Below are 55,661 nucleotides of genomic sequence, written 5' to 3'. Positions count from 1 at the left end.
TCGGGGGCGCCGACGCCGTGGGTGTGGCGCTCGGCGTTCTGCACGTAGACCGTTCCCGTGACGGAGGGGTCGAGCTTCATCCGGTACTGCTCGTCGACGACGGGGCGGCCGGCGCTGTCGCGGGACATGTACCGGTCGAGACCGGCGAGCAGCCGGTCCAGCGGCCGTTCGCGGTAACCGGTGGCGAGGACGACGGCGTCGGTGGTGAGCCGGGAGCGGGTGCCCTGCTGGAGGTGCTCCAGGTGCAGTTCGATCTTCGTGGTGGCGACGCGGCCGGCGGTGCGGACGGTGACACCGGGCGTCAGGACGGTTTGGGGCCAGCCGCCGTGCAGGGTGCGGCGGTAGAGCTCGTCGTGGACGGCGGCGATGGTGTCGGCGTCGATGCCCTTGTGGAGCTGCCACTGGCGCGGGACGAGGTCGTTGCGGACCTGCTCGGGCAGGGCGTGGAAGTAGCGTGTGTAGTCGGGCGTGAAGTGTTCCAGGCCGAGCTTGGAGTACTCCATGGGCGCGAACGCCTCCGTGCGGGCCAGCCAGTGGATCCTCTCGGCCCCGGCGGGCCGGGCGCGCAGCAGGTCGAGGAAGACCTCGGCCCCGGACTGGCCCGAGCCGACGACGGTGACGTGTTCGGCGGCGATCAGGGCGTCGCGGTGGTCGAGGTAGTCGGCGGAGTGGATCACGGGCACACCGGGCGCGTCGGCGAGAGACCGCAGCGGTTCGGGGACGTACGGCTCGGTGCCGATGCCGAGCGCGACGGCGCGCGTGTACGCGCGGCCGAGGGCCTCGGCCTCGCCGTCGGCGTCGAGCTGGGTGAAGTCCACCTCGAACAGGTCGCGTTGGGGGTTCCAGCGGACGGTGTCGACCTGGTGGCCGAAGTGGAGTCCCGGCAGGCTCTCGCCGACCCAGCGGCAGTACGCGTCGTACTCGGCGCGCTGGATGTGGAACCTCTCGGCGAAGTAGAACGGGAAGAGCCGCTCGCGTGCGCGCAGATAGCTGAGGAACGACCAGGGGCTCGCCGGGTCGGCGAGCGTGACCAGGTCGGCGAGGAACGGGACCTGGAGGGTGGCGCCCTCGATGAGCAGGCCGGGGTGCCAGTGGAAGGCGGGCCGCTGCTCGTAGAAGGCGGTGGCGAGGCCGCCCGGTACGCCGTGGGCGAGCGCGGCGAGGGAGAGGTTGAACGGGCCGATGCCGATGCCCACGAGGTCGTGGGGGCGGTCGAGGGCGGCCGCCGCCGTGGCGGCCCCGGGAGCGGGCGTGGCGGTCATCGGGGGGTGCTGCCTTCCACGAGTGCGAGCAGGGCGTGCAGGTGGGCGGGGGTGGCGTGCGGATTGAGCAGGGTCGCCTTGAGCCAGACGCGGCCGTCGGCGCGGGCCCGGCCGAGGACGGCACGGCCGCCCGTGAGGAGGGTGCGGCGGATACCGGCGGTCTGCTCGTCGGTGGCGCCGGCGGGGCGGAACAGGACCGTCGACAGGGTGGGCCGCTCGTACAGCTCCAGACCGGGATGCTTCTCGACCATGTCGGCGAGGTCCTGCGCGGTGGCGCAGACCCGGTCCACGAGTGCGCCGAGTCCGGTGCGCCCGAGGGCCCTGAGGGTGACGGCGATCTTGAGGACGTCGGGGCGTCGGGTGGTGCGCGGGGAGCGGCCGAGGAGGTCGGGCAGGCCGGCGTCCGTGTCGTCCTCGGCGTTGAGGTATTCGGCGGTGTGCGCGAGGGGGGCGAGGCGGGCCGTGTCGGACACCGCGACGAGTCCGGCCGCGACGGGCTGCCAGCCGAGTTTGTGCAGGTCGAGGGTGACCGAGTGGGCGCGGTCCAGGCCCGCGACGAGGGGACGCAGGGTCCGGCTGAACAGCAGGGGTCCGCCGTAGGCCGCGTCGACGTGCAGCTCGGCTCCATGCCGTGACGTCAGGTCGGCGATCTCCGGGAGCGGGTCGATGCGGCCGGTGTCGGTGGTGCCCGCGGTGGCGACGACCAGGACGGGACCGGGCAGTTCGGTGAGGGCGGCGTCCAGGGCGGCGATGTCGTGGACCGGGACGGTGACCGGGCCGGGCAGGCCCAGCAGCCAGGCGGCGCGGCGCACGGAGTGGTGGGCGGAGTCGGCGCAGACGACCTGGAGCGGGGCGCTGTGGCGTTCGCGGGCGAGGAGGAGGGCGAGCTGGTTGGACTCGGTGCCGCCGGTGGTGACGAGGGCGTTGGGGGCGGGTGCGTGCGGGTAGACCTCTGCGGCGAGGGCCCGGGTGACGGCGCTCTCCAGCGCGGAGGCGGCCGGTGCCTGGTCCCAGGAGTCCATCGAGGGGTTGAGCGCGGAGGCCGCGAGGTCGGCGGCGACGGCGAGTGCGAGGGGCGGGGTGTGCAGGTGGGCCGCGCACAGGGGGTCGGCGGGGTCGGCCGAGCCGTGGGCGACGGCGCGGACGAGGGTGTGGAGGGCCTCTTCGGGGCCGTGGCCCTGCTCGGGGAGGGCGTCTTTCAGTGCGTCGCGGACGTGCTCGGCGACGGCATCCGGACCGCCGCCGGGCAGCGGCCCGCCGCGCGCCTCGGCGCCCTCTTGGAGGGCGCCGAGCACGACGCCGACCAGCGGCCGCAGGGCGTCGGGTCCGGCGGGCCCGCCGGCGAGGGGTGGAAGCGGCGGGGTGGGCATGCGGGGTCCTTCGCGACGGATCGGGGGCGGGGCGGGGCACGCCCGGCAGGCTCAACGATCCGGAGCAGAAGGGGTATTGGGTGCGGTGGGGGCGGGCGGGTGGCGCCTGCGGCGGGCTGTTCCCCACCCCGCCCTCCCCCAACGGCCTGGCGGCCGTGGGAGGGGCTCCGTCCCGAAACCGGGGGTTCGGGGCGGAGCCCCGCCGGGGGCGCCGCCCGCCCCCGGCGTCACTCGCCGCGGATCCGCAGGGCCCGCGACAGGTCGTCCAGCTGGTCCACCAGCTTGCGGCGGAGAGCCGGGATCGGGGACGCCTCGCGCAGGCAGTCCTCGCCCAGGGCCAGCGCCTTTGCGTCCACCGCGTGGAGCGGGAAGGCGTACCGGCCGGCGGCCTCCGCGATCGCCGGGCCGCGGCGGGCCGCGAGGGCGACGGCGTCGGGATAGTAGCGGGGAACGTACTCCCGTACGAGCGCGGCCTGTTCGGGCTGCCAGAAGCCCTGGGCCGTCGCCGTGAACAGGTAGTTCGACAGGTCGTCCGACGCGAACAGCCGGGACCAGGCCTCCGCCTTCGCCTCCGCCGTCGGCAGGGCGGCGCGGCAGCGGGCCGCGCCCTCCTGGCCCGTCGCGCTCGGGTCGCGGTCCAGTTCGGCCGCGATCTCCTTCTCGCCGACCGCGCCGAGGACGGCGAGGCGGGTGAGGATGCGCCAGCGCAGCTCGGGGTCGAGTTCGGGGCCGCCGGGGACGCTGCCGTCGGCGAGCCACTCCTGGATCGACGCGGGCTGGGACGCGGCGTCGATGAAGTGGCGCACGGCGGTCAGGCGCAGGCCGGGGTCGCTGCCGTCCTCGGTGTGGCGCAGCAGGGCCCGGCAGGTGTCGGTGAGCGTGGCGAGGGCGGCGGGGCGCTGCTCCGCGGGCAGGTAGCAGTCGGCGATCTGTCCGGCGGCGAAGGCCAGGACGCCCTGGACGACGGCGAGGTCGGTCTCCCGGGGGAGGTGGGCGCGGGCGGCCTCCAGGTAGGCGGTGGGCGCCAGTTCGCCGTCGCGGACCATGTCGCGTGCCGCGTTCCACACGACGGCGCGGGTCAGCGGGTCGGGGATGCCGGAGAGGGAGCGGAGCGCGGTGGCCCAGGACGCGGTGTCGAGGCGGACCTTGGCGTAGGTGGTGTCGCCGTCGTTGAGGACGACGAGCGAGGGGCGGCGCCCGGGGTGGACGTCGTGCTCGGTGAGCGGTACGTCCACGTCGAAGCGGTCCCGCAGGACCAGGCGGCCCGGCTCGATCGGGTCGGCGTCGAAGGCGCCGACGGTGATGCGGTGGGGGCGGCTGCCGTCGCGGTCGATGCCGAGCGTCCAGCCGCCCCCGGTCTCGGTGACGGTCGGGATGAGCGTGTCGACGCCGGTGGTCCGCAGCCACACGTCGGCCCAGGCGTGCACGTCCCGGTCGGTGGCCTGCGCGAGGGAGTCGATGAAGTCGGCGAGGGTGGCGTTGCCGAACCTGTGCCGCTTGAAGTGGATGTTGATGCCGGCGAGGAAGTCCTTCTCCCCCAGCCAGGCCACGAGCTGGCGCAGCGCGGAGGCGCCCTTGGCGTAGGAGATGCCGTCGAAGTTCAGCATCGCGGACGCGGTGTCGGGCACGGCGTCCGGGTCGGGGGCGACGGGGTGGGTGGAGGGCCGCTGGTCGGCGTCGTAGCCCCATGCCTTGCGGGCGATGCCGAAGTCGACCCAGGTGTCCGTGAAGCGGGTGGCCTCGGTGAGCGTCTGGTAGCCCATGTACTCGGCGAAGGACTCGTTGAGCCAGATGTCGTCCCACCACCTGAGGGTGACGAGGTCGCCGAACCACATGTGGGCCATCTCGTGGGCGATGACCATGGCGCGGGTCTGGCGCTGGGTGTCGGTGACGGCGGAGCGGTAGACGAATTCGTCACGGAAGGTGACGAGCCCGGGGTTCTCCATGGCGCCCGCGTTGAACTCGGGCACGAAGGCCTGGTCGTACGAGTCGAAGGGGTACGGCTCCTCGAACTTCTCGTGGTACCGGTCGTAGCACTGGCGGGTGATCTCGAACAGCTCGTCCGCGTCGGCGTCGAGGTAGGCGCCGAGCGAGCGGCGCACATGGAGGCCGAAGGGCAGTCCGGCGTGCTCGGTGCGGATGGAGTGCCAGGGGCCGGCGGCCACGGCGACGAGGTAGGTGGACAGCAGCGGTGTGGGGGCACAGGTCCACCGGCCGTTGCCGTCGTGGGTCGCGATGCCGTTGCCGAGGACGGTCCAGCCCTCGGGCGCGGTGACGGTGAGGGCGAAGACGGCCTTCAGGTCGGGCTGGTCGAAGGCGGCGAAGACGCGCTGGACGTCCTCCATGAACAGCTGCGTGTAGACGTACCGCTCGCCGTCGGTGGGGTCGGTGAAGCGGTGCATGCCTTCGCCGGTGCGGGAGTAGCGCATGCTCGCGTCGACGCGCAGTTCGTGGTCCCCGGCGGCGAGGGCGGTCAGCGCGTAGCGGTTGCCGTCGAGCGCCGCGGGGTCGAGCGGCTGTCCGTCGAGGGTGAGGGAGCGCAGCTCCGCGGGCTTGAGCTCGACGAAGGTGTCCCCGGCCGCGCGCGCGGTGAAGTGGATGACGGTGCGGGAGTCGAAGGTCTCCTCGCCGGTCGTCAGATCGAGGTCGATCGTGTAGCGGTGTACGTCGATCAGCTGGGCTCGGGTCTGCGCTTCGTCGCGCGTCAGTACGGACATGGGGGCCATGCTGCCCGATGGCCCCGGGAGGGCACAGGGGGACGTGTTCCGCTGTCAGCGCACACTGTGCGCCCCGTGCACGGAACACCGCGCGCCCGGGTGCGGGCCCCGGCCCTACTCCTCCTGCGCCGGCGGGGGCCCGCCCGCGATGGTCTCGTGGTGACGGATCACCTCGGCGATGATGAAATTCAGCAGTTTCTCGGCGAACGCGGGGTCCAGCTTCGCGCTCTCCGCGAGCTGGCGCAGCCGCTCGATCTGGCGGGCCTCGCGGGCCGGATCGGCGGGCGGCAGATGGTGCTCGGCCTTGAGGTGGCCGACCTGCTGGGTGCACTTGAAGCGTTCGGCGAGCATGTGCACGACCGCCGCGTCGATGTTGTCGATGCTCTCGCGCAGGCGGGTCAGTTCGGCGCGCACGTTCTCGTCGATGTCCTTCGTGGTCATGGTCATGGAGCTTACGTCCAGGTGCCGACGATGGTCGGGGGGTGTTCAGGGTCCGGGGCGCGGTTGCTCCAGCCGCCGGGGACGTTGCGTCGCTGCTGTTCGCGGAAGCGGATCGGTGCGAGGCCGACCCGGCGGGTGAACAGCCGGGAGAAGTAGGCCGGGTCCTCGTAGCCGACCCGGCGGGACACGGCCGCGACGGGCAGGTCGGTGGTCGCGAGGAGCTCCTTGGCGTGGCCGAGGCGGATGGCGAGGAGGTAGTCCTTCGGGCTGCATCCGGCGCCGCGGCGGACGACGGTGCGCAGCTCGGCGGGGGTCATGCCGTGGCGGGCCGCGTGCTCGGCGACGGACAGGGGCTGGAAGGCGTCGCGGGCGAGCGCGGTGAGGACGGGGTCGCCGTCGGCGTTGGTGTCGGCGCGGGCGCGGCGCAGGGTGACGAGGAGTTCGTGGACGGCCGCGCCGGTCTCGACCTCCAGGAGGGGGTTGCCGCGGCGGGCGGCGCGGGTGATGCGGCCTACGGCGGCACGGGCGCCCGCGGCGTCGGCCAGGGGTACGACGGGCCGGTCGGGTTCGATGTAGCCGAGCTCGGTGTAGGTGGCGGTGGCGGGCCCGGTGAAGTCGACGAAGCTCTCGTCCCAGCCGGCGGCGGGGTCGGGCCCGTAATGGTGCGGGACCCCGGGCGTGAGCCAGATCAGGGCGGGAGCGGTGACGCTGGTGCGCCGTCCGTCGGCGCCGCGGTACCAGCCGCTGCCGGCGCTGATCACGACGGCGACGTGGTGATCGAGGGTGCGCGGGCCCACGGTGGGCAGCTGCCCGTGCTGGAGGCCGACGCCGAGGCACACGAGGCCCAGCCGGTGATGGACCGGCCTCGGGGTGAAATAGCGCATCCAGGTGTGGTACATGCCGTTTCCGCTCCCTCCCCCAGGACCCTTCCGCCGGATCACCCGATCGGGAAGGCCGCCGCTCGGGCCCCAGTCCAAGAAAGGCCGATCTTTGTCCATGGACCGGCCGCACGCCAGACGGCGATCGTTCCGAGATGGACGAGCGAAGGACGAACGGGGGGCCGGTGCCCGAGTTCACGGTGGGTGACAGCGACTTCCTGCTGGACGGACGGCCGGTGCGGCTGCTGTCGGGCGCGCTGCACTACTTCCGGGTGCACGAGGGGCAGTGGGGGCACCGGCTGGCGATGCTGCGCGCGATGGGCCTCAACTGCGTCGAGACCTACGTCCCGTGGAACCTGCACGAACCGGAGCCGGGCCGCTGCGCGGACGAGGGGGCGCTCGGCCGGTTTCTGGACGCGGCCCAGGAGGCGGGCCTGTGGGCGATCGTCCGCCCGGGGCCGTACATCTGTGCCGAGTGGGAGAACGGCGGGCTGCCGCACTGGCTGACCGGGCGGCTGGGGCGCCGGGTGCGCACGTCGGACGCCGAGTACGAGGGTCACGTGGAGCGCTGGTTCACCCGGCTGCTGCCGCAGGTGGTGCGGCGCCAGCTCCCGGAGGGCGGCCCCGTGGTGATGGTGCAGGTCGAGAACGAGTACGGCAGCTACGGCTCGGACGTCGACCACCTGCGGTTCCTGGTGGAGCTGCTGCGCGGCTGCGGTGTGACGGTCCCGCTGTTCACGTCCGACGGACCGCAGGACCACATGCTGACGGGCGGGTCGGTGCCGGGGGTGCTGGCGACGGTGAACTTCGGGTCGGGGGCGGCCGAGGCGTTCGCGGCACTGCGCCGCCATCGGCCGAGCGGACCGCTGATGTGCATGGAGTTCTGGTGCGGCTGGTTCGACCACTGGGGCGAGGAGCATGTCGTCCGGGACGCGAAGAACGCGGCGGGGGCCCTGCGGGAGATCCTGGAGGCCGGCGCTTCGGTGAACGTGTACATGGCGCACGGGGGGACGAACTTCGCGGGCTGGGCGGGTGCGAACCGTTCGGGACCGATGCAGGACGAGGCGCTCCAGCCGACGGTGACGTCGTACGACTACGACGCACCGGTCGACGAGGCCGGCCGGCCGACGGAGAAGTTCTGGCGCTTCCGCGAGGTGCTCGCGGCGTACCACGAGGGTCCGCTGCCGGACGTGCCGCCGCCGCCCGCCTCCCTCGGCGCGCCCGCGCGTGCGGTCCTCGGCGCGTGGGCGTCGCCCGATGACGTGCTGGACGCGCTCGGCGGCCCGGAGTGGTCGGGCCCGCTGCCGCCGACGTTCGAGGAACTGGACGTGGACCGCGGCCTGGTGCGCTACCGGTTCGACGTTCCCGGGCCGCGCGGGCCGTATCCGCTGCGGGTGTCGGGCCTGCGGGACCGTGCCGTGGCGTACGTCGACGGGGAGCGGGCCGGGGTGCTGGACGGGGAGGACGCCGCGCTGCCCGAGCCGGTGCCCGGTCCGGCCGCGGTCGAGCTGTGGGTGGAGTCCTGGGGCCGGGTGAACTACGGGCCCAGGACCGGCGAGCCGAAGGGGGTCACGGGCGGGGTGCTGCACGAGCGGCAGTATCTGCACGGGGTGCGGGCGCGGGGTCTGCGCCTGGACGCCTTCGAGGCGGCGGGCGCGGTCGAACGGCTGCCGTGGCGGGACGCACCCCCGGGCGAGGGGGCGAGAGGGTTGTTCCGGGGCGTCGCCGAGGTGGCGTCGCCGGGTGACGCCTGGCTCGAACTGCCCGGCTGGACACGCGGGTTCGCGTGGGTCAACGGATTCGGCCTCGGCCGTTACCGGTCGGACGGTCCGCAGCAGGCGCTGTACGTGCCCGGTCCGGTGCTGCGCGCGGGCGGGAACGAGGTATGGGTGCTGGAGCTGGAGGGGTGCGCGCCCGGCCGCGGGGTTCTGCTGCGCTGACGGCCCCGGAGAAGAGGAACGGACGGAGGCGAAGAAGGGCGGGCCCGCCGGCCCGCCCTTCCCGGTGCGCCGTGTGCGGTTCGCCTACAGCGAGGCGGCCGCGGACTTGATGGCCGAGGCGAAGGTCGACACCTCGGTGTAGACACCCGGGTAGCCGGCCCTGGCGCAGCCGTAGCCCCAGCTCACGATGCCGACCTGGATCCAGGCGCCCGCGCTGTCCCGGCGGAACATCGGGCCGCCGGAGTCACCCTGGCAGGTGTCGACACCGCCCTCGTTGTAGCCGGCGCAGATCTCCTCGCCCGGGATGAGTTCGTCGTACGCCCGCGCACAGTCGGCGTCCGAGACGAACGGGACCTGCGCCTTGAGCAGGTAGCGCTGCTGCGGGCCGCCCTCACGGGCCGCGCCCCAGCCGGCGACGGTGAACGTGCCGCTGTTGTACGCCGTCGTCTCGGCGATCTTCAGGGTCGGCAGGTCGATCGGCCGGGCGAGCTTGATCAGCGCCCAGTCCTTGCCGGAGCCGTTGTAGCCGGGGGCCCGCAGGACCTTGGTGGAGCGGACCTTGATGGCGCTGGGGCTCTGCAGGTCCACGGCTCCCGCGGTCGCGGTGATGCTCGTGTTGTTGCCGGAGCCGCTCACGCAGTGGGCGGCGGTCAGGACGATGTCCTTGGTGTAGAGGGCACCACCGCAGCCCATGGAGAGCCGGACCATGAACGGGAACTCGCCCTGCGCGGCACGGGTGCCGCCGACGACGGGCGGGGTGGCGGCCGACGCGGAGGTGGGCTGGAGGCTGATCGCGGCGAGCATGACGGCGCCGGCGGCGGCGCATCTCTTGAGCACGCTCAGAAGCTTCAACTGACTGCCTTCCGTGGGGGGTTGGGTGTACGCCCTGGGTCCGAGCGCATGCGGCAGTGCGGGGATGACATGCGCCCGACAAGTCGTGTCCCGGATTATGGGCACCCGGTTGCGGACCCCACAAGGCGTGCATTCCGGCCATTGATCCGTCCCCGGGCCTCGGGTGCGGACCGCGGCCCGGCCGTAGAGTTGAAGGCGGCCGACTGTCGTGCATGGGGGTACGGGACGTGGCGAACGGCAGCGAGGTGGTGCACGGCTTCCCGCACCTCGACACGGTGCGGTCGGCGGTCACCGCCCTGTACCGCCGGCTCTCACCCGAGGGCGTGCACTCCTACGCCTCGAGCGTGCTGCCGGCCGACGTGGCCTTCGACGACCGGGAAGACCTGCATCTGGGCGCCCAGCGGGTCGCCGGCGCCCTGGTGCGGCACCTGGGGCTCCCCGACGCCCGCATGATCGTGAGCTTCCGCGAGATGCATCACGCGGCCGGCGTCGAACTGGCCGCCGGGCCCGAGTACTTCATCGAACTGAACGACCGCTTCCGCACGCACCGGCGCGACATCGGCGCCGCCCTCGCCCACGAGATCACCCATGTGCTGCTGCACCGGCTCGGACTCTCGTTCCCCGGCCTGCGCGACAACGAGATCCTCACCGACACGGTGACCACCTACCTCGGCGCGGGCTGGCTGCTGCTGGACGCGTTCCGCGAGGACGGCGTGTCCAGCCAGAAGCTCGGCTATCTCACCCCGGAGGAGTTCGGGTACGTGCTCGCGGGACGGGCCCTGGCCTTCGGCGAGGACCCCTCGCCGTGGTTCACCAGCGCCGAGGGCTACCGCGCCTACACCGCCGGACGCGCACAGGCCCTGCGCGACGCCCGCCGCCCGCCGCTCACCACGGCCGGCCGCCTCGCCCGCCACCGCTATGCGAAGGACCGCCGCCACGCCCTGGAGGACCCCTCGCGCCAGCACGCCGGAGAGGGCGCGTACGTCTTCGAGCCGGCCCCCGGAGGGATGCGCGTCTCCTTCCCGTGCACCACGTGCCACCAGCGCATCCGGGTGCCCGTACGGGGCCGGGTACGCGCCAGGTGCGGCCTGTGCCGGACGATTCTCGAATGCGACACCTGACCCGCCCTCCGTAGGGTCGTGCCATGGACGAGAGTCGCGTGGACGAGGGCCGCACGGGTGGGGGCACGGCGGACGCGGAGCGGGCGGCGGACGCACGCGCCCTCTTCGCGGCGGTGTACGACGGCGCCGACGACGCCCTGGTGCGGCTGCTGCGTGCGGGCGTACCCGCCGAGACCGTGGACGAGGACGGGCAGACGCCGCTGTACCTGGCGGCCGTGGCGGGCGATGCGGGCATCGTCCGGCTGCTGCTCGCCGCGGGCGCCGACCCCGACCGGGCGAGCGGTCCCGAGAGCGACGACCTGCCGCTGTGCGGGGCGGCGGTCGGCGGGCACACCGAGGTGGTGCGGGCCCTGCTCGCCGCGGGCGCCACGCCGGACCGGCGGGAACTGCTCGGCTTCACGGCGCTGACCTGGGCGGTGGCCCAGGGGCACGCCGGGACGGCGGACGCGCTGCTGGAGCGCGGCGCGGACCCCGATCTGGCCTGCCCGAGCGGTGAGCCGCCACTGGTCGTGGCGGCCAGGCGGGGGTCGCCGTCGACCGTGCGGGCGCTGCTGCGGTACGGCGCGAGCGCGCGGGCCGAGGCGCTGGCGGAGGCCCGCCGGTGGCTGACCCTGGACGTGGAGCAGCACCTGCGGGAGGGGCTGCTGGCCCAGGCTCCGGGAGCGGAGACCGTCTCGCGGCGCGTCGCCGAGGACGGCGGGGCGACGGTCGTGGTGGAGGTGCTGCGCGACGGCAGGCCGGCGGCGGGCAACGAGCAGCAGACCGGGCACGGGGCCATCGCCACCCTCCTGGAGGAGGAACTCGGCATCCTCACCCCGTACGCGAGTCTCGCCGAACGGGCCCTGCGCGAGGGCGACCCGGACCGGGACGACTGGATCGAGTCGGTGACGGCGCTGTGGCGGCGCGGCGACGAGGAGACGTTCCAGGCCGCGGCCGCGTGGTGCGGGAGCGACGACCCGCTGCACCAGGCGTTCGCCGCGGACGTGCTGGGCCAGCTGGGGTTCGCGTACACCGGTACGGACGGAGCCGGCGGCGACGGCGCGCGGAAGGAGGAGGACGGCGACGCGCCCCGCTCCGGGAACGCCCGGCACACGGACGGTATCGCGCGGCCGTTCGCGGCGCGGGCGTTGCCCCTGCTGCGCGAGCTGTCGCGGGAGGCGCGCGACCCCGAGCTGATCCAGGCTGCGGTCACGGCGCTGGGGCACCACGCCGACCCGTCGGCGCTGGACGACATCCTGCGGCACGCCGGGCACCCGGACGCGGCGGTACGCCACCGGGTGGCGCTGGCGCTGTGCGGACTGGTTCCGGGCGACCACGCGGAGGCGGTCGCGACGCTGACCGCGCTCAGCCGGGACACGGCCCGTGAGGTCAGGGACTGGTCCACGACGGCGCTGGCCGAGCTGGACGCCGACACCCCGGAGATCCGCGAGGCACTGGCGGACCGGATCGACGACCCCGACCCGGACACCGCCGCGGAGGCGGCACGCGGGCTGGCGATCCGTCAGGATCCGCGCGCCGAGGGCGCCCTGGTGAGGCTGCTGGCCGACGGGGACCCGGAGAGTCCCGCGCACGGTACGGCGACGGACGCGGTGCGCCACATCAGGGACGACCGGCTGCGGCGGCGCCTGCAGGCGACGGTGCCGCGGCGGCCGTAGGGCCGGCCGGACGCCCGCGCAGGCTCACAACAGCCGGAGTCTGCCCGGTGCGCGTTCCTCGAAGACGGCGACGATCCAGTCGAAGACGGTGGGGCCCGCTCCTGCGCGGGCGCGCGCGAGCCGGTCGAGGATCTCGGCGCGGTTGTCGGGATGCGCACGTCTGGCGCGCAGTCCCAGCTGCCGTACGGTCTCCTCCCGGCCGAGGGCGCGACGGGAGAGCTCGTGGTCGTGCCATTCGACGACGAAGTCGCCGTCGTCGGGGGTGCCCATGCCGCCGCCGAGGCAGTCGGCCAGGGCGTCCAGGCTGCGGCCGAAGTATCCGCCGGGGCCGTTCACGGCTTCGCCGATCACCGTCCAGAAGCTCTCCAGGTCGGTGACCTCCGCCCCGTCGATCACGTAAGTGGTCGTCACGGGGCGGAGGATACCGGTGACGGGCTGCCGTTCAGCGGTCAGCAGCCGTGGTCGACGAGGTCGAAGGACTCGTAGTGGTCGGCGGTGTAGTAGTCCTCCTGTGCCGCCTCTCCGGTGACGATCCGCCGCGCGCCGCGTGTGGGGGAACCCGGCGTGACGACGGTGTACTCGTGGTAGTAGCCGGACGACTGCGACGGCAGGATGCTTTCGCGGTTCTGGAAGACGGTGCCGTCCTGCTCGTAGGGGAACGGCCCGCCCCGCTCGATCAGATCGAGCGTGTCGTGTGCCTGGGAGGGCAGGGCGGAGTAGCAGATCTCGCCGACCGCCGCGGGGGACGCGGGGGCGGCGGTGGCTTCCTGGCCGCCGAGGAGAAGGGTCGAGACGAGGGCGGCGACACCGCCGGCCGCGGCTATTCGTGGGGGGATTCGCATGGCAACCATTGATGCGCGTAGACCCGGCCCCGTCAACGACAACCAGGGTGAATTTCCCGGGAGTTAACCCGCTCCGGGCTACCCTCCCGCGAGCCTTCACGCGTCGTCCGCGGGGCGGCCGCGAACCCCGCACAGCATCACCGCGCCCCGTACACCGGCCCGGCTCGGCCCCTGCGCGAGGTGCTCCCTGCGCGCCTGCGCACCCGTTGGGGCTCCGCCCCGGACCTCGCGCCTCACACGCCGGCGGGGCCGGATGTTCCAGCCCGTCCGGGGTTCCCCTCAACGGCGGCCAGGCTGCAGGGAATTCGGGGACGCCGCACGAAGCGCGGTGCAGGAGCCGGGGCGGAGCCCCGGCTCGGGACGGGTCCCTCCCACGGCCGCCAGGCCGTAGGGGAGGGCGGTGGGAAACGGCCCGTCAGGCCCCCGCGCCGCCGCCCCCGCGACGCGCGCGGCCACGCCCGCGTCCCTCGCCCTGCGCACGCGCATGGCCACGGCCACCCGGCTCGCCCTGCGCACGCGCACGACCGCGGCCGCCCGTCTCGCCCTGCGCAGGTCCGCGGCCGCGGGCCCGCGTCGTCGGGGAGTCGTCGCGCGGCGCCCGCGGGGCGTCCGTGCGGTGGCGCGGCGTGGCGCGGCGTCGGCGGGACGCCGACGCCGGCTTCGCGGCCGGCGCGGGCGGCTGCGGGACCTCGATCGTGACCGGCACTCCCGACGGCTCCCGCGCCCCCGTGAGGCGCACCAGTTCCTCGTCGCTGGACTTGATCCTGGCCGTCCGCGGCTGTATGCCCGCGTCCGCCATCAGCCGCGTCATCTCGCGGCGCTGCTCGGGCAGCACCAGCGTCACGACACTGCCGGACTCACCCGCACGGGCGGTGCGACCGCCGCGGTGCAGATAGTCCTTGTGATCGACGGGCGGGTCCACGTTGACGACCAGGTCGAGGTCGTCGACGTGGATGCCCCGGGCCGCCACGTTCGTCGCGACCAGCGCGGTGACCTGACCGTTCTTGAACTGGTCCAGCGTGCGGTTGCGCTGCGGCTGCGAACGGCCGCCGTGCAGGGCCGCCGCGGGCACTCCGCTGGCCAGCAGCCGCTTGGCGAACCGGTCGGCGGTCCGCTTGGTGTCGACGAAGAGGATCACCCGGCCGTCGCGGGCCGCGATGCGTACGGCCACGGCCTTCTTGTCGGTCTCGTCGGCGACGTGCAGCACGTGGTGCTCCATCGTCGTCACCGCACCGGCGGACGGGTCGACGGAGTGCACGACGGGGTCGCTGAGATACAGCCGCACCAGCCGGTCGATGTTCTTGTCCAGCGTCGCGGAGAACAGCATCCGCTGGCCGTCCGGCTCGACCTGCTTCATCAGCGCCGTGACCTGCGGCATGAAGCCCATGTCGGCCATCTGGTCGGCCTCGTCGAGAACCGTGACGGACACCTGGTCGAGGCGGCAGTCGCCGCGTTCGACGAGGTCGATCAGCCGGCCGGGCGTCGCCACGAGCACCTCGGCGCCGCGCCGCAGCGATCCCGCCTGCTTGTTGATCGACATTCCGCCGACGACCGTGGCGAGCCGCAGCTGCACGGAGGTCGCGTACGGGGCGAGCGCGTCGGTGACCTGCTGCGCCAGTTCGCGCGTCGGCACGAGGACGAGCGCCAGCGGCGCCTTCGGTTCGGCGCGCCGGCCCGCGGTGCGGGCGAGCAGCGCGAGCCCGAAGGCGAGCGTCTTGCCCGAGCCGGTGCGGCCGCGGCCGAGGACGTCCCGTCCGGCCAGGGAGTTCGGCAGGGTCGCCGCCTGGATGGGGAAGGGAGCGGTGACGCCCTGTGCGTCCAGGGTCTTGAGCAGGGCGGCCGGCATGTCCAGCTCACCGAACGCCTGGACGGCAGGCAGCGCCGGGGTGACGGTTTCCGGCAGCGTGAATTCCTGCGGCGCGACCGGCCGGCGGGCGACGGACTTCGCGGCGCCCTTCGCCGGGGCCTTGGCACGCGAGGTGGCGCGGGTGCCTGCCGGTCGCTTGCGTACCGGACGTTCGGAGCGGTTCATGGGCAGTGCCTTCCTGGTCCCTGTGGACAGAACGAGCCGGGGCCCGCACCGTGCGGTGCGGGCCCCGGCCGAGGTGTACGTCCAGCGATCAGGCCGGGACGATGTTCTCCGCCTGCGGGCCCTTCTGGCCCTGCGTGACGTCGAAGGTGACCTTCTGGCCTTCCTGGAGCTCGCGGAAGCCCGAGGTGGCGATGTTCGAGTAGTGGGCGAAGACGTCGGCGCCGCCGCCGTCCTGCTCGATGAAGCCGAAGCCCTTTTCCGCGTTGAACCACTTCACGGTGCCAGTTGCCATGTCATTCTCCTAAAACGGGGCAAGCCGAGAATCCACACTGCGTGGACTCCCTGTCGCTGCATTGACCCCATCCGGAGAGTGCCGGAAACAAAACATGCGCCTGACGAAGCATTCCCGTCAGGCGCACACAAAGTTCATGGGTACCAAAACTGCAACGCCTTCACCGTAGCACGTATCGGCGGCGAAGGGCGGGATTCCTCGGGCAGAATGTCTCCATGGGCATGGACACGACGAAGAACTCCGCCCGTACGCTCTGGTCCCTGATCGAACCGGTCCACGCCGTCACCTACTTCGCGCCCGAGTCCCACGCCGCCTTCGAGGAGGCCGGGCTGCGCGGGTTCTGGCGCGGCTATTTCGCCGGGCGCGCCGCGCCGCTGGGGCCGGTCGGCCCGGGGCCGGTGGTGGCGGCGTTCTTCTCGTTCGCCCCCGCGATGGTGGCCCGCGCGCTGCCGTCCGTGTGGGACCTGGTCTCCCCCGCGGACGCGCTCGCCGTGCGCCGCTCGGGGGCGCGGGCGGCGCTGCGCCGCCTGCTCGCCGGCCTGGAGACGGAGACCGCCCGGGCCGCGGAGCTCCTGCCCCCGTACGCCCGGGACGTCCGCGTCGCGGGCCGTCCGCTGGCCGCGGCGAACGCCGGTCTGCCCTGGCCCGACGACCCGGTCGACCGGCTGTGGCACTGCGCCACGCTCCTGCGCGAGCACCGCGGGGACGGGCATGTGGCGGCGCTGGTGGCAGCGGGGCTCGACGGCTGCGAGATCCTGGCGCTGCGGGCGGGTATCGACCTGCCGCGCTCCGAACTCCAGCCGCACCGCGGGTGGTCGGACGCGCAGTGGTCGGCGGCCTGCCAACGCCTGGCCGACCGCGGGCTGTTGGGACCGGACGGTACGGCGACGGACGCCGGCCGCGAGGTCCACCGCACGGTGGAGACGGCGACGGACGCTGCGGCGGTGGGGGCGGGGGCGGCCGATGAGCTGCTGAAGACGCTGACGCCGCTGTCGCGGGCGTGCGCGGGTGCGCTGCGCTTCCCGAACCCGATGGGCCTGCCGGCGGCCGGGACCTAGCCGAAGGCTCCGCCCCCCGGCCCCCGCGCTTCCGTCAGGTGCGCACGGCGATACCGTCCAGCACCATCGACAGGTACTGGCGGGCGATCTCCTCGGGGCTGTGCAGTCCTCCCGGCCGGTACCAGGACGCGGCGACCCACACGGTGTCGCGCACGAAGCGGTAGGTGAGCCGGACGTCGAGGTCGGCGCGGAAGACGCGCTCGGCGACCCCGCGCTCCAGCGTCCCGAGCCAGGCCTTCTCGAACTTGGCCTGGGATTCGGTGAGATAGCCGAAGCGCGGCTGCGCGGCCAGGTGCCGGGACTCCTTCTGGTAGATGGCGACGGCCGCCCGGTGCCGGTCGATCTCGCGGAACGATTCCGTGACGAGCGCCTCGATGGTCTCGCGCGGTCCGAGGCCGGCGGCGAGCACGGCGTCGTATCCGGCCCACAGCTCGTCGAGGAAGGTGGAGAGGATCTCGTCGAGCATCGACTCCTTGGAATCGAAGTGGTAGTAGAGGCTGCCGGCGAGCATGCCGGCCTCGTCGGCGATGCGGCGGACGGTGGTCGCGTTGTAGCCGTGTGCGGCGAACACCTCGGCCGCCGTGGCGAGGAGTTCGGCGCGCCGCTCGGGCGGGGCCGGGTTCACCTGGTTCTTCTTCGTCGGGGGCACGCGTCCATTGTCGTCCCGCCCGTCCGTCCGTTGCGCATGCCGGCGGCTGACGGAGACGACCTGGCCGGTCGGGTACGCCCGACGAGCCGGACCTGCGACGCGTGGGGCAGCGCGCCGGTGTGCCGGGCGCGGGTGCTGTCCGGCCGAGACGCCGGTCAGCGACGCCGCATCGTCCGGAACTCCGCGCCGGTCAGCGACGCCGCATCGTCCTGACCCTCGCGCCCGGCCGCCAGGTCCGCACGACGAGTTCGTCGCCCTCGACACAGGTGCGCACCACCTCGCCGAGCTCGGCCCGGAAGAGGTGGAAGGGCTCGGGAGGCTTGGTCTCGGCGGCGAAGCGCGCCACCTGCTCGGGGTCGGTCACCTCGACCGCCCGCCCGGAGACGCGCACGTCACCGCCGTCCATGGAGTCGTCGGCCCCCGGATTGGCGTGCAGGGCGAAGCGCGGATCGCGCTGGAGATCCTGCGCCTTGCGGGAGTAGGGCATCATGCCGAGCCACAGCTCACCGAAGCGGAAGTCCACCTCCAGGCCGGTCAAGCGGGGCGATCCGTCCTTGCGCAGGGTGGCGAGCACATGGTGCCTGTAGCGCTCGAAGCGGTGCTGGACGGTCTCGGCGAAGGCGGGCTCGGCGGTCCGGAAGGCGGACCAGGGGGCGAAGGTCATGACCTCATCCCATCAGGGAAACCGGACATCTTCTGTCGGGTTTTGGCTGCATCATCCGTACGGAGCCCCTTCGGCCCGGCGGCCCGGGACGCCGGACGGGCAGCGGTCCCCCCGGTGGGGGCTCAGGCGGCCGGGACGCGGATCGTGACCACCGCCGCGTCGCCGTCCGTCCGCAGGACGCCCGAACGGCCGTCCACCACGGCCGCGTCGTACCGTTCGAGCGTGACGCGCCCGGCTGCGGGGCGCCCGGCCTCCAGCACCGTCGTCCCCCGCAGGGCCACGACCACGACGACCGAGCCGTCCGGGACGACGAGGGGCAGGCTGCCGCGCACGACCGCGGTGACGAGCTCGGCGCGGTTGCGGCGGTGCATGACGTTGAAGTTGACCACCGGGCCGCCGAGGAGCCGGCCTTCGGTGGCGCGGTCGCCGGGGAAGTCCCGGGGCACGAACCGCTCGTCGACGAGCAGCCTCTCGCCACCGACGGTGAGGTCCATGCCCGGGCCCTCCACCACGGTGAGGGTGCGGTCCACCCCGGGGAACGCGGAGAAGGGGCCGTCCGCCGCGACGTCGGCGAGGCTGATCCGCCAGTCGAAGGCGTCCATCGGCGCGCCCTCGGGCGAGGCGGCGATCTCCCTGGTCACGCCGCCGCCGTTCTTCCACGGCACGGCGGTGCGGCCCGCGGCACGCAGGACCCGTACGGTCACCGGACGATGCCCTGGGCGCGGGCGGCGGCGAGCCACTGCGGGAACTCCCCGACCAGCCGGTCGTACAGCTCGGCGTCCGGCACCTGGCGCGGGTCGGATCCGGCGTGGAAGAAACCGGCGTTGTCGACGGGACGCCTGGCGGGGACGGCGAGTTCGTCGAGCCTGCGCAGGAAGTCGAACTGCGAACTGCGCTTGTTGCCGAAGCCGATGAACTGCCAGAACAGGGGCAGCCGTGCCGCCTTGCACAGGTGGCGCTCGGCGGCGAGCTTGTTGATCGGGCCGCCGTCGGTCTGGAAGACGACCAGCGCCGGGGCGGTGGACCCGCTGTCGATGTAGTGGTCGATCACGGCGTCCATGGCCAGGTGGTAGCTGGTCCTGCCCATGTGGCCGAGGCCGGCGACGATCTCGTCGACCCGGCCGTGGTGGCGGTCGAGGGCGATGTCGGTGACGGCGTCGACGTCCGTGGAGAAGAACACGACGGGGACGCGGCCGTCGTCGTCGAGGTTGGCGGAGAGCCCGAGGACCCGGTCGGCGAGCGCCTGGACGCTGCCGTCCTCGTAGTACTCCTTCATGGAGCCGGAGTAGTCGAGGACGAGATAGACGGCGGCGCGCTGCCCGTGCAGCCCGTGCTTGTGGAGACTGACGCCGGCGGACTTGTAGAGGCTCACGAGCGCGGGAGCCCGCTCCTCGACCTTGCGGAGGCTGATGGCCGGGCCCGGGGTGGTGCCGGCGAGGGCCATGCGGCGCTCCGTTCGTCGTGCCGTGCGAGTGCGCAGGTGCGCGGGGAGATCGTGCCGAGGGTACCTTCCCGGGGTCCGCGCCCCCATCCCTTGTCGTCGAACAAGGTTGAGGGATCAGGGTGATGCGCATGACCGAGCCACGCCGTTCTTCCCGTCCTGTACTCGCCCTCCGCGTCGTCCTGCTCGGCTCTCTCGTCCCGCGCGCACAGCCCGCCGAGACCGGGGCCCGGGCCGAGCCCGGCTGGTGGGGCGCGCGCGGGCAGCGCCCCCGACGCAGGGGGCCCGGGGCAACTGCCCCGGGCCCGGACGCACCGCGGCGCCTGCCCGTCCGGTCGGGGACAGGGGCAGGCGCCGCGATCAGTTCCGCACGCCGTTGTACGGGACGATCAGGGGATCCGCGTCAGACCGTCAGCGCTCGGTCCGTCGGGCGGATCGGGGCGGGCAGCTCGCTCGCCCCCGTCAGGTAGCGGTCCACTCCGCGTGCCGCCGAGCGGCCCTCGGCGATCGCCCAGACGATCAGCGACTGGCCGCGGCCCGCGTCGCCCGCCACGAACACACCGTCGACGTTCGTCGCGAAGTCGGCGTCGCGCGCGATGTTGCCGCGCTCGTCGAGCTCCAGGCCGAACTGCTCGACCAGACCGTTGGCCCGGTCCGTGCCGGTGAAGCCCATGGCGAGGGTGACCAGCTGCGCGGGGATCTTCCGCTCCGTCCCCGGCTTCTGCTCCAGCTTGCCGTCGACGAACTCGACCTCGACGAGGTGGAGGAACTGGACGTTGCCGTCCTCGTCGCCCTCGAAGTGGGTGGTCGAGACGGAGTAGACCCGCTCGCCGCCCTCCTCGTGCGCCGAGGTGACCTTGTAGAGCATGGGGAAGGTCGGCCACGGCTGCCCCGCGGACCGCTCCTCGCCCGGCTTCGGCATGATCTCCAGCTGCGTGACGGACGCCGCGCCCTGCCGGTGGGCCGTGCCGACGCAGTCCGCGCCGGTGTCGCCGCCGCCGATGACGACGACGTGCTTGCCCTCGGCGGTGATCGGAGGAGCGACGAAGTCGCCCTCCTGCACCTTGTTGGCGAGCGGCAGGTACTCCATCGCGAAGTGGATGCCCTTGAGCTCCCGGCCCGGAACGGGCAGGTCGCGCGAGACGGTCGCACCGGCCGCGATGACGACTGCGTCGTACCGCCGCCGCAGCTTCGCGGCGTCGATGTCACGGCCGATCTCGACCTCGGTGCGGAACTTGGTGCCCTCCGCGCGCATCTGCTCGATGCGCCGGTTGATGTGCACCTTCTCCATCTTGAACTCGGGGATGCCGTACCGCAGCAGGCCGCCGATGCGGTCGGCGCGCTCGTACACGGCGACCGTGTGGCCCGCCCGGGTCAGCTGCTGGGCGGCGGCCAGGCCCGCCGGGCCCGAGCCGATGACCGCAACGGTCTTGCCGGACAGGCGCTCCGGCGGCTGCGGGGTCACGTCACCGGAGTCCCACGCCTTGTCGATGATGGAGACCTCGACGTTCTTGATGGTGACGGCGGGCTGGTTGATGCCCAGCACGCACGCCGCCTCGCAGGGAGCGGGGCACAGACGACCGGTGAACTCCGGGAAGTTGTTGGTCGCGTGCAGCCGCTCGGACGCGGCGGACCAGTCCTCGCGGTAGGCGTAGTCGTTCCACTCGGGGATGAGGTTCCCGAGCGGACAGCCGTTGTGGCAGAACGGGATGCCGCAGTCCATGCAGCGGCCGGCCTGCTTGCTGATGATCGGCAGCAGGGAGCCGGGGACGTAGACCTCGTTCCAGTCCTTGACGCGCTCCTCGACCGGACGGGTCTTGGCGACCTCGCGCCCGGTGGTCAGGAAGCCCTTGGGGTCAGCCATTGGTCGCCGCCTCCATCATCTTCTCGGTGGTCTCCTGCTCGGAGAGACCGGCGAGCTCAGCGGCGTCCTTGGCGGCGAGCACTGCCTTGTACGTGGTCGGGATGATCTTGCTGAACCGGTCCGCGTTCGCGGTCCAGTCGGCGAGAAGCTTCTCGGCGACGGTCGAGCCCGTCTCCTCGTGGTGGCGGCGCACGACGTCGTGCAGCCACTGCTTGTCGGCGTCGGACAGGGCCTCGATCGCCTCCAGGTTCCCGGAGTTGACGTTGTCCCGGTCGAGGTCGATCACGTACGCGATGCCGCCGGACATACCGGCCGCGAAGTTGCGGCCCGTCTCACCGAGCACCACCGCGTGGCCGCCGGTCATGTACTCGCAGCCGTGGTCGCCCACGCCCTCGGAGACGACGGTCGCGCCCGAGTTGCGGACGCAGAACCGCTCGCCGGTGCGGCCGCGCAGGAACAGCTCGCCGCTGGTCGCGCCGTACGCGATGGTGTTGCCGGCGATGGTCGAGTACTCGGCGAGATGGTCGGCGCCGCGGTCCGGGCGGACGACGATCCGGCCGCCGGACAGGCCCTTGCCGACGTAGTCGTTGGCGTCGCCCTCCAGGCGCAGCGTGATGCCGCGCGGCACGAAGGCGCCGAAGGACTGGCCCGCGGAGCCCGTGAACGTGATGTCGACGGTGTCGTCGGGCAGACCAGCGCCGCCGAACCTCTTCGTCACCTCGTGGCCGAGCATGGTGCCGACGGTGCGGTTGATGTTGCGGATCGCGACCTGCGCGCGCACCGGCTGGGCGTCCTCGGCGCTCGCCGCGTTCAGCGCGTCGGCGGCCAGCTCGATGAGCTCGTTGTCCAGGGCCTTCTCCAGGCCGTGGTCCTGCTCGATCAGCTGGTGGCGCACGGCGCCCTCGGGCAGCTCGGGCACGTGGAAGAGCGGGGCGAGGTCGAGGCCCTGCGCCTTCCAGTGGTTCACGGCGCGCGTGGTGTCGAGCAGTTCGGCGTGGCCGACGGCCTCCTCGACGCTGCGGAAGCCCAGCTCGGCGAGGATCTCGCGGACCTCTTCGGCGATGAACTGGAAGAAGTTCACGACGAACTCGGCCTTGCCGGAGAACCGCTCGCGCAGCACCGGGTTCTGCGTGGCGATGCCGACCGGGCAGGTGTCCAGGTGGCACACGCGCATCATGACGCAGCCGGAGACGACGAGGGGCGCGGTCGCGAAACCGAACTCCTCGGCGCCGAGCAGCGCGGCGATGACGACGTCGCGGCCGGTCTTCAGCTGGCCGTCGGTCTGCACGACGATCCGGTCGCGCAGGCCGTTGAGCAGCAGCGTCTGCTGGGTCTCGGCGAGGCCGAGCTCCCAGGGGCCGCCCGCGTGCTTCAGCGAGGTGAGCGGGGAAGCGCCCGTACCGCCGTCGTGGCCGGAGATGAGGACGACGTCCGCGTGCGCCTTGGAGACACCCGCGGCGACCGTGCCGACACCGACCTCGGAGACCAGCTTCACGTGGATGCGCGCGGCCGGGTTGGCGTTCTTGAGGTCGTGGATCAGCTGGGCCAGATCCTCGATGGAGTAGATGTCGTGGTGCGGCGGCGGCGAGATCAGACCGACGCCCGGGGTGGAGTGCCGGGTCTTGGCGACCCACGGGTAGACCTTGTGGCCGGGCAGCTGGCCGCCCTCGCCGGGCTTGGCGCCCTGGGCCATCTTGATCTGGATGTCGTCCGCGTTGACCAGGTACTCGCTGGTGACACCGAAGCGGCCGGAGGCGACCTGCTTGATGGACGAGCGGCGCTCGGGGTCGTACAGGCGCTCCGGGTCCTCGCCGCCCTCACCGGTGTTGGACTTGCCGCCCAGCTGGTTCATGGCGATGGCGAGGGTCTCGTGCGCCTCCTTGGAGATGGAGCCGTACGACATGGCGCCGGTGGAGAAGCGCTTGACGATCTCGCTGACCGGCTCGACCTCGTCGACGGAGATCGGCTCGCGGTCGCTCTTGAAGCCGAACAGGCCGCGCAGCGTCATGAGCCGCTCGGACTGCTCGTTCACGCGGTCCGTGTACTTCTTGAAGATGTCGTACCGCTTGTTGCGCGTGGCGTGCTGCAGGCGGAAGACCGTCTCGGGGTCGAACAGGTGCGGCTCGCCCTCGCGGCGCCACTGGTACTCGCCGCCGATCTCCAGCGCGCGGTGCGCGGAGGGGACGCCGGAGGCCGGGTACGCCTTGGCGTGGCGGGCGGCGACCTCCTTGGCGACGACGTCGAGACCGGCGCCGCCGATCTTGGTGGCGGTGCCGTTGAAGTACTTCTCGACGAACGCCTCGTCCAGGCCGACGGCCTCGAAGACCTGCGCGCCGCGGTAGGAGGCGACCGTGGAGATGCCCATCTTGGACATGACCTTGAGGACGCCCTTGCCGAGGGCGTAGATCAGGTTGCGGATGGCCTTCTCGGGCTCGATGCCCTCGATGAACGTACCGGCGCGCAGCAGGTCCTCGACGGACTCCATGGCCAGGTACGGGTTGACCGCGGCGGCGCCGTAGCCGATGAGCAGCGCGACGTGGTGCACCTCGCGGACGTCACCGGCCTCGACCAGCAGGCCCACCTGGGTGCGCTGCTTGGTGCGGATGAGGTGGTGGTGCACGGCGGAGGTGAGCAGCAGCGACGGGATCGGCGCGTGCTCGGCGTCCGAGTGCCGGTCGGAGAGCACGATCAGGCGCGCGCCGTTCTCGATGGCGGCGTCAGCCTCGGCGCAGATCTCCTCGATCCGGGCGGCCAGCGCGTCGCCGCCGCCGGAGACCCGGTAGAGGCCGGCGAGCGTGGCGGCAGTCATGCCCGGCATGTCGCCGTCGGCGTTGATGTGGATGAGCTTGGCCAGCTCGTCGTTGTCGATCACCGGGAAGGGCAGGGTGACGCTGCGACAGGACGCGGCGGTCGGCTCCAGCAGGTTGCCCTGGGGGCCGAGCGAGGAGTACAGCGAGGTGACAAGCTCCTCGCGGATGGCGTCCAGCGGCGGGTTGGTGACCTGCGCGAACAGCTGGGTGAAGTAGTCGAACAGCAGCCGCGGGCGCTCGGAGAGGGCCGCGATCGGCGAGTCGGTGCCCATGGAGCCGATCGGCTCGGCGCCGGAGCGGGCCATCGGGGCGAGAAGGACGCGCAGCTCCTCCTCGGTGTAGCCGAAGGTCTGCTGGCGGCGGGTGACCGAGGCATGGGTGTGGACGATGTGCTCGCGCTCGGGGAGGTCCTCGAGCTCGATCTCGCCGGCCTCGAGCCACTCGGCGTAGGGGGCCTGGGCGGCGAGGGCGGACTTGATCTCGTCGTCCTCGATGATGCGGTGCTCGGCGGTGTCGACGAGGAACATCTTGCCGGGCTGCAGGCGGCCCTTGCGGACGACCTTCGCGGGGTCGATGTCCAGCACGCCCACCTCGGACGACAGGACCACGAGACCGTCGTCGGTGACCCAGTAGCGGCCGGGGCGCAGACCGTTGCGGTCCAGCACGGCGCCCACCTGCGTGCCGTCGGTGAAGGTGACACAGGCCGGGCCGTCCCAGGGCTCCATCATCGTGGAGTGGTACTGGTAGAAGGCGCGCCGGGCCGGGTCCATGGAGTCGTGGTTCTCCCACGCCTCGGGGACCATCATCAGCACGGAGTGCGGCAGCGAGCGCCCGCCGAGGTGGAGCAGCTCCAGGACCTCGTCGAACGAGGCGGAGTCGGAGGCGTCGGGGGTGCAGACCGGGAAGATCCGGTCCAGGGCGCCGTCGCCGAACAGTCCGGTCGCGAGCTGGGACTCACGGGCGCGCATCCAGTTGCGGTTGCCCTTGACCGTGTTGATCTCGCCGTTGTGCGCGACGAAGCGGTACGGGTGGGCCAGCGGCCAGCTCGGGAAGGTGTTCGTGGAGAACCGGGAGTGGACGAGCGCGACGGCGGTGGCGCAGCGCCGGTCGGACAGGTCCGGGAAGAAGGGCTCCAGCTGGCCGGTGGTCAGCATGCCCTTGTAGACGATCGTGCGGGCGGAGAGGGAGGGGAAGTACACCCCGGCCTCGCGCTCCGAGCGCTTGCGCAGGACGAAGGCCTTGCGGTCCAGCGCGATGCCGCTGCTGGCGCCGTCGGCGACGAAGAGCTGGCGGAAGGCGGGCATGGTGGCGCGGGCGCCGTTGCCGAGGAGGTCGGGCGTGACGGGGACCTCACGCCAGCCGAGGACGTTCAGGCCCTCTTCGGCGGCGATCGTCTCGATCCGCGAGACGGCCTGTGCGGAGCCGTCGGCGGGAAGGAAGGCGATGCCGACGGCGTAGGAGCCGGCCTCGGGGAGGTCGAATCCGGCGACCTCGCGCAGGAAGGCGTCCGGTACCTGCATCAGGATGCCGGCGCCGTCGCCGGAGTCCGGCTCGGATCCGGTGGCGCCGCGGTGCTCGAGGTTCCGCAGTACGGTCAGCGCCTGCTCGACCAGCTCATGGCTGGCTACACCGGTGAGGGTGGCCACGAACCCGACACCGCAGGCGTCGTGTTCGTTACGGGGGTCGTACATCCCCTGGGGGGCGGGGCGACCGTCCATGGGCGACCAGGCGTCGGAACGCATCGGCTCTCCCGTCGTCGTCGTGGCATGTGCAGTGCCGAGGGACGACGTTGGCCCTCCGCGAAATTTCGTGCAGGTTACATGATGGAGTGCTTCTCGGAAAGCGGATAACTCATTCCAGCATGCGGACACCGCGCCAAGCGGTGAAGGGTGGGTCACAGCCGAAGGACCGGACAGATCGGGATTCGGAGGACCATCGCAGGAGCGGGCTTCGTTGCCCGCAGCGCCTACGGCTCATGCCCCGCGATTACGGCATTGAAACCGCCGGGTAACGGCTACTTATGTAGCCCTGTGCATAGTGTCTCATCCCGAGCACTGTTCGAGGAGAGGACGTATGTCACAGGGTCCGTGACGGAGCCCGAAAATGCCACCGCACCGGCCCTTGACTTGGGCCGGTGCGGATGATTCCGCATGGTCGGGGTCAGACCGCGCCGCCGATGAGCATGCCCAGACCGTACGTGACGGCCGCCGCGGCCCCGCCCAGCGCGAGCTGGCGCAGCCCGCTGTACCACCAGCTGCGGGCGGTGACCCGGGCGACCAGCGCGCCGCAGGCGAAGAGCCCGACGAGGGCGACCAGCACGGCCGGCCACAGGGCGCTCGCACCGAGCAGATACGGCAGGACCGGCAGCAGCGCACCGAGCGCGAACGACCCGAAGGACGAGACGGCGGCGACGGTGGGCGAGGGTAGGTCGTCGGGGTCGATGCCCAGCTCCTCGCGGGCGTGTATCTCCAGCGCCTGGTCGGGGTCCCGGGAGAGCTGCATCGCCACCTCGCGGGCGAGCGCGGGCTCGACGCCGCGGGCGACGTAGAGCGCGGCGAGCTCCTCCATCTCGTCGACCGGGTGCTTGTGCAACTCCCGCCGCTCGACATCGAGTTCGGCCTGGACCAGCTCCCTCTGCGAGGCGACGGAGGTGTACTCGCCCGCGGCCATCGAGAACGCTCCCGCCGCGAGTCCGGCCAGTCCCGTGATGACGATGGTCTGCTGCGAGACCGCTCCGCCCGCGACGCCGGTCATCAGGGCGAGGTTGGACACGAGCCCGTCCATCGCGCCGAACACCGCCGGGCGCAGCCAGCCGCCGTTCACGTCACGGTGCGTGTGGTTGTCGCGGTGCGCCTCGTGAAGCGTGGCCTCGGTTTCGATGATGGACACAGCTCTCCCCTCTCCGGCAGCGGACCCGACGGGCCCGCGCCCCCTCAACACCCACGAAAATACGCAGGATGTAAGGGGCGCGCCAGCAAGGCAGGCTTTACTTACCCGGACCGGGAGGATGCGGCAAGCCGGGTGACAGAAACGTTTCTCTGGCTGTTTCGCGGGCGGGGCGTGGCAGACATCCGGGAACAGGCTCGCGCGCGCGAAAGGGCCCCTTCCATGGAGTTGCTGACCGAGTCGTATACGGCCGCCCCGGTGGTCACGGGCGAGGCGGCCGCCGCCGCGCCTCCCGCCGCGGACCTGCACGACCGCGCGCGCGGCGCGCTGCTCGGCCTCGCGGTCGGCGACGCGCTCGGCGCGCCCGCCGAGAACCTGCGGCCCTCCGAGATCCGCCGCCGCTGGGGCCGGATCGAGGGCTTCGTCAGCGACGACCCCGCGGGCACGGACGACACCGAGTACGCGATCTTCTCGGGCCTGCTGCTCGCCCGGCACGGCTCGGAGCTGACCGTCGCGCACGTCGAGTCGGCCTGGCACGAGTGGATCGCGGACCTGGACGAGGGCCCCTTCCGCGGGGCCGGCTTCAGCGAGCGGGGCACGCTGGAGAACCTGCGCCGCGGCCTCGCCGCCCCGATCTCGGCGCAGCACCGGCACGCGTGGAGCGACGGCCTGGCGATGCGGGCGGCGCCGTTCGGCGTCTTCGCGGCCGGGCAGCCCGAGGAGGCGGCCCGGCTCGTGACGATCGACGGCAGTGTCAGCCACGACGGCGAGGGCATCTACGGAGGCCGGGCGGTCGCGGCCGGGGTCGCGGCGGCGATGGGCGGGGCGGGCCCGGCCGGCGTGATCGGGGCGGCGCTGTCGGTGGTCCCCATGGACTCGTGGACGGCCCGCTCGATGCGCCGCGCGGTCGTGGCGGCGGGCCGCGCCTACCCGGACGTGCTGTCCATGGAACGGGCGATCCGCTCGACGGTGGTGATCGGCGGCTACCCCTGGACCGACCTGGCCCCCGAGGCGGTGGGCCTGGCCTTCGGCGCGTTCACGGCGGCGCGCGGGGACTTCCGCCGCTCGGTGCTCACGGCGGTGAACATGGGCCGCGACGCGGACACGACGGCGGCGGTGGCGGGCGCGCTGGCGGGAGCGGTGTCCGGGGCGGGGGCGATCCCGGACACATGGTCGTCGGCGATCGGCCCGGTCCGCGGCACCTGCCTCCCGTCCATGCGCGGCCACCACGTCCTGGACGTGGCGACGCTCCTGACCCCGCCCCCGGCCCGATGACGCCCCGGTCCGACAGCCCCCGCGGCGCGCAACGGGCCCGGGCTCCCGGGGACGGTCCGGGCGAGGACGGGCCGCCGGCGCGGAACCCCCGGGGCCCCGGGAACCATCCCGTCACGGACGCGGCACCAGCGGCAGACGCCCCGCGCGAGCCACAAGAGGCCGCAGGCCGTCTCGTTGCGGACGCGGCGCCAGCGGCGGGCGCGAAGCCCCCGGCGCGCGGGGGCCGGCGCGCGGAGGCGTCCGAAGGCACGCCGTCGGCGAAACACGCCAGGCGCCCGGGGCCCCGAGGCCGGGTCGGCGCGGACGCACCGTCGGCGGCGCACACCGCCCACGCCCCCCGTGGGCCCGGCGGCCCCCTCGACACGCACGCACCCGAAGACCCGCTGCCGGCAGCGCACGCGGCGTACTCCCCGGGGCCCGCGGGCCGGCTCGGTGCGGGCATGGCGGGGAGGCAACGGGGGCCCGGGGGCCCGACCCCGGTTTCGGGAAGGGGCGGGGTGGGGGAAGGCCACGCGACGCCGCCCGCCACCCGCACCTCCCCGCGCCCCGTCGAAGGGCTGCTCCTCGGGCTCGCCGCCGGTGACGCCGCCGGCTGGCCCGCCGCCCGGCACCGCGCCGGCCGCATGCCCGAGTGGACCCGCCGGCTCACCCGCGAGCTCGACACCTTCGCCGAGCACAACGCCACCACCACCCTCCCCGTCCCCATCGCCCTCAACCAGCCCCCCGAGCCCCTGCGGCTCGGCCCCTCCGACGACGCCGAATGGGCCGCCTTCGCCGCCGGGACCGTGCTCACCTCCTGTGGGGACCACTTCCGCGGGCTCGCCCCCGGCCGCCGCCTGCGCGCCGCCGTGGACCTGGCCTGGAACTCCCTCGCCAGCCAGGTCGCCGCGGCCGCCGACCGCGCCGCCGAGGTCGAGTCCGCCGTACTCCCCCTGCGCGCCCGCATCTCCGTACGCGCCGGGCTGGGCAACCTCGCGACCGGACTGCGCCCGCCCGCCACCGGTCACGACAACCCGCACTACTTCGACGACGCTGCCTGCGTACGGGCCGCCGTACTCGCCGTCGTGCACCCCGGCGACCCCGCCGCGGCCGCCGAACTCGCCGAGTTCGACGCCCGCTACACCCAGGACGGCGACGGCGTGCACGGCGCCCGCGCCATGGCCGCCGCCGTCGCCGCGGCGCTCGGCGGCGCGTCCGTCGACGCCACGGTCGGGGCCGCCCTCGCCCAGCTCCCGGAGTCCACCGAGATCGGCCGCAACGCGCGCCACGCGGTCGAACTCGCCCGCGAGGCCGGCGGCGCGTTCGAGCTCGTGCCCCTGTTGGAGCATCAGATCGTCGACCACGTCTACAGCTACGGCATCGCCGCGGCCGAGACCGTCCCCGTCGCGCTCGCCGTCACCACCGCCGCCCGCGGCCGGGTCGCCGAGGCCGTGCCCGCCGCGGCCTGCCTCTCCCGCGTGGCCGACTCCGCCCCCGCGCTGGCCGGCGCGCTGACCGGCGTGCTCGGCGGTGGCGACTGCGTACCCGGCACGTGGCGCGACACCTGCCGCACCCTGGCGGGCTGCGCCCTGCCCCACCTCGCCGGCACCGACCTCGTCGAACTCGCCGGTCTGCTCGACGACGCGCTGTAGGGCAGCCGAGGGGCCACGGCCGAATCCGGGCGCGCGGTGCTCCGCCAACCGTCGCACCAGGGGGACAATCCGGGCATGACGACAGCGACGGCGAACACGGCGACCCCGACGAGCGGGACGAGCGCGACCCCGGCAGAGCGGACGACTCCCCCGCCCCCCTCACTCGACGACCGGTTCGCGGGCAGCCTCGTCGGCGCCGCCGTCGGCGACGCGCTCGGCGGCCCCGTCGAGGGTTACAGCCCCGAGCAGATCGTCGAACGGCACGGCGGCCGCATCGAGGGCATCGTCGGGCCCTGGAACGGCGACGAGTGGCGCACCGCTCGCCCTCTCGCCCCATACCACAAGGGCAACGGCCACATCACCGACGACACGTTGATGACCCACGCCCTGGTGCGCGTCTACGCCACCGTCCGCGACCACCTGGACGCCTACGCCGTCGCCGACCACCTCGTCCCGGACCTGATCTCCAACACCCGCTGGATTCCCGAACTCGAAGCCGAGACCCTCCCCCTGCACCGGGTCTTCCTCGCCGAGAAGTGGATCGTCCACCGCCTGCACTACGGGCACAACGACCCGCGCGAGGCGGGCGTCGGCAACATCGTCAACTGCGGTGCCGCGATGTACATGGCCCCCGTCGGCCTCGTCAACGCGGCCGATCCGACGGCGGCTTACCACGAGGCCCTCGACATCGCCGGCGCGCACCAGTCCTCGTACGGCCGCGAGGCGGCGGGCGTCTTCGCGGCGGCGGTCGCCGCGGCCTGCCTGCCGGAGGCGACCCCCGCCACCGTGGTCGACGCGGCGCTCGCCCTCGCCAAGGACGGCACCCAGGCCGCCATCGAGGCCGTCGCCGAAACCGCCGCCGGGCACTCGGACTTCGAGTCGGCGCTCGGCCCCCTGCGGGCCGCGGTGGCACCGTTCGACACCGTCGGCCCCGACTACCGCTCCCCCTCCCTGGGGGCCCGCAGGCCGTCCCGTCTGCACGCGGTCGAGGAGCTGCCGATCGCCCTCGGCATGCTGCTGGTCTGCGACGGCGACTTCCGCCGTACGGTCCTGTCCTGCGTCAACTACGGCCGGGACTGCGACTCCATCGCGACGATGGCGGGCGCGATCGCGGGCGCGCTGCACGGCGAGGCGGCGGTGCCGCGGGAGTGGGCGGAGCGGGTCGCCGAGGCCAGCCGCGTGGACCTGCACGCGCCCGCCGTGGAGCTGACGGCCGTGGCCCGCGAGATCCACCTCCGGGACCTGGCCCGCCGTCGTGCCCACGAGGCGGCGTTCGCCGAGCTGACGGACGCGCGATGACCGGTCTGCTGCGTCTGTCCTGGGTGCAGCCCGAGGACCTCGTCGGGCACGAGCTGCGGCAGGCGGAACAGGACGGCCGCGACGCGACGGCCGTCCGCGCCCGCTGGCTGGCCGCCGGCGGCATGCTCGCCCCGCCCCGCGCGGGCGCCTCCCCGATCCCGCGCCCGGAACTGAGGACGCTCGCGGAAGCGCTGCTCGACGAACTGGCCATACTTCCCTCGCCGTTGGCGGACGACGAGCCGACGGACTGGCCGTCGATCGTCGCGGCCTGCCCGGACTGGCCCGCACCCCATCCGGCAGACACCGCACCCCGTCCGGCGGGCCCTCCGGCCCGCGACGCCGACGGGCGTCCGTCCGCCGGGGCAGCGCGCCCGGCCGTGAACGAGCACGCCCTGCACGCCGCCTGGCTCGGCCGGGCCGTCGGATGCCTGCTGGGAAAGCCCGTCGAGAAGCTGCCCCTCCACGCCATCCGCGACATCGGCCGCGCCACCGGCAACTGGCCGCTCACCACGTGGTTCACCGCCAGGGGCCTGCCCGCCGAACTCGCCGCCGCCCACCCGTGGAACCGGCGCAGCGCCGCCACCTCACTCGCCGAGAACATCGACGGCATGCCCGAGGACGACGACCTGAACCACCCCCTCCTCGCGCTGGTGCTCCTCAGGCGCCACGGCCGTGCGTTCACCACGGCGCAGCTCGGCGCCCTGTGGCTGGACGAGCTGCCCGCCGGACGGACCTTCACCGCCGAACGCGTCGCCTACCGCAACCTCCTCTCCGGCATCGAGCCGCCGCTCACCGCCGCCTTCCGCAACCCCTTCCGCGAATGGATCGGCGCCGCGATCCGGGCCGACGCGCACGGCTGGACCAACCCCGGCGATCCCGCAGCCGCGGCCGAGCAGGCGTACCGCGACGCCGTCCTCACCCACACCGCGAACGGCGTGTACAGCGCGATGTGCACCGCCGCCGCCATCGCCGCGGCAGCCGGCGGCACCGCCGACGTGCACGAGGCGATCGCCGCCGGCCTGACCGTCGTCCCGCCCCGCTCCCGGCTCGCCCGCGCGGTGCGGTTCGGCGTCCGGGCGGCCCGTGCGGAAGCCGACTTCGACCGTGCCGTCGACCTCGTCCACGCGGCCTACGGCTCGTACCACTGGGTGCACGCCCTGCCCAACGCCGCTCTGCTCGCCGCAGCCCTCACCCACGCCGGCGGCGACTTCACCGGCTCCATCTGCCGTGCCGTCTCGGGCGGGCTCGACACCGACTCGAACGGTGCGACGGCCGGCTCGCTCACCGGGCTGCTCGCCGGTCACCCCGACCGGCTGCCGGACCGCTGGACGGCCCCGCTGAAGAACCGGCTGTCCACGTCCGTCGCCGGATTCGACGGCACCGGATTCGACACCCTCGCCCGTCTCACGCTGAAGGAGGCACTCCGCCCATGACCGGCATCGTGGTGCTCGGCAGCACCAACATGGACCTCGTCGCCTACGTCGCGCAGGCCCCGAAGCGGGGAGAGACCTTCACGGGACGGGAGTTCCGTACGATCCCCGGCGGCAAGGGAGCGAACCAGGCCGTGGCCGCCGCCCGCGCGGGCGGCGACGTCACCATGATCGGCGCCGTGGGCTCCGACGAGTTCGGCGACGTGCTCCGTCACACCCTCGACGCGTCCGGCGTCGACATCGACCTCCTGCGCACCGCCGAGGGCCCCTCCGGCACCGCGCACATCGTCGTCGACGACGACGGCGGGAACTCCATCGTCGTCATCCCCGGCGCAAACGGCACCGTGACCGGCCTCACCCCCGGCGACGAAGCCCTCATCGCCACCGCCGGCATCCTCCTCCTGCAACTCGAACTTCCGCTCAGCGCCGTGCTCGACGGCGCCGAGGCCGCTCACCGGCATGCCGTACGCACCGTGCTCACCCCTTCTCCCGTACAGCCGCTGCCGCCCGAACTCCTCGCCGTCACCGATCTGCTGGTCCCCAACGAACACGAGGCGGCCGCGCTCACCGGAGTCGCGGACCCGCACGGGGCCGCCGACGCCCTGCTGCGGCAGGTCCCCGAGGTCGTCATCACCCTCGGCTCGGCGGGCTGCCTGTACGCCGCCCGCGACGCCGAACCCGTCACCGTCCCCGCACCGCAGGTCACCGCCGTGGACACCACCGCGGCGGGCGACACCTTCGTCGGTGCCCTCGCCGTCGCCCTCGGGGAAGGCAAACCGGTCCCCGAGGCTTTGGCGTGGGCCTCCACCGCCGCCGCCCTGTCCGTCCAACGCCCAGGAGCGTCCACCTCCATGCCGTACCGTCCCGAGATCGACGCAGCCTCATGACCCCGCCCTCCACACCGGACACCCCGCCCGCTCCCCTGGCCGGCCTCCGCGTCCTCGACCTGGCCACCCTCTTCGCCGGTCCGCTGTGCGCCACGCTGCTCGGCGACTTCGGCGCCGAGGTCATCAAGGTCGAGCACCCCACCCGCCCCGATCCGTCCCGTGGCCACGGTCCCGCCAAGGACGGCGTCGGGCTGTGGTGGAAGGTCCTCGGCCGCAACAAGCGCAACGTCACCCTGGACCTGTCCACCGCCGGCGGCCGGGCGACGCTGCTGCGGCTCGCGAGGACCGCCGACGTGGTCGTCGAGAACTTCCGCCCGGGCACCCTGGAGAAGTGGGGCCTCGGCTGGGAGGAACTGAACGAGGCCAACCCCCGTCTCGTCCTGACACGGGTGACGGGCTTCGGCCAGTTCGGGCCGTACTCCCGCCGGCCCGGCTTCGGGACGCTCGCGGAGGCGATGAGCGGATTCGCCGCCGCCACGGGCGAGCCCGACGGCCCGCCCACCCTGCCGCCCTTCGGCCTCGCCGACTCCGTCGCCGCGCTCGCCACCGCCTACGCCGTCATGACCGCGCTCGCCGCCCGCACCACCACCGGCCGTGGCCAGGTCGTCGACATGGCGATCATCGAGCCGATCCTCGCCGTGCTCGGGCCACAGCTGCTCTGGTACGACCAGCTCGGCTACGTCCAGCCGCGCACCGGCAACCGCTCCCGCAACAACGCCCCCCGCAACATCTACCGCACGGCCGACGGCAGTTGGCTCGCCGTCTCCACCTCCGCCCAGTCCGTCGCCGAACGGGTCATGCACCTGGTCGGCCGTCCCGAGCTGGTCGACGAACCCTGGTTCACCACGGGCAGCGGCCGCGCCGAGCACGCCGATCTGCTCGACGCCGCAGTCGGCGGATGGATCGCCCGGCACACCCGCGCCGACGCCGTGGCCGCCTTCGAGAAGGCCGAGGCGGCGATCGCCCCGGTCTACGACATCCGCGACATCGTCTCCGACCCCCAGTACCAGGCGCTCGGGACGATCACCGAGGTCCCGGACCCGGAGCTCGGCCCGCTGCGTATGCAGAACGTCCTCTTCCGGCTCTCCGACACCCCCGGCGCCATCCGCTGGGCCGGCCGGCCGCACGGCGCCGACACCGAGGAGGTCCTCGCCGAACTGGGCCTCACCCCGGCCGACATCACCGCACTCCGCACCGAAGGAGCGCTATGACCTTCCCCCTGACCTGGCTCTATGCTCCCGGTGACCGCCCCGACGTCGTCCACAAGGCCATCGCCTCCGGCGCCGACGTCGTCATCGTCGACCTCGAGGACGCGGTGGCCCAGGGCCGCAAGGACTACGCCCTCGCCGCCACGGCCGAACTGCTCGCCTCCCACCTGCCCCTGCCGGTCCATGTCCGCATCAACTCCCCCCTGGACGTCGAGACCCTCGCGGGGCTGCCGGGTCTGACAGCTCTGCGTGTTCCCAAGGTCGCATACGCCACTGACATCCAGCAGATCGCGGCCGCGGCACCGGGCGTCCCCCTGTACGCGCTGCTGGAGTCGGCGCTCGCCGTCGAGCACGCGTACGCCATCGCCACGGCCCACGACGCGGTTCGGGGCATCGCACTCGGCGAGTCCGATCTCCGCGCCGACCTCGGCGTACGCGGTGACACCGGCCTGGACTGGCCGCGCACCCGCACGGTGGTCGCGGCCCGCGCGGCCGGGCTCACGCCGCCGACGCAGTCCGTGTTCCCGGACATCGTCGACCTCGACGCGCTGCACGCCTCGTGCGCACACGGCCGTTCCCTCGGCTTCCTGGGCCGCGCGGCCATCCATCCCCGTCAGCTGCCGGTCATCGAGCGCGCGTACCGGCCGACCCCGCAGGAGATCGAGGCAGCCGAGCAGATCGTGAAGGCGGCCGCGTCGGACGCGGGCGCGATGGCCCTGCCGGACGGGCGGTTCGTCGACGCGGCGGTCGTGGCGGCGGCGCAGCGGACGCTGGACCTCGCGGCACGGGACTGGGATCCCTGACGGGCCCAGCGGGCCCGACGCCGGGAAACGCGAAGACCGCCGGAGGCATCGCCTCCGGCGGTCTTCGTCACGGGTCGGTCGTCAGCCCTTGCCGGCCGGCCTGGCGTCCGCGTCCGCACTCGCGGGGTCCTCGCCCTCCGGCGCCCCGGCGGCGTCCGTGGGCGTGTCCTCCGCCGCGTCGTCGGTGACGCCGTCCGCCTCCGAGTCATCGGCGCCCGAGGGGTCGGAGGCCGCGGACTCGGGACCGGCGTCCCCCGACGGCTTCGCCAGGTCCACCGCACTGGGCTCCACGATCTCCTCGCGGCCCGGGCGCAGCCGGGACGAGACCACCATGTAGACGACGGCCAGCAGGAAGACCACGATCGAGGTCCACACGTTGAGCCGCAGGCCCAGCACGTGGTGCGCCTCGTCGACCCGCATGTACTCGATCCAGCCGCGGCCCACGCAGTACGAGGCGACGTAGAGCGCGAACGCCCGGCCGTGGCCCAGCTTGAAGCGGCGGTCGGCCCAGATCACGAGCAGCGCGACGCCGATGCACCACAGGGACTCGTAGAGGAACGTCGGGTGGTAGAGGCCCGCCTCGCGGTTCGGCCCCTCGGTGATCTTCAGGGCCCAGGGGACGTCGGTCTCCCTGCCGTACAGCTCCTGGTTGAACCAGTTGCCCCAGCGGCCGATGGCCTGTGCGAAGGCGACCGCGGGTGCGAGGGCGTCGGCCCACGCCGGGAGCGGGATGCCCCGGCGGCGGCAGCCGATCCAGGCGCCGACGGCGCCGAGCGCGATCGCGCCCCAGATACCGAGGCCGCCCTCCCAGATCTTGAAGGCGTCGACCCAGTTCTCACCCTCGCTGAAGTACAGCTGGTAGTCGGTGATCACGTGGTAGAGCCGGCCGCCGACGAGGCCGAAGGGCACGGCCCACACGGCGATGTCGGCGACGGTACCGGCCTTGCCGCCCCGGGCGATCCAGCGCTTGTTGCCGAACCAGACGGCTACGAAGACGCCGATGATGATGCAGAAGGCATAGCCGCGCAGCGGAAGCGGTCCGAGATGCACCACTCCGGTCGACGGGCTGGGAATGTAGGCGATGTCCATGGCAGCACCGACGCTACCGTGCCGGGTGGGACGTACGGCAACCCACCCGGCAACGTATGGGTAACGAGCGCGCGCCTCCCGGTCGCGCGCCGGGGGCCGCGGACCGGCGGACGCGGTCAGGAGGCCGGCGCGCCGGGGGACGCCCCGGTGGGCCGCTGGGTGCCGGGCTTCTTGCCCTTGTTGGCCTCCTCGACCCACTTCTTGAAGTTGGCCACGGAGATCTGCTCCTTGCCCTTCGCCGGGAAGATCGACTCCCCGTTGAGCTGCACGGTCGGCGTGCCCCGGAAGCCGCCCTTCTGGAAGGCCTCGTCGGACTTCCGGACCCAGCTGTCGTGCTTGCCGTCCTCGACGCAGCTGCGGAAGGCGGGCGTGTCCAGGCCCTCGACCTTGCCGGCGAGCTCGATGAGCCTGTCGTTCTCCGCGAAGGCGTCGTCCGGCTCCGGCGGCTGGTTGATGAACAGCACGTCGTGGTAGGCGGTGAACTTTCCGGCGTCCTGGGCGCAGGCCGCCGCGTTCGCCGCGCGCAGCGAGCCGCTGCCGCCCATGTTGCCGTCGATGAGGGTGGCGAGGTGGTACTCGATCCTGATCTCGCCGGCCTGCTCCAGCTCGTGGATCGTGTCCCGCAGGGCGTTCTCGAACTGGGCACAGGCCGGGCAGCGGAAGTCCTCCCACACCGTCAGGGTGGAGGGCGCGTCGCTCGCGCCGACCGGGATCGCGAGCTGCTCCTCGCCCTGCGCACCGCTCGGTGCCGAGAGCGGACCGGCCTCCGCCGGGCCGTCCTCGTCCTTGCCGCTGTTCGCCGCGATCAGGCCGACGACGGCGGCCAGGCCGAGGACTCCGACCACCGCCGCGGCCACGATCAAGGTCCGCCTGCGCTTCTCGCGTGCCCGGTCCTGTGCCCGTTCCTGCTGGATCCGCTCGCGTGCGGTCCGCTTACGTTCTTGGTTCTCGCTCACAAACCGCAAACGAACCGGGGAGGCGTCGGCTCGCCTCCCCGGTCCCACATCCACCCGTACGAGCTACGCGCTGCCGCGCACTCCCCGGGCGAGTTCACCCGCCAGTTCCCGTACGGCGTCGACGGCCGCCGTCTCGTCGGGCGCGTCGAGCATGCGCTTGACGAAGGCGGAGCCGACGATCACGCCGTCGGCGAAGGAGGCGACCTCGGCGGCCTGCTGGGGGTTGGAGACGCCGAGTCCGACGCAGACGGGCAGGTCCGTGGTGGCACGGGTGCGTGCCACCAGGTCCTGGGCCTGGGCGCCGACCGACTCACGAGTGCCCGTGACGCCCATCAGGGAGGCCGCGTACACGAAGCCGGAACCGGCCGCCGTGATCTTGGCGAGGCGCTCGTCCTTGCTGCTCGGAGCGACGACGAAGACGGTGGCGAGGCCGTGCTTCTCCGCGTGCTCCCTCCACAGGCCCGCCTCCTCGAACGGCAGGTCGGGCAGGATGCACCCGGCACCGCCCGCCTCGGCGAGCTCGGCGGTGAAGCGCTCCACGCCGTACCGGTCGATCGGGTTCCAGTACGTCATCACGAGCACCGGCTTGCCCGTGGCGGCGTGGGCCTCGCGGACCGTGCGCATCACGTCGGCGATCCGGACCCCGCCGCGCAGGGCGATGTCGTCGGCGGTCTGGATGACCGGCCCGTCGAGGACCGGGTCGCTGTGCGGCAGACCGACCTCGACGACGTCGGCGCCGCCGTCGAACGCGGCCTTGACCGCCTCGATGCCGATCTCGACGGTCGGGAAGCCGGCGGGCAGGTACGCGATGAGCGCCGCCCGGTCCTCGTTCCTCGCCGCCGCGAGCGTGTCGCTCAGAAGCCGGATGTTGCCGCTCACTTCGCGTCCCCCTGGATCTCGGCGGCGCCGTTGTCGGCGGAGGCGTCGGCCTCGACCTGGGCGTCGGTGTCGTACAGCCCGAAGTAACGGGCGGCGGTGTCCATGTCCTTGTCGCCGCGGCCGGACAGGTTGACCACGATCAGTCCGTCCTTGCCGAGCTCGCGGCCGACCTCGAGGGCACCGGCCAGCGCGTGCGCCGACTCGATGGCCGGGATGATGCCCTCGGTACGGGACAGCAGCCGCAGCGCCTGCATGGCGGCGTCGTCCGTGACCGCGCGGTACTCGCCGCGGCCGGTGTCCTTGAGGTACGAGTGCTCGGGGCCGATGCCCGGGTAGTCGAGCCCGGCCGAGATCGAGTACGGCTCGGTGATCTGGCCCTCGTCGTCCTGGAGGACGTAGGAACGCGAGCCGTGCAGGATGCCGGGCTCGCCCGCGGTGAGAGTGGCCGCGTGCTCCCCGCTCTCGATGCCGTGCCCGGCGGGCTCGCAGCCGATCAGGCGGACGTCCGTGTCCGGGATGAAGGCGTGGAAGAGGCCGATGGCGTTCGACCCGCCGCCGACGCAGGCGACCGCGGCGTCCGGGAGGCGGCCGGCGCGCTCCAGGATCTGGCGCCGGGTCTCGACGCCGATGACCCGGTGGAAGTCGCGCACCATCGCCGGGAAGGGGTGCGGGCCCGCGACGGTGCCGAAGAGGTAGTGGGTGTGGTCGACGTTGGCGACCCAGTCGCGGAACGCCTCGTTGATGGCGTCCTTGAGGGTGCGGCTGCCGGACTTCACGGCGACGACCTCGGCGCCGAGCATCCGCATGCGGGCGACGTTGAGCGCCTGCCGCCGGGTGTCGATCTCGCCCATGTAGATGGTGCATTCGAGCCCGAACAGCGCACACGCGGTGGCCGTGGCCACACCGTGCTGACCGGCGCCGGTCTCGGCGATGACGCGGGTCTTGCCCATGCGACGGGTGAGCAGGGCCTGACCGAGCACGTTGTTGATCTTGTGCGAGCCGGTGTGGTTGAGGTCCTCGCGCTTGAGGAAGACGCGCGCACCGCCGGCGTGCTCGGCGAAGCGCGGCACCTCGGTCAGGGCGCTGGGGCGGCCGGTGTAGTTGACCATGAGTTCGCCGAGCTCGGCGGCGAAGGCGGGGTCGGACTTGGCCTTCTCGTACTCGACCGCGACCTCGTCGACGGCGGCGACGAGGGCCTCGGGGATGAACTTCCCGCCGAAGTCGCCGAAGTAGCCGGCGGGGCTGGGGACGTGACCCTCGGGGTCGGGGATGAAGTAGTCGCTGGACATGGCGACGCTGCTCCTTGTTTCGGGGCGCGTGGCCCCGGGACGTGTCGGGTGGGATACGGCTGCGGTGCGCCTGTGGCGGGCTTGTCCCCACCCCGCCCTTCCCGGAACCGGGGGCTCTGCCCCCGTACCGCGCTTCGCGCGGTGTCCTCGATCTCCCCCTACGGCCTGGCCGTGGGAGGGACCCCCGGACGGGCTGACAAAGTCAGCCCGCCGGCGATCGAGGCGCGGGGGGACCGGGGGCAGCGCCCCAGGTCAGCGGGAAGAGGCCGGGTGGGGAAGGAAACCCCGCCGACGCGCCCCGCGCCATCGCATCCCGTTGACCTGGCCCGGCTCGTCGCCGATGACGTACCGCACCCGCCGCCCGTGCACCCGCCGCGCCGGCGCCCGGCAGCCCCGCGGCCGGCAGCCGCGGGCCAGGCGCGCGTACGGGCCGTGCGCCGGGGTCACCGTCGCCGCGGGCACGCCGACGGCACCCGGACGCGAGCCCGGGGCGGCACGGCGGCGGCGGACGGCGGTCATCTCGGGCTCAGTCCCGCCCGTGCCGCAGCGCGGGGTGGGCACCCGCCGCCACCAGGTCGGCTACGGCCGACTTGGGGTCGCGGCCGGTCACCAGGGACTCGCCGACGAGCACGGCGTCCGCGCCCGCGTTGGCGTAGGCGATCAGGTCGTGCGGACCGCGCACGCCGGACTCGGCGATCTTGACGATGTGCGCCGGGATCTCGGGTGCGACCCGCTCGAACGTGGAGCGGTCGACCTTCAGCGTCTTCAGGTCACGGGCGTTGACGCCGATGATCTTCGCCCCGGCGTCCACGGCGCGCTCGACCTCATCCTCGTCGTGCACCTCGACCAGCGGGGTGAGGCCGATGGACTCGGCACGCTCGATCAGGGAGACCAGCGCCTCCTGCTCCAGCGCGGCGACGATCAGCAGCGCCAGGTCGGCGCCGTACGCGCGGGCCTCCCACAGCTGGTACGCGGTGACGATGAAGTCCTTGCGCAGCACCGGGATGTCGACCTTGGCCCGCACGGCCTCCAGGTCGGCGAGCGATCCGCCGAAGCGGCGCTGCTCGGTGAGCACGGAGATGACGGCCGCGCCGCCCGCCTCGTAGTCCGCGGCGAGTCCGGCCGGGTCGGCGATCGCGGCGAGCGCGCCCTTGGAGGGGCTGGAGCGCTTGACCTCACAGATCACCTTGACGCCCTCGCCACGCAGGGCGGCCACGCCGTCCTTGGCCGCCGGAGCCTTGGCGGCGCGCTCCTTGAGCTCCTCGAGGCTGACACGCGCCTGCCGCTCGGCCATGTCGGCGCGCACACCTTCGATGATCTCGTCGAGCACACTCACGCGAGCGGCCCCCTTCCGGGACGGTGATGGTTGAGGATCAGCCAACTCGATGGTATCCGCAGGAGCGCCCGGGGTCCTCATCCGGTCGGCCGCTGTCCCACTACCTGGGACTTCATGGGGCGAGCGCCGATCCGAACGGGAGGTTCCGCACCACGCTGAAGATCAGCAGGGCCCCGCCCATGACCCACCACCACCCGGGGGCGAGACCGATCCGCAGCCGCCTGCCCTGAACGGCGCGGACCAGCCACAGGACCCACACGACGGCGAAGACGGCGTAGCCGACGACGGCGGCCGCGTTGGCGCCGAGGGCGGTGCCCAGATCGCCGTGGATGAAGGCGTGGGCGCTGCGCAGGCCGCCGCAGCCGGGGCAGTAGACGCCGGTGAAGCGGAGGAGGGGGCAGAGGGGGTAGTGACCGGGCTCGTTGGGGTCGACGGTGCCGACGTAGGCGAAGGCGGCGGCGACGCCGGTGAGGACGGCGAGGGGCGCGGCCACGCGCCGTGCCGTCCCCTGCGGCGCGGGACGGCCGCCCGCGGGCACGGCGCCCGGTCCCCACTGCGCCGCACCGGCCTCGGCGCACTCGGGCCAGGCGCCGGCCGCCGTCGCGTACCCACGCGCGGCATGACCCCCGACGCCCGTGGATGCCGGGTCCGACAGGGCGCCGCGTTCGTCCGCCCCGTGGCTGGGCGCCGGAAGGACTCCGGCACTCGCAGGCGGTGCGTCCGCTCCGGAACGGGGGGGCGCGCCGTGTGCCGACACCGACGGCCGGCCTCCGGGCCCCGACGCATCCGGCCCTGACATCCGCCCGTCCGCGGCAACCGCGCGCCCGGGCGCAGAGCGCCCCGGCGCGTCCGGCCAGGTGCAGGCCGGCGACGCGCCGGCGGCCGCGGACGCGTCGTCCGTCGGCGCCTGGGGGGCCGGGCGGGGCGGGGGGCCGGGGGCCGGGGGCGTCGGGGTCATCTCGTGATTCTCGCCGTTCCAGCAGAACGGCGCAGCCCGGTCGTGCCGTGCTGCGCCGTTTCGTGTCGGGTCGTCACCGCGTCAGGCGGTCGCCCGCTCCTGCGCGGCGGCGCGGTCACGGGCCTGGACCACCTCGTCCGGCTCCTTCGGCGTGCCGAGACCGGCCCTCTTCATGGCGCCGCCCGCGATCGCGCCGAGCGCGATGAGGGCCGAACCGGCCCAGAAGCCGACCGGGCTGTTCGCCACCATGAAGACGCCTGCGACGCAGAAGCCGATGAAGGAGATGGTGACACCGGTCCAGGCGGCCGGGGTGTGTCCGTGGCTGCTGCCCGCCATGAGTTGCTCCTCGTGTGTGATGCGCTGTCGTGAGCTGGTGCTCGTGCTGAGCCGGACGCTCGCAGTCATTGTCCCGTACGACAACACGCGCGGTGAGCTGGGGTCACCCTTCGCGCGTCGGGTCCTCGCCGCGGTCCAGGGCCTTCCAGAGATCCTCGGGCCGGTCGGGGTCCACGGCGGCCGCCTTGCGGGGACGCGGTGTGCCGTCGCGCTCGTAGCGGCCGGACATGGCGGGCCACTGCCTGCCGTACCGCAGCGCCAGGACACCCGCGAGCAGGATCAGCAGGCCGCCGGCCGCGGTCACATAGGGCCAGGCCGTGTGGGTGAGCGCGTCGGCCGTCGCGGCGGCGTCGCCCGTGGTCCGCGCCGCCTTCTCGTCGAGCGCGTCGCTGTCGGACGCGCCCAGCAGCGCCGCCAGCGCCGCGCCCGCGCCGCTGAGCGCGAGGAGCCCGGAGACGACGACGCGGCCTGCGCTGCGGACGGCGAACACGGCGACGAGGGCGGCGAGTCCGACGATCGCGAGGGCGGTGGGCACGCCCGTGACGTCCCCGCCGTCGGCGTCGAGCGCAACGGTTCCGCCGCCGACCGAGGCGTGGCCCTCGGCCCAGATCTGCCCGGCGGCGAGCAGGACGACGGTCGCGCCGACGGCGCCGAGGAACAGGGCCGCGGCGAGGCTGCGGCGGCTGCCGCTCGGGGCGGCCGCCGCGGCGGCGCGGGGCTGGGGTACGGGTACGGCACTCACGCGTCCACTATCCCTTACCGCCCGGCCGCGCCGTTCAGCCGGTTGGCGGTGTGGACGGCGCGCAGCACCGCCGCCGCCTTGTTGCGGCACTCGGTGTCCTCGGCGACCGGGTCGGAGTCGGCGACGACACCCGCTCCGGCCTGGACGTACGCCGTGCCGTCGCGCAGCAGCGCGGTCCTGATGGCGATGGCGGTGTCGGAGTCGCCCGCGAAGTCGAGGTAGCCGACGGCGCCGCCGTACAGCCCGCGCCGCGAGGGCTCCAGCTCGTCGATGATCTGCATCGCGCGGGGCTTGGGCGCCCCCGACAGGGTGCCCGCGGGGAAGCAGGCGGTGAGGACGTCGAAGGCGGTACGGCCATCGGCGACCTTGCCGGTCACGGTGGAGACGATGTGCATGACGTGGGAGTACCGCTCGATCGACATGAAGTCGACGACCTCGACGCTGCCGGGCTCGCAGACGCGGCCCAGGTCGTTGCGGCCGAGGTCGACGAGCATCAGGTGCTCGGCGCGCTCCTTGGGGTCGGCGAGCAGTTCCTCCGCGAGGTCGTGGTCCTCCTGCGGGGTGGCGCCGCGCGGGCGGGTGCCGGCGATCGGGTGGAGCATGGCGTGCCCGTCCTCGACCTTGACCAGCGCCTCCGGACTGGAGCCGACGACGTCGAACCCCTCGAAGCGGAAGAGGTACATGTACGGTGACGGGTTGGTGGCCCGCAGGACCCGGTAGACGTCCAGCGCGCTCGCGGCGCACGGCGTCTCGAACCGCTGGGAGGGCACGACCTGGAACGCCTCGCCGGCCCGGATGCGCTCCTTGATGTCCTCGACGGCGTCCTGGTAGTCCCGCCCTCCCCACAGCGCCGAGAACTCGGGCAGCTCCGAGGGCGGCAGGGCTGCGGGCGCGGAGGCGAGCGGCCGGGCGAGGTCGGCCTCCATGGCGTCGAGGCGGGCGACGGCGCCCGCGTACGCCTCGTCGACCCCGGTGGCGAGGCAGTTGTGGTTGATGGCGTTGGCGATCAGCAGGACGCTGCCGTCCCAGTGGTCCATGACCGCGAGGTCCGAGGTGAGCAGCATGGTCAGCTCGGGCAGCTTCAGGTCGTCGCGCTCACCGGGGCCGATCTTCTCGAGCCTGCGCACGATGTCGTAGCCGAGGTAGCCGACCATGCCGCCGGTGAAGGGCGGCATGCCCGACGCGAGGTCGCGTGGCGTATGGAGGGTCTGCACGGTCTCGCGCAGGGCGGTGAGCGGGTCGCCGTCCGTGGGGACGCCGACGGGCGGGACGCCGAGCCAGTGAGCCCGGCCGTCGCGGACGGTGAGCGTGGCGTCGGAGCGTACGCCGATGAACGAGTAGCGCGACCAGGAGCGGCCGTTCTCCGCGGACTCCAGGAGGAACGTGCCGGGGCGCTCGGCGGCGAGCTTGCGGTAGAGCCCGACGGGCGTGTCGCCGTCCGCGAGCAGGCGACGGCTGACGGGGATGACACGGCGGTCGGCGGCCAGCTTGCGGAAGGTCTCGAGATCCATGGCGGCAGACCCTACTCGCCGAGGGGCAGGACATCGGCGTCGAAGCAGGTCCGGGCGCCGGTGTGGCAGGCGGCGCCGACCTGGTCGACCTTGACGAGCACGGTGTCGGCGTCGCAGTCCAGGGCGACGGACTTCACGTGCTGGACGTGACCGGAGGTGTCGCCCTTGACCCAGTACTCCTGGCGGCTGCGGGACCAGTAGGTGCAGCGGCCGGTGGTCAGGGTGCGGTGCAGCGCCTCGTCGTCCATCCAGCCGAGCATCAGCACCTCACCGGTGTCGTACTGCTGGGCGATGGCGGGGAGAAGGCCGTCGGCGCTGCGCTTGAGGCGGGCGGCGACGGCGGGGTCGAGGCCACTGGCGGGGACACTGCTGGTCATGCGCCCATTGTGCCGTGCCGTGGGGCGGCCGGGACGGTGCGTCCACTGGGCGGACCCGGCGGGGCCGCCGTACGCTGGCGGGCATGTCGACCCATGCGAAGCGCGAACGACTTCTGCTCGCGGATGTGTTGGAGGCGGCGGGGCCGGAGGCCGCGACCCTGTGCCACGGCTGGACGACCCGGGAGCTGGCGGCGCACGTGGTGATGCGCGAGCGCAGGCCGGACGCCGCCGGCGGGATCCTGATCAAGGCGCTCAAGGACCGTGCGGAGCGGATCCAGGCGGAGTTCGCGGCGAAGCCGTACGACGAGCTGGTCCTGATGATCCGTACAGGGCCGCCGCGGATGTCCCCGTACGCCATCAAACAGGTCGACGAGGCGGCGAACACGATCGAGTTCTTCGTCCATGCCGAGGACGTGCGGCGGGCACAGCCGGACTGGGCGCCGCGTGATCTGGACAAGGTCTTCGAGAACGTGCTGTGGTCGCGCCTGGAGAAGGGCGCGCGGCTGCTCGGGCGCAGGTCGCCGGTGGGTCTGGTGCTGCGCCGGCCGGACGGGCGGACGGCGGTGGCGCATCGCGGTACGCCGGTGGTGACGGTGACCGGGGAGCCCGGCGAGCTGTTGCTCTTCGCCTTCGGCCGCCAGGACGCGACGCGGGTGGACCTGGAGGGCGACAAGGACGCGATCGCGCGGGTCCGTGAGGCGCAGCTAGGGGTGTAGGGGGCCCGGCGCGCCTGCGAGAGGGTTCCCGCACGTGTCCGGCCCTGTGCGGGGCACACCCGTACGGGCGCGCGGGAGGTGCGGACGTGCCGAAGGGGTCCCGGGACGTTCTCCCGGGACCCCTTCGGTTCGCGCATCAGCGGACCGGGTGGCCCGCCGCCCGCAGGGCGTCCTTGACCTGGGAGATCCGCAGGTCGCCGAAGTGGAACACGGAGGCGGCGAGCACCGCGTCCGCGCCCGCGTCCACGGCCGGCGGGAAGTCGGCCAGCTTGCCGGCGCCGCCGGACGCGATCACCGGGACCGTCACGTGCTTCCGCACGGCCGCGATCATCTCGGTGTCGTAGCCGTCCTTGGTGCCGTCGGCGTCCATCGAGTTGAGCAGGATCTCGCCGGCGCCCAGCTCGGCGGCCCGGTGCGCCCATTCGACGGCGTCGATGCCGGTGCCCTTGCGGCCGCCGTGCGTGGTGACCTCGAACGACCCCGCCGCGGTCCGCCGTGCGTCGACGGACAGCACCAGCACCTGGCGGCCGAACCGCTCGGCGATCTCGCGGATCAGCTCGGGGCGGGCGATCGCCGCGGTGTTGACACCGACCTTGTCGGCGCCCGCGCGCAGCAGCTTGTCGACGTCCTCGGCGCTGCGCACGCCGCCGCCGACGGTGAGCGGGATGAAGACCTGTTCGGCGGTGCGGCGCACCACGTCGTAGGTGGTCTCCCGGTTTCCGGACGAGGCGGTGATGTCGAGGAAGGTGAGCTCGTCGGCGCCTTCGGCGTCGTACAGCTTGGCCATCTCGACGGGGTCGCCCGCGTCGCGCAGGTTCTGGAAGTTGACGCCCTTGACGACCCGGCCGGCGTCGACGTCCAGGCAGGGGATCACGCGGACCGCGAGGGTCATGCGGCACCTCCTTCGGTTGCGGTGGGCCGGTACGCCTCGACCTCGACTTCGACGACCAGCGAGGGGTCGACGAAGCCGGAGACGATGAGCATCGACGCGGCCGGACGGACCGCGCCGAACAACTCCTTGTGCGCGCGGCCCACTTCGTCCACGTCCCGGGCATGGGTGATGTACATACGGGTGCGCACGACGTCCTCGGCGCCGAGACCGAGTTCCTTCAGGGCGTCGATCGCCGCCCCGAACGCGGTCATCGTCTGCTCGAACGGTCCGCCCGCGGAGATCTCGCCGCCGACGACGGAGGTGCAGCCGGAGACGAGGACCAGGCCGTTGGGCAGCTGGACGGCGCGGGAGTAGCCGAAGGACTCCTCCCACGGACCGCCCGAGCCGATCCGGCGTACGGCTTCCGTCATGCGGACACCGCCGCCAGGGCCTCTTCCAGCGTGAACGCCTTGGCGTACAGCGCCTTTCCGACGATCGCGCCCTCGACGCCCTCGGGCACCAGGGACGCGAGGGCGCGCAGGTCGTCGAGGGAGGAGACGCCGCCGGAGGCGACGACGGGCTTGTCGGTCGCGGCGCAGACGTTCCGCAGCAGCTCCAGGTTGGGGCCCTGGAGCGTGCCGTCCTTGGCGATGTCGGTGACCACGTACCGGGCGCAGCCCTCGGAGTCGAGGCGGGCCAGGGTCTCGTACAGGTCGCCGCCGTCGCGGGTCCAGCCGCGTCCGCGCAGGGTGGTGCCCCGCACGTCGAGGCCGACGGCGATCCTGTCGCCGTACTCGGCGATGACCTTGGCGACCCACTCGGGGGTCTCCAGCGCGGCGGTGCCGAGGTTGACGCGCCGGCAGCCGGTGGCGAGCGCGGCCGCGAGGGAGGCGTCGTCGCGGATGCCGCCGGACAGTTCGACCTTGATGTCCATGGCGCCGGCGACCTCGGCGATCAGGTCGCGGTTGTCGCCGGTGCCGAAGGCGGCGTCCAGATCGACGAGGTGCAGCCACTCGGCGCCCGCGCGCTGCCAGGCGAGGGCGGCCTCCAGCGGGGAGCCGTAGGAGGTCTCCGTACCGGACTCGCCATGGACGAGGCGGACGGCCTGGCCGTCGCGGACGTCGACTGCGGGGAGGAGTTCAAGCTTCGGCATCAGAGCGTCTCGATCCAATTGGTCAGCAGCTGGGCGCCGGCGTCGCCGGACTTCTCGGGGTGGAACTGGGTGGCCCACAGCGCGCCGTTCTCGACGGCGGCGACGAAGGACTCGCCGTGCGTGGACCAGGTGACCTTGGGCGCGCGCATGGCGGCGTTGGTGGCCTCGAAGTTCCACTCGTGCACCGCGTAGGAGTGCACGAAGTAGAACCGCGCGTCGTCGTCGACTCCGGCGAAGAGCTCGCTGTCCGCGGGCGCCTCGACGGTGTTCCAGCCCATGTGGGGCACGACCGGGGCCTTCAGCGGCCCGACGGTGCCGGGCCATTCGTCGAGGCCGTCGGTCTCGACGCCGTGCTCGATGCCACGCGCGAACAGGATCTGCATGCCGACGCAGATGCCCATGACGGGCCGGCCGCCGGAGAGCCTTCGGTCGACGATCCAGTTGCCGCGGGCCTGGGTCAGGCCCTCCATGCAGGCGGCGAAGGCGCCGACGCCGGGGACGAGCAGCCCGTCGGCGTTCATGGCCCTGTCGTAGTCACGGGTGATCTCGACGTCCGCGCCGACGCGCGCGAGGGCGCGCTCGGCGGAACGGACGTTGCCGAAGCCGTAGTCGAAGACGACGACTTTCTTCTGTGCGCTCATGCTGCTACTCCCAGATTCCCTGAATCCGCAGGACGCCGGCGACCAGGCACATCGCGGAGGCCGCGGTCAGCAGCACGATGGGCCCCTTGGGCATCTTCTGTTTGGAGAAGGAGTAGACACCGCCGGCGAGGAACAGCCCGACGACGATGAGGATGGTGGACAGGCCGGTCATCGTCTTACAGCGCGCCCTTCGTGGAGGGAAGAATGCCGACGGCGCGCGGGTCGCGCTCCGAGGCGTAGCGCAGGGCGCGGGCGAGGGCCTTGAACTGGCACTCGACGATGTGGTGCGCGTTGCGCCCGTACGGGACGTGGACGTGCAGGGCGATCTGCGCCTGGGCGACGAAGGACTCCAGGATGTGCCGGGTCATCGTCGTGTCGTAGGTGCCGATCATCGGCGCCATGTTCTCCGGCTCGGTGTGCACCAGGTACGGGCGGCCCGAGAGGTCGACGGTGACCTGCGCGAGGGACTCGTCCAGCGGCACGGTGCAGTTGCCGAAGCGGTAGATGCCGACCTTGTCGCCGAGGGCCTGCTTGAAGGCGGCGCCGAGCGCGAGGGCGGTGTCCTCGATGGTGTGGTGGGTGTCGATGTGCAGGTCGCCGTCGGTCTTGACGGTCAGGTCGAACAGGCCGTGCCTGCCGAGCTGGTCCAGCATGTGGTCGAAGAAACCGACGCCGGTGGCGACGTCGACCTTGCCGGTGCCGTCGAGGTCTATCTCGACGACGACCGAGGTCTCCTTGGTGGTGCGCTCGACCCGTCCAGTGCGGCTCATGAGCTCTGCTCCTTCTTCAGTGCGCGAACCGCATCGAGGAACGCGTCGTTCTCTTCGGGCGTACCGGCGGTGACCCGCAGCCGGCCCGGTACGCCGTTGTCACGGACCAGCACGCCGTGGTCGAGGATCTTCTGCCACATCGCCTGCGCGCCGCCCTCGCCGTCGAAGCGCCCGAACTGCACGAAATTGGCGTCGGAGTCGGTGACTTCGTAGCCGATGGCGCGCAGCTCCTCGACCAGCCGGTCCCGTTCGGTCTTCAGCTGCTCGACGTACCCGAGGAGCGTATCGGTGTGCTCCAGGGCGGCCAGCGCGGTGGCCTGGGTGACGGCCGACAGGTGGTACGGCAGGCGCACCAGCTGGACGGCGTCGACCACCGCGGGGTGCGCGGCGAGGTAGCCGAGGCGCAGCCCGGCCGCGCCGAACGCCTTCGACATCGTGCGCGAGATCACCAGGTTCGGCCGGCCCTCGATGAGCGGCAGCAGCGAGGGGTGGTGGCTGAACTCCACGTACGCCTCGTCCACCACGACGAGGGACGGCTTGGCCGCCTGCGCGGCCTCGTACAGCGCGAGGACGGTGTCGGCGTCGACCGCGGTGCCGGTGGGGTTGTTGGGCGTGGTGACGAAGACGACGTCCGGCCGGTGCTCGGCGATGGCGGCCCGCGCCTTGCCGACGTCGATGGTGAAGTCGTCGCCACGGGGGCCGGAGATCCAGCCCGTGCCGGTGCCTCGGGAGATCAGCCCGTGCATGGAGTAGGACGGCTCGAAGCCGATGGCGACCCGCCCCGGGCCGGCGAAGGTCTGCAGCAGCTGCTGGATGACCTCGTTGGAGCCGTTGGCGGCCCAGACGTTGGCGAGCGCGACCTCGTGGCCGGTCGTGCGGGTGAGGTAGCGCGCCAGCTCGGTGCGCAGCTCGACCGCGTCCCGGTCGGGGTACCGGTTCAGCCCGCGCGCGGCGTCGCGCACGCGCTCGGCGATCCGCTCGACGAGCGGCTCGGGCAGCGGGTAGGGGTTCTCGTTGGTGTTCAGCCGGACGGGGACGTCGAGCTGGGGCGCGCCGTAGGGGGACTTGCCGCGCAGCTCGTCCCGGATCGGCAGGTCGTCAATGCCGATGTTCTCGCTCACTGTCCCGGCACCTTCCAGTCGAACCGGGCCTTCAGGGCGGCCCCGTGCGCGGGCAGGTCCTCCGCCTCGGCCAGCGTCACCACGTGGTGGGCGACCTCGGCGAGCGCCTCGCGCGTGTAGTCCACGATGTGGATGCCGCGCAGGAACGACTGCACGGACAGGCCCGAGGAGTGGCAGGCGCACCCACCGGTGGGCAGGACGTGGTTGGAGCCGGCGGCGTAGTCGCCGAGCGACACGGGCGCCCACGGGCCGACGAAGATCGCGCCCGCGTTGCGGACACGGGCCGCGATGTCGCCGGCGTCGGAGGTCTGGATCTCCAGGTGTTCGGCGCCGTACGCGTCGACGACCTTGAGACCGTCCTCGACCGAGGAGACCAGGACGATCGCGGACTGCCTGCCGGCCAGCGCGGGCCTGATCCGGTCCTCGACGTGCTTGGTGGCCGCGACCTGCGGCTCCAGCTCGCGCTCGACCGCGGCGGCGAGCTCCTCGGAGTCGGTGACGAGCACGGCCGCGGCCAGCGGGTCGTGCTCGGCCTGGCTGATCAGGTCGGCGGCGACGTGCACCGGGTCGGCGGTCGAGTCGGCGAGGATCGCGATCTCGGTGGGGCCGGCCTCGGCGTCGATGCCGATGCGGCCGGTGAAGTACCGCTTGGCCGCGGCGACCCAGATGTTGCCGGGGCCGGTGACCATGTTGGCCGGCGGGCAGGACTCGGTGCCGTACGCGAACATCGCGACGGCGGTGGCGCCGCCCACCGCGTACACCTCGTCGACGCCGAGCAGCGCGCAGGCCGCGAGGATGGTGGGGTGCGGAAGGCCGCCGAACTCCTTCTGCGCGGGGGACGCCAGCGCGAGGGACGGGACGCCGGCCTCCTGCGCGGGCACCACGTTCATGATCACGGAGGAGGGGTAGACGGACCGGCCGCCGGGGGCGTAGAGCCCGACGCGGTCGACGGGGACCCACTTCTCGGTGACGGTGCCGCCGGGGACGACCTGCGTGGTGTGGTCCTTGCGGCGCTGGGCGCGGTGGACGATCCTGGCGCGCCGGATCGACTCCTCCAGGGCGGCCCTGACCTCGGCGTCGAGCTCGTTCAGCGCCCGGGTGAGGGCGGCGGCGGGCACGCGCACCTGGTCGAGGACGACCCCGTCGAACGTCTCCGCGTACTCGATCAGCGCCGCGTCGCCACGATGATGCACGTCCTCGCAGATCGGCCGCACCTTCTCCAGGGCGGCTTCCACGTCGAAATCGGCACGGGGCAGCAGGTCGCGCAGAGCGCCGCCCTCCGGGAGGGCGTCGCCGCGCAGATCGATTCGAGAGATCACGGAACCAATTCTCTCAGACCTGGATCCGGCGGTTGTTTTCCGTATCAGTCACTGATACGGGCGTGGCCGTAACCCGGCCCCCACCGCTCCCGGAGGCCAAAAACAGCCACCCCAGTCATCTCCGGCCGACCCTCACCACTAGCGTTCAGGCCGTCACTCAGCGGGAAGAACAGCTGTACGAGCCAACGAGCGGAGGAGCGGCAGTGACCGAGCCGCTTGACGACGGGCCCCCGGAGGGACTGAGCCCGGCCGAGCAGAACATGTGGAACGCCTTCAGAAACGGAAGCACGCACGACCTCAGCGACACCGATCCCCTGCTGAACGACCCGTTCTCCCCGCGCCCCTGGGGCCCCGAGCGCAGCGTCCGCGCGTCCACCGTGGCGCGGCTGCTGCTGAGCGGGCCGTCCGCACGGCCGGGGCGGGTCGCCGCGCTCAAGCTGCGCGGCGTCCAGATCACCGGCACGCTCAAGCTCGCCGGAGGCAGCATCGGCCCCTACGTCGAGCTCAACGGCTGCCGCTTCGAGAACGAGCTGCTGATGCCCGAGGCGCACTTCACCACGGTGCGCCTGGTCGGCTGCGCGATTCCGCGCATCGAGGCGGCCCGGCTGCGCACGGAGGGCGATCTGCACATGCCGCGCTGCCGGGTGGAGCACGGCATCCGGCTCACCGACGCTCAGATCGGCACGGACCTGCTGATCAACCAGATCCATGTGCGCCCGGACCGCCGCGGGCGTGCCATCACCGCGGACGGCCTGTCGGTCGCCCAGGACTTACAGGCCGAACTGATCGAGACGTACGGGGAGTTCAGCCTGCGCGGCGCGAAGATCGGCGTCTCGCTCAGTCTGCGCGGCAGCCGGCTGCGGGCAGCCGCCGAGCGGCGCGCGCTGAACGCCCCGCAGCTGAGCGTGGAGCGCACGCTGTACATGACGGGCGCCTGGGTGAGCGTCGCCACCGGCAACCAGGGCGCCACTCCCCCGTTCGGGATCAACACCGCGGGGGCAGCGGTGCGCGGCTCGCGGCTGCAGCCCTTCGAGTGCTACGGCGGGGTGCGCCTGGACGACGGGCGGTTCGGCGACGCGGTCGACCTGAACCGCGCGCGGTTCGTGCTGAGCCCGCACGAGGAGCTGTCGCTGCGCCGGATCACGACACCGGAGCTGCGGTTCAACGCGGAGCGTCCCGAGGAGGGCCGGGTCGTGCTGAACGGCGCCAAGGTGGTGACGCTGATCGACCTGGCGGCGAGCTGGCCGGGGCCGGGCGGTCTGGCGATGGGCGGCTTCGTCTACGAAAACCTCGTCCCCTACGAGGAGTTCCCGTTGTCGCGCCGGCTGGAGTGGGTGACCTCGGCGACGCCGGAGTACTCCCCGGAGCCGTACGAACGGCTCGCGACCGTGCTGCGCAACTGCGGCGAGGACGCGGACGCCCGCGAGGTGCTGCTGGCCAAGCAGCGCCGGCGGCGGGAGACGCTGCCGCTGGCCGCGAAGCTGTGGGGCTACCTGCAGGACTGGACCGTGGCGTACGGCTACCGGCCCGGCCGGGCGGCGCTGTGGATGGCGGTGCTGTGGGCGGCGGGCACCATCGCCTTCGCGCAGGTGGCCCCGGATCCGATCAAGAAGGAGGAGCACCCGGAATGGAATCCGGCTCTGTACGCGCTGGATCTGCTCATTCCGGTGATCAATCTCGGCCAGGACGGCTATTGGAGACTTGACGAGCACTGGCAATGGGCTTCGGCGGCGCTGGTGCTTCTCGGGTGGATTCTGGCGACCACGGTGGCGGCGGGAGCCTCCCGTCTGCTGCGGCGCGGATAAGGCGCGGAGCGGCGTTTCTTTTGCCTTGTCTTGACCCGCCCCCGAGCAACCTTTCCGCCGCTACCAAAGATTCACAGGTGGGCTCTGGCGCCGCGCTCACCTGCGGTTTTCAATGGTCCGCACCATGTCTTTCCTTCGCGCCCTGACCCGTGCCGCGCGCATGATCCGTCATACGCCCGGGCTGTCCGACGGCCTCGTGCCCGACGACGCGGTGCTGCTCGACGCCCCCGACGAGCGGCTCGGTCCCGCGCTCGTCGCGGCCGCCGAGGGCGAGTACGAAGGGGCCGCGAAGCTGCTCGCGACCACACGCGAATCAGCCGAATGGGAGAACCGCGACCGGTACGTGTCGCGGCTCGCCGCCTTCGCCAGGAACCGGGACGAATGGCTCGGCAGCTGGCTGGGCGCGTCGCCCCGCGACGCGGACGCCCTGCTCGTGAAGGCGCAGCTCGCGGTCGCGCGGGCGTGGGAGTCGCCGGCGCGCGCCGAGCGGCTGCGCGAGGTCGGCCCGCTGATCGACGCGGCGGCGGACGCCGAACCGAACGACCCCGTGCCGTGGCGCATCGCGCTGGACCACGCCCGCGGGACGCACGCGACGCACACGGCGTTCGAGTCCCTGTGGGAACGGGCCATCCGACGGTCGTCGCACCACTACGGCTGCCATGTGGCGGCGCTGAAGTACCTGTCCGCCCAGTGGTACGGCTCCCACCGCGAGTGCTTCGACTTCGCCGAGGAGGCGGCGGCCGACGCGCTGCCGGGTTCGCTGGTCCAGGCGCTGCCGGTCCGGGCGGCGTTCGCCCAGCTGCTGACCGGCGAGCCGACCACGTCGGTCGAGGAGGACCGGATCGACGCGGCGGCGGATCTCGCCGTCGTGCTCTCCGCGGACTACGCGGCCGGGGACCCCTGGCCGGCCGAGGTCCGCAACCTGCTCACGTACGTGCTCGTGGCGCGGGGGCGGTGGACGGACGCGCTGGCGCAGTTCCGGCTGATCGGCCCCTACGCGACCTCCTTCCCCTGGACGTCGGTGACGGACGATCCGCTCGGTCAGTTCCTGCGGGCGCGGGACGGGGTGCGGAGCGAGGTCGCGTCCACGATGCCGCTGCGCGGGCGCGGGCGCGGGGCCCGCACCCGCGCCCATTACTCTTGACCGCTGTGACCACCGCTCGCCTCCCCCTCTTCCCGCTGAACTCGGTGCTGTTCCCCGGCCTCGTGCTGCCCCTGAACGTCTTCGAGGAGCGTTATCGCGCCATGATGCGGGAACTGCTGAAGACGGACGAGGAGGAGCCGAGGCGCTTCGCCGTCGTCGCCATCCGGGACGGGCGGGAGGTCGCGCCGACCGCGCCCGGCATGCCCGACCCCACGACGCTCGTCGAGCGCGGACCCGCCGCCGGTTTCGGGTCCGACCCGATCCAGGCGTTCCACCGGGTGGGCTGCATCGCGGACGCGGCGACGATCCGGGAGCGGGAGGACGGCAGCTTCGAGGTCCTGGCGACCGGTACGACCCGGGTGCGGCTGCTGTCGGTGGACGCGAGCGGTCCGTTCCTGACGGCGGAGCTGGAGGAGCTCCCCGAGGAGCCGGGTGAGGGTGCGGGCGCACTCGCCGAGGGCGTGCTGCGGGCCTTCCGCAACTACCAGCAGCGGCTGGCGGGTGCGCGTGAGCGGACGCTCTCGACGGGGGCGGAGCTGCCGGACGAGCCCTCGGTGGTGTCGTACCTGGTCGCCGCGGCGGCGGTGCTGGACACCCCCACGAAGCAGCGGCTGCTCCAGGCACCGGACACGGCGACGCGGCTGCGCGAGGAACTGAAGCTGCTGCGGGGGGAGACGGCAGTGCTGCGGCACCTTCCGTCGTTGCCGATGGTGGACCTCACGAGGCAGCCGACGAGCCCCAACTGACGGGAGGGACCACTCAGGTGGCGAAGAAGCAGAAGAAGCAGTCGGGCGGCACGGGTGGCACTCCGGCGACGGTTGCCCTGACGGCCGCGGGCACGCCGTTCACGCTCCACGCGTACGACCACGACCCGTCGACGCCGTCGTACGGCGAGGAGGCGGCGGAGGCGCTCGGTGTCCCGGCCGACCGCGTCTTCAAGACCCTCGTCGCGGACGTGGACGGCGCCCTGACGGTGGCGGTGGTCCCGGTCGCGGGCCAGCTCGACCTGAAGGCCCTGGCGGCGGCGGTGGGCGGCAAGCGCGCGACGATGGCGGACCCGGCGGCGGCGGAACGCACGACGGGCTACGTACGCGGCGGCATCTCGCCCCTGGGCCAGCGCAAGCGCCTCCCGACGGTCCTGGACGCGTCGGCGTCGTCCCACGAGACGATCTGCATCTCGGCGGGCCGCCGCGGGCTGGAGGTCGAGCTGTCCCCGGAGGCGCTGGCCGACCTGACATCGGCGACAGTGGCCCCGATCGGGCGCGCCTAGCTTTCCCGGGGCTCCGCCCCGAACCCCGCGCCTCAGACGCCGGCGAGGCCGAGCTTCCGGCCCCGAGCCCC

At 73.1% G+C, this 55,661-nt stretch carries 52 protein-coding genes (1 of these 52 only partly in view); 16 read left to right on the top strand and 36 right to left on the bottom strand.

What is annotated here, in order from left to right; genetic code table 11:
* The 5 genes from ACWD0A_RS15010 to ACWD0A_RS14990 form a co-directional block, all read right to left on the bottom strand.
* Positions 1 to 1,262, bottom strand: the 5' portion of a protein-coding gene (locus ACWD0A_RS15010; RefSeq protein ID WP_451298114.1) for a lysine N(6)-hydroxylase/L-ornithine N(5)-oxygenase family protein. The gene continues 172 nt to the left of window position 1, outside the view; only the first 1,262 of its 1,434 coding nucleotides appear in the window; the start codon lies at positions 1,260 to 1,262; its stop codon lies beyond the left edge, outside the window.
* Positions 1,259 to 2,632 carry a pyridoxal phosphate-dependent decarboxylase family protein gene (locus ACWD0A_RS15005; RefSeq protein ID WP_451298112.1) on the bottom strand — a complete coding sequence of 458 codons (1,374 nt, stop codon included), beginning with the start codon at positions 2,630 to 2,632 and terminating at the stop codon, positions 1,259 to 1,261. Before ACWD0A_RS15005 ends, ACWD0A_RS15010 begins: the two co-directional genes overlap by 4 nt.
* Before the next feature lie 227 nt (positions 2,633 to 2,859).
* Positions 2,860 to 5,349: an aminopeptidase N gene (gene pepN, locus ACWD0A_RS15000; protein ID WP_451298110.1), complete on the bottom strand. Its 2,490-nt coding sequence runs from the start codon at positions 5,347 to 5,349 to the stop codon at positions 2,860 to 2,862.
* Between the two features lie 114 nt (positions 5,350 to 5,463).
* Positions 5,464 to 5,790: a chorismate mutase gene (locus ACWD0A_RS14995; RefSeq protein WP_451298108.1), complete on the bottom strand. Its 327-nt coding sequence runs from the start codon at positions 5,788 to 5,790 to the stop codon at positions 5,464 to 5,466.
* A gap of 11 nt (positions 5,791 to 5,801) precedes the next feature.
* Positions 5,802 to 6,689 carry a helix-turn-helix domain-containing protein gene (locus tag ACWD0A_RS14990; RefSeq protein ID WP_451298106.1) on the bottom strand — a complete coding sequence of 296 codons (888 nt, stop codon included), beginning with the start codon at positions 6,687 to 6,689 and terminating at the stop codon, positions 5,802 to 5,804.
* A 134-nt stretch (positions 6,690 to 6,823) separates the two neighbouring features.
* Between ACWD0A_RS14990 and ACWD0A_RS14985 the strand changes: the two genes are divergently transcribed.
* Complete coding sequence (locus ACWD0A_RS14985) at positions 6,824 to 8,608, top strand: glycoside hydrolase family 35 protein (RefSeq protein WP_451298104.1); 1,785 nt, start codon at positions 6,824 to 6,826, stop codon at positions 8,606 to 8,608.
* An 84-nt stretch (positions 8,609 to 8,692) separates the two neighbouring features.
* Here the strand turns inward: ACWD0A_RS14985 and ACWD0A_RS14980 are convergent, their stop codons facing one another.
* Positions 8,693 to 9,412, bottom strand: coding sequence for a S1 family peptidase (locus ACWD0A_RS14980; RefSeq protein ID WP_451298136.1), 720 nt, complete (start codon positions 9,410 to 9,412; stop codon positions 8,693 to 8,695).
* Positions 9,413 to 9,672: 260 nt separating this feature from the next.
* Here ACWD0A_RS14980 and ACWD0A_RS14975 point away from each other — a divergent pair, with 260 nt between their 5' ends.
* Positions 9,673 to 10,581 (top strand): hypothetical protein, encoded by a 909-nt coding sequence (locus ACWD0A_RS14975; RefSeq protein WP_451298102.1) that lies wholly within the window; start codon positions 9,673 to 9,675, stop codon positions 10,579 to 10,581.
* 23 nt (positions 10,582 to 10,604) lie between these two features.
* The gene (locus tag ACWD0A_RS14970) at positions 10,605 to 12,236 is read left to right on the top strand and encodes an ankyrin repeat domain-containing protein (RefSeq protein WP_451298100.1); all 1,632 of its coding nucleotides are present in this window, start codon (positions 10,605 to 10,607) and stop codon (positions 12,234 to 12,236) included.
* A gap of 24 nt (positions 12,237 to 12,260) precedes the next feature.
* Here ACWD0A_RS14970 and ACWD0A_RS14965 read toward each other — a convergent pair whose 3' ends face one another.
* The 4 genes from ACWD0A_RS14965 to ACWD0A_RS14950 all read right to left on the bottom strand — a co-directional run bounded on the left by ACWD0A_RS14965 (position 12,261) and on the right by ACWD0A_RS14950 (position 15,402).
* On the bottom strand, positions 12,261 to 12,647 hold the full coding sequence (locus tag ACWD0A_RS14965) for a barstar family protein (RefSeq protein ID WP_177148781.1): 387 nt from the start codon (positions 12,645 to 12,647) through the stop codon (positions 12,261 to 12,263).
* 38 nt (positions 12,648 to 12,685) lie between these two features.
* Positions 12,686 to 13,078 (bottom strand): ribonuclease domain-containing protein, encoded by a 393-nt coding sequence (locus tag ACWD0A_RS14960; protein ID WP_451298098.1) that lies wholly within the window; start codon positions 13,076 to 13,078, stop codon positions 12,686 to 12,688.
* Between the two features lie 415 nt (positions 13,079 to 13,493).
* Entirely contained in the window at positions 13,494 to 15,110 is a 1,617-nt protein-coding gene (locus tag ACWD0A_RS14955) for a DEAD/DEAH box helicase (protein ID WP_451298096.1), read from the bottom strand.
* A gap of 88 nt (positions 15,111 to 15,198) precedes the next feature.
* Positions 15,199 to 15,402, bottom strand: coding sequence for a cold-shock protein (locus tag ACWD0A_RS14950; protein ID WP_020871138.1), 204 nt, complete (start codon positions 15,400 to 15,402; stop codon positions 15,199 to 15,201).
* Positions 15,403 to 15,623: 221 nt separating this feature from the next.
* Between ACWD0A_RS14950 and ACWD0A_RS14945 the strand changes: the two genes are divergently transcribed.
* Entirely contained in the window at positions 15,624 to 16,460 is an 837-nt protein-coding gene (locus ACWD0A_RS14945) for an SCO6745 family protein (RefSeq protein WP_451298134.1), read from the top strand.
* A gap of 34 nt (positions 16,461 to 16,494) precedes the next feature.
* Here ACWD0A_RS14945 and ACWD0A_RS14940 read toward each other — a convergent pair whose 3' ends face one another.
* From ACWD0A_RS14940 to ACWD0A_RS14910, 7 genes are all read right to left on the bottom strand, one after another.
* Entirely contained in the window at positions 16,495 to 17,109 is a 615-nt protein-coding gene (locus ACWD0A_RS14940; RefSeq protein ID WP_451298094.1) for a TetR/AcrR family transcriptional regulator, read from the bottom strand.
* A 190-nt stretch (positions 17,110 to 17,299) separates the two neighbouring features.
* The gene (locus ACWD0A_RS14935; RefSeq protein WP_451298092.1) at positions 17,300 to 17,773 is read right to left on the bottom strand and encodes a pyridoxamine 5'-phosphate oxidase family protein; all 474 of its coding nucleotides are present in this window, start codon (positions 17,771 to 17,773) and stop codon (positions 17,300 to 17,302) included.
* A gap of 122 nt (positions 17,774 to 17,895) precedes the next feature.
* Entirely contained in the window at positions 17,896 to 18,477 is a 582-nt protein-coding gene (locus tag ACWD0A_RS14930; RefSeq protein ID WP_451298090.1) for a HutD/Ves family protein, read from the bottom strand.
* Positions 18,474 to 19,217 carry a vWA domain-containing protein gene (locus tag ACWD0A_RS14925; protein ID WP_451298088.1) on the bottom strand — a complete coding sequence of 248 codons (744 nt, stop codon included), beginning with the start codon at positions 19,215 to 19,217 and terminating at the stop codon, positions 18,474 to 18,476. Before ACWD0A_RS14925 ends, ACWD0A_RS14930 begins: the two co-directional genes overlap by 4 nt.
* Before the next feature lie 400 nt (positions 19,218 to 19,617).
* Positions 19,618 to 21,078: a glutamate synthase subunit beta gene (locus ACWD0A_RS14920; protein WP_451298086.1), complete on the bottom strand. Its 1,461-nt coding sequence runs from the start codon at positions 21,076 to 21,078 to the stop codon at positions 19,618 to 19,620.
* Positions 21,071 to 25,630: a glutamate synthase large subunit gene (gene gltB, locus ACWD0A_RS14915; protein WP_451298084.1), complete on the bottom strand. Its 4,560-nt coding sequence runs from the start codon at positions 25,628 to 25,630 to the stop codon at positions 21,071 to 21,073. Before gltB ends, ACWD0A_RS14920 begins: the two co-directional genes overlap by 8 nt.
* A gap of 418 nt (positions 25,631 to 26,048) precedes the next feature.
* A complete protein-coding gene (locus ACWD0A_RS14910; protein ID WP_451298082.1) occupies positions 26,049 to 26,777 on the bottom strand; it encodes a VIT1/CCC1 transporter family protein in 729 nt (242 codons plus the stop codon).
* 219 nt (positions 26,778 to 26,996) lie between these two features.
* On the opposite strand from ACWD0A_RS14910, the gene ACWD0A_RS14905 reads away from it, so the two are divergent.
* The 7 genes from ACWD0A_RS14905 (at position 26,997) to ACWD0A_RS14875 (ending at position 35,307) form a co-directional block, all read left to right on the top strand.
* Positions 26,997 to 28,049 carry an ADP-ribosylglycohydrolase family protein gene (locus tag ACWD0A_RS14905; RefSeq protein WP_451298080.1) on the top strand — a complete coding sequence of 351 codons (1,053 nt, stop codon included), beginning with the start codon at positions 26,997 to 26,999 and terminating at the stop codon, positions 28,047 to 28,049.
* Between the two features lie 440 nt (positions 28,050 to 28,489).
* On the top strand, positions 28,490 to 29,680 hold the full coding sequence (locus tag ACWD0A_RS14900; RefSeq protein ID WP_451298078.1) for an ADP-ribosylglycohydrolase family protein: 1,191 nt from the start codon (positions 28,490 to 28,492) through the stop codon (positions 29,678 to 29,680).
* A gap of 75 nt (positions 29,681 to 29,755) precedes the next feature.
* Positions 29,756 to 30,979 (top strand): ADP-ribosylglycohydrolase family protein, encoded by a 1,224-nt coding sequence (locus ACWD0A_RS14895; protein ID WP_451298076.1) that lies wholly within the window; start codon positions 29,756 to 29,758, stop codon positions 30,977 to 30,979.
* Positions 30,976 to 32,412 carry an ADP-ribosylglycohydrolase family protein gene (locus ACWD0A_RS14890; RefSeq protein WP_451298074.1) on the top strand — a complete coding sequence of 479 codons (1,437 nt, stop codon included), beginning with the start codon at positions 30,976 to 30,978 and terminating at the stop codon, positions 32,410 to 32,412. Before ACWD0A_RS14895 ends, ACWD0A_RS14890 begins: the two co-directional genes overlap by 4 nt.
* Positions 32,409 to 33,296: a ribokinase gene (rbsK, locus tag ACWD0A_RS14885; RefSeq protein ID WP_451298072.1), complete on the top strand. Its 888-nt coding sequence runs from the start codon at positions 32,409 to 32,411 to the stop codon at positions 33,294 to 33,296. Before ACWD0A_RS14890 ends, rbsK begins: the two co-directional genes overlap by 4 nt.
* Entirely contained in the window at positions 33,293 to 34,507 is a 1,215-nt protein-coding gene (locus tag ACWD0A_RS14880) for a CaiB/BaiF CoA transferase family protein (protein WP_451298070.1), read from the top strand. Before rbsK ends, ACWD0A_RS14880 begins: the two co-directional genes overlap by 4 nt.
* Positions 34,504 to 35,307, top strand: a complete 804-nt coding sequence (locus ACWD0A_RS14875) for an HpcH/HpaI aldolase/citrate lyase family protein (RefSeq protein ID WP_451298068.1) — start codon at positions 34,504 to 34,506, stop codon at positions 35,305 to 35,307. The genes ACWD0A_RS14880 and ACWD0A_RS14875 overlap by 4 nt, the downstream gene beginning before the upstream one ends.
* Before the next feature lie 81 nt (positions 35,308 to 35,388).
* Here ACWD0A_RS14875 and lgt read toward each other — a convergent pair whose 3' ends face one another.
* The 11 genes from lgt to hisI form a co-directional block, all read right to left on the bottom strand.
* The gene (gene lgt / locus ACWD0A_RS14870; RefSeq protein WP_451298066.1) at positions 35,389 to 36,396 is read right to left on the bottom strand and encodes a prolipoprotein diacylglyceryl transferase; all 1,008 of its coding nucleotides are present in this window, start codon (positions 36,394 to 36,396) and stop codon (positions 35,389 to 35,391) included.
* Between the two features lie 116 nt (positions 36,397 to 36,512).
* The gene (locus ACWD0A_RS14865; RefSeq protein ID WP_451298064.1) at positions 36,513 to 37,352 is read right to left on the bottom strand and encodes a DsbA family protein; all 840 of its coding nucleotides are present in this window, start codon (positions 37,350 to 37,352) and stop codon (positions 36,513 to 36,515) included.
* 63 nt (positions 37,353 to 37,415) lie between these two features.
* A complete protein-coding gene (gene trpA, locus ACWD0A_RS14860) occupies positions 37,416 to 38,231 on the bottom strand; it encodes a tryptophan synthase subunit alpha (protein WP_451298062.1) in 816 nt (271 codons plus the stop codon).
* Entirely contained in the window at positions 38,228 to 39,520 is a 1,293-nt protein-coding gene (gene trpB, locus ACWD0A_RS14855) for a tryptophan synthase subunit beta (protein WP_177148761.1), read from the bottom strand. Before trpB ends, trpA begins: the two co-directional genes overlap by 4 nt.
* Before the next feature lie 252 nt (positions 39,521 to 39,772).
* Positions 39,773 to 40,039, bottom strand: coding sequence for a tryptophan biosynthesis modulator TrpM (trpM, locus tag ACWD0A_RS14850; protein WP_451298060.1), 267 nt, complete (start codon positions 40,037 to 40,039; stop codon positions 39,773 to 39,775).
* 7 nt (positions 40,040 to 40,046) lie between these two features.
* On the bottom strand, positions 40,047 to 40,856 hold the full coding sequence (gene trpC / locus ACWD0A_RS14845) for an indole-3-glycerol phosphate synthase TrpC (RefSeq protein ID WP_177148760.1): 810 nt from the start codon (positions 40,854 to 40,856) through the stop codon (positions 40,047 to 40,049).
* Positions 40,857 to 40,968: 112 nt separating this feature from the next.
* Positions 40,969 to 41,349, bottom strand: a complete 381-nt coding sequence (locus ACWD0A_RS14840; RefSeq protein ID WP_451298058.1) for a DUF2752 domain-containing protein — start codon at positions 41,347 to 41,349, stop codon at positions 40,969 to 40,971.
* Positions 41,350 to 41,895: 546 nt separating this feature from the next.
* Positions 41,896 to 42,150, bottom strand: coding sequence for an HGxxPAAW family protein (locus tag ACWD0A_RS14835; RefSeq protein ID WP_451298056.1), 255 nt, complete (start codon positions 42,148 to 42,150; stop codon positions 41,896 to 41,898).
* Positions 42,151 to 42,253: 103 nt separating this feature from the next.
* Complete coding sequence (locus ACWD0A_RS14830) at positions 42,254 to 42,892, bottom strand: TIGR02234 family membrane protein (protein ID WP_451298054.1); 639 nt, start codon at positions 42,890 to 42,892, stop codon at positions 42,254 to 42,256.
* A 14-nt stretch (positions 42,893 to 42,906) separates the two neighbouring features.
* On the bottom strand, positions 42,907 to 44,403 hold the full coding sequence (locus ACWD0A_RS14825; RefSeq protein WP_451298052.1) for an anthranilate synthase component I: 1,497 nt from the start codon (positions 44,401 to 44,403) through the stop codon (positions 42,907 to 42,909).
* Between the two features lie 11 nt (positions 44,404 to 44,414).
* The gene (hisI, locus tag ACWD0A_RS14820) at positions 44,415 to 44,780 is read right to left on the bottom strand and encodes a phosphoribosyl-AMP cyclohydrolase (RefSeq protein ID WP_177148756.1); all 366 of its coding nucleotides are present in this window, start codon (positions 44,778 to 44,780) and stop codon (positions 44,415 to 44,417) included.
* An 83-nt stretch (positions 44,781 to 44,863) separates the two neighbouring features.
* Here hisI and ACWD0A_RS14815 point away from each other — a divergent pair, with 83 nt between their 5' ends.
* Positions 44,864 to 45,496: a TIGR03085 family metal-binding protein gene (locus ACWD0A_RS14815; protein WP_451298050.1), complete on the top strand. Its 633-nt coding sequence runs from the start codon at positions 44,864 to 44,866 to the stop codon at positions 45,494 to 45,496.
* A gap of 136 nt (positions 45,497 to 45,632) precedes the next feature.
* Here the strand turns inward: ACWD0A_RS14815 and hisF are convergent, their stop codons facing one another.
* The 8 genes from hisF to hisD are packed head-to-tail and all read right to left on the bottom strand — an operon-like array spanning position 45,633 to position 51,371.
* The gene (hisF, locus tag ACWD0A_RS14810; protein ID WP_451298048.1) at positions 45,633 to 46,388 is read right to left on the bottom strand and encodes an imidazole glycerol phosphate synthase subunit HisF; all 756 of its coding nucleotides are present in this window, start codon (positions 46,386 to 46,388) and stop codon (positions 45,633 to 45,635) included.
* On the bottom strand, positions 46,385 to 46,798 hold the full coding sequence (locus ACWD0A_RS14805; protein WP_451298046.1) for a RidA family protein: 414 nt from the start codon (positions 46,796 to 46,798) through the stop codon (positions 46,385 to 46,387). The genes hisF and ACWD0A_RS14805 overlap by 4 nt, the downstream gene beginning before the upstream one ends.
* Positions 46,795 to 47,520, bottom strand: a complete 726-nt coding sequence (gene priA, locus ACWD0A_RS14800; RefSeq protein WP_451298044.1) for a bifunctional 1-(5-phosphoribosyl)-5-((5-phosphoribosylamino)methylideneamino)imidazole-4-carboxamide isomerase/phosphoribosylanthranilate isomerase PriA — start codon at positions 47,518 to 47,520, stop codon at positions 46,795 to 46,797. Before priA ends, ACWD0A_RS14805 begins: the two co-directional genes overlap by 4 nt.
* Positions 47,520 to 48,161 carry an imidazole glycerol phosphate synthase subunit HisH gene (gene hisH / locus ACWD0A_RS14795; protein ID WP_451298042.1) on the bottom strand — a complete coding sequence of 214 codons (642 nt, stop codon included), beginning with the start codon at positions 48,159 to 48,161 and terminating at the stop codon, positions 47,520 to 47,522. Before hisH ends, priA begins: the two co-directional genes overlap by 1 nt.
* Before the next feature lie 4 nt (positions 48,162 to 48,165).
* A complete protein-coding gene (locus tag ACWD0A_RS14790) occupies positions 48,166 to 48,333 on the bottom strand; it encodes a hypothetical protein (RefSeq protein ID WP_451298040.1) in 168 nt (55 codons plus the stop codon).
* Between the two features lie 4 nt (positions 48,334 to 48,337).
* Positions 48,338 to 48,931 carry an imidazoleglycerol-phosphate dehydratase HisB gene (gene hisB, locus ACWD0A_RS14785; protein WP_451298038.1) on the bottom strand — a complete coding sequence of 198 codons (594 nt, stop codon included), beginning with the start codon at positions 48,929 to 48,931 and terminating at the stop codon, positions 48,338 to 48,340.
* A complete protein-coding gene (locus tag ACWD0A_RS14780) occupies positions 48,928 to 50,052 on the bottom strand; it encodes a histidinol-phosphate transaminase (protein WP_451298036.1) in 1,125 nt (374 codons plus the stop codon). Before ACWD0A_RS14780 ends, hisB begins: the two co-directional genes overlap by 4 nt.
* Positions 50,049 to 51,371, bottom strand: a complete 1,323-nt coding sequence (gene hisD / locus ACWD0A_RS14775; protein WP_451298034.1) for a histidinol dehydrogenase — start codon at positions 51,369 to 51,371, stop codon at positions 50,049 to 50,051. Before hisD ends, ACWD0A_RS14780 begins: the two co-directional genes overlap by 4 nt.
* Positions 51,372 to 51,574: 203 nt before the next feature.
* Here hisD and ACWD0A_RS14770 point away from each other — a divergent pair, with 203 nt between their 5' ends.
* From ACWD0A_RS14770 to ybaK, 4 genes are all read left to right on the top strand, one after another.
* On the top strand, positions 51,575 to 53,176 hold the full coding sequence (locus tag ACWD0A_RS14770; RefSeq protein ID WP_451298032.1) for an oxidoreductase: 1,602 nt from the start codon (positions 51,575 to 51,577) through the stop codon (positions 53,174 to 53,176).
* A 112-nt stretch (positions 53,177 to 53,288) separates the two neighbouring features.
* Positions 53,289 to 54,320, top strand: a complete 1,032-nt coding sequence (locus tag ACWD0A_RS14765) for a hypothetical protein (RefSeq protein WP_451298030.1) — start codon at positions 53,289 to 53,291, stop codon at positions 54,318 to 54,320.
* A 5-nt stretch (positions 54,321 to 54,325) separates the two neighbouring features.
* Positions 54,326 to 55,066: an LON peptidase substrate-binding domain-containing protein gene (locus tag ACWD0A_RS14760; protein ID WP_451298028.1), complete on the top strand. Its 741-nt coding sequence runs from the start codon at positions 54,326 to 54,328 to the stop codon at positions 55,064 to 55,066.
* Between the two features lie 17 nt (positions 55,067 to 55,083).
* Complete coding sequence (gene ybaK / locus ACWD0A_RS14755) at positions 55,084 to 55,590, top strand: Cys-tRNA(Pro) deacylase (protein ID WP_451298026.1); 507 nt, start codon at positions 55,084 to 55,086, stop codon at positions 55,588 to 55,590.
* Positions 55,591 to 55,661: the final 71 nt, after the last annotated feature.

This window comes from Streptomyces sp. NPDC002867 (assembly GCF_053591895.1).
The sequence above is the reverse complement of the archived record's forward strand: the minus strand, read 5'-3'. Positions and strand labels throughout refer to the sequence as shown.

What these genes read in the sequence shown, in the direction of transcription:
- ACWD0A_RS14895 (WP_451298076.1), top strand. Translation starts at nt 29,756, where the DNA reads ATGACGACAGCGACGGCGAACACGGCGACCCCGACGAGCGGGACGAGC.
- ACWD0A_RS14875 (WP_451298068.1), top strand. Translation starts at nt 34,504, where the DNA reads ATGACCTTCCCCCTGACCTGGCTCTATGCTCCCGGTGACCGCCCCGAC.
- gltB (WP_451298084.1), bottom strand. Translation starts at nt 25,630, where the DNA reads ATGCGTTCCGACGCCTGGTCGCCCATGGACGGTCGCCCCGCCCCCCAG.
- ACWD0A_RS14900 (WP_451298078.1), top strand. Translation starts at nt 28,490, where the DNA reads ATGGCGGGGAGGCAACGGGGGCCCGGGGGCCCGACCCCGGTTTCGGGA.
- ACWD0A_RS14815 (WP_451298050.1), top strand. Translation starts at nt 44,864, where the DNA reads ATGTCGACCCATGCGAAGCGCGAACGACTTCTGCTCGCGGATGTGTTG.
- priA (WP_451298044.1), bottom strand. Translation starts at nt 47,520, where the DNA reads ATGCCGAAGCTTGAACTCCTCCCCGCAGTCGACGTCCGCGACGGCCAG.
- ACWD0A_RS14905 (WP_451298080.1), top strand. Translation starts at nt 26,997, where the DNA reads ATGGAGTTGCTGACCGAGTCGTATACGGCCGCCCCGGTGGTCACGGGC.
- ACWD0A_RS14985 (WP_451298104.1), top strand. Translation starts at nt 6,824, where the DNA reads ATGGACGAGCGAAGGACGAACGGGGGGCCGGTGCCCGAGTTCACGGTG.
- ACWD0A_RS14925 (WP_451298088.1), bottom strand. Translation starts at nt 19,217, where the DNA reads ATGGCCCTCGCCGGCACCACCCCGGGCCCGGCCATCAGCCTCCGCAAG.
- ACWD0A_RS14790 (WP_451298040.1), bottom strand. Translation starts at nt 48,333, where the DNA reads ATGACCGGCCTGTCCACCATCCTCATCGTCGTCGGGCTGTTCCTCGCC.
- ACWD0A_RS14995 (WP_451298108.1), bottom strand. Translation starts at nt 5,790, where the DNA reads ATGACCACGAAGGACATCGACGAGAACGTGCGCGCCGAACTGACCCGC.
- hisH (WP_451298042.1), bottom strand. Translation starts at nt 48,161, where the DNA reads ATGAGCGCACAGAAGAAAGTCGTCGTCTTCGACTACGGCTTCGGCAAC.
- trpB (WP_177148761.1), bottom strand. Translation starts at nt 39,520, where the DNA reads ATGTCCAGCGACTACTTCATCCCCGACCCCGAGGGTCACGTCCCCAGC.
- rbsK (WP_451298072.1), top strand. Translation starts at nt 32,409, where the DNA reads ATGACCGGCATCGTGGTGCTCGGCAGCACCAACATGGACCTCGTCGCC.
- ACWD0A_RS14765 (WP_451298030.1), top strand. Translation starts at nt 53,289, where the DNA reads ATGGTCCGCACCATGTCTTTCCTTCGCGCCCTGACCCGTGCCGCGCGC.
- ACWD0A_RS14890 (WP_451298074.1), top strand. Translation starts at nt 30,976, where the DNA reads ATGACCGGTCTGCTGCGTCTGTCCTGGGTGCAGCCCGAGGACCTCGTC.
- ACWD0A_RS14825 (WP_451298052.1), bottom strand. Translation starts at nt 44,403, where the DNA reads ATGGATCTCGAGACCTTCCGCAAGCTGGCCGCCGACCGCCGTGTCATC.
- trpM (WP_451298060.1), bottom strand. Translation starts at nt 40,039, where the DNA reads ATGACCGCCGTCCGCCGCCGCCGTGCCGCCCCGGGCTCGCGTCCGGGT.
- ACWD0A_RS14950 (WP_020871138.1), bottom strand. Translation starts at nt 15,402, where the DNA reads ATGGCAACTGGCACCGTGAAGTGGTTCAACGCGGAAAAGGGCTTCGGC.
- ACWD0A_RS14970 (WP_451298100.1), top strand. Translation starts at nt 10,605, where the DNA reads ATGGACGAGAGTCGCGTGGACGAGGGCCGCACGGGTGGGGGCACGGCG.
- ACWD0A_RS14920 (WP_451298086.1), bottom strand. Translation starts at nt 21,078, where the DNA reads ATGGCTGACCCCAAGGGCTTCCTGACCACCGGGCGCGAGGTCGCCAAG.
- ACWD0A_RS14880 (WP_451298070.1), top strand. Translation starts at nt 33,293, where the DNA reads ATGACCCCGCCCTCCACACCGGACACCCCGCCCGCTCCCCTGGCCGGC.
- pepN (WP_451298110.1), bottom strand. Translation starts at nt 5,349, where the DNA reads ATGTCCGTACTGACGCGCGACGAAGCGCAGACCCGAGCCCAGCTGATC.
- ACWD0A_RS14960 (WP_451298098.1), bottom strand. Translation starts at nt 13,078, where the DNA reads ATGCGAATCCCCCCACGAATAGCCGCGGCCGGCGGTGTCGCCGCCCTC.
- ACWD0A_RS14955 (WP_451298096.1), bottom strand. Translation starts at nt 15,110, where the DNA reads ATGAACCGCTCCGAACGTCCGGTACGCAAGCGACCGGCAGGCACCCGC.
- lgt (WP_451298066.1), bottom strand. Translation starts at nt 36,396, where the DNA reads ATGGACATCGCCTACATTCCCAGCCCGTCGACCGGAGTGGTGCATCTC.
- ACWD0A_RS14980 (WP_451298136.1), bottom strand. Translation starts at nt 9,412, where the DNA reads ATGCTCGCCGCGATCAGCCTCCAGCCCACCTCCGCGTCGGCCGCCACC.
- ACWD0A_RS14835 (WP_451298056.1), bottom strand. Translation starts at nt 42,150, where the DNA reads ATGGCGGGCAGCAGCCACGGACACACCCCGGCCGCCTGGACCGGTGTC.
- ACWD0A_RS14805 (WP_451298046.1), bottom strand. Translation starts at nt 46,798, where the DNA reads ATGACGGAAGCCGTACGCCGGATCGGCTCGGGCGGTCCGTGGGAGGAG.
- ACWD0A_RS14945 (WP_451298134.1), top strand. Translation starts at nt 15,624, where the DNA reads ATGGACACGACGAAGAACTCCGCCCGTACGCTCTGGTCCCTGATCGAA.
- hisB (WP_451298038.1), bottom strand. Translation starts at nt 48,931, where the DNA reads ATGAGCCGCACTGGACGGGTCGAGCGCACCACCAAGGAGACCTCGGTC.
- ACWD0A_RS15005 (WP_451298112.1), bottom strand. Translation starts at nt 2,632, where the DNA reads ATGCCCACCCCGCCGCTTCCACCCCTCGCCGGCGGGCCCGCCGGACCC.
- ACWD0A_RS14975 (WP_451298102.1), top strand. Translation starts at nt 9,673, where the DNA reads ATGGGGGTACGGGACGTGGCGAACGGCAGCGAGGTGGTGCACGGCTTC.
- ACWD0A_RS14935 (WP_451298092.1), bottom strand. Translation starts at nt 17,773, where the DNA reads ATGACCTTCGCCCCCTGGTCCGCCTTCCGGACCGCCGAGCCCGCCTTC.
- hisI (WP_177148756.1), bottom strand. Translation starts at nt 44,780, where the DNA reads ATGACCAGCAGTGTCCCCGCCAGTGGCCTCGACCCCGCCGTCGCCGCC.
- ACWD0A_RS14990 (WP_451298106.1), bottom strand. Translation starts at nt 6,689, where the DNA reads ATGTACCACACCTGGATGCGCTATTTCACCCCGAGGCCGGTCCATCAC.
- hisF (WP_451298048.1), bottom strand. Translation starts at nt 46,388, where the DNA reads ATGACCCTCGCGGTCCGCGTGATCCCCTGCCTGGACGTCGACGCCGGC.